At 69.2% G+C, this 55,979-nt stretch carries 52 protein-coding genes, 1 tRNA gene and 1 pseudogene (1 of these 54 running past the window's edge); 28 read left to right on the plus strand and 26 right to left on the minus strand.

The window, feature by feature from the left end; genetic code table 11:
* The 3 genes and pseudogenes from EXE46_RS02215 to EXE46_RS02225 all read right to left on the minus strand — a co-directional run.
* Positions 1-438: pseudogene (locus tag EXE46_RS02215) on the minus strand (ISH3 family transposase); the annotation flags it as partial.
* A gap of 148 nt (positions 439-586) precedes the next feature.
* Entirely contained in the window at positions 587-1,408 is an 822-nt protein-coding gene (locus tag EXE46_RS02220) for an IS5 family transposase (RefSeq protein WP_137686869.1), read from the minus strand.
* Positions 1,409-1,832: 424 nt separating this feature from the next.
* Positions 1,833-2,288 carry a pyridoxamine 5'-phosphate oxidase family protein gene (locus EXE46_RS02225; RefSeq protein ID WP_137686870.1) on the minus strand — a complete coding sequence of 152 codons (456 nt, stop codon included), beginning with the start codon at positions 2,286-2,288 and terminating at the stop codon, positions 1,833-1,835.
* A 333-nt stretch (positions 2,289-2,621) separates the two neighbouring features.
* Here EXE46_RS02225 and EXE46_RS02230 point away from each other — a divergent pair, with 333 nt between their 5' ends.
* Entirely contained in the window at positions 2,622-3,920 is a 1,299-nt protein-coding gene (locus EXE46_RS02230; RefSeq protein WP_137686871.1) for an RNA-guided endonuclease TnpB family protein, read from the plus strand.
* A 31-nt stretch (positions 3,921-3,951) separates the two neighbouring features.
* Here the strand turns inward: EXE46_RS02230 and EXE46_RS16990 are convergent, their stop codons facing one another.
* A complete protein-coding gene (locus tag EXE46_RS16990) occupies positions 3,952-4,089 on the minus strand; it encodes a hypothetical protein (RefSeq protein WP_199234095.1) in 138 nt (45 codons plus the stop codon).
* Positions 4,090-4,163: 74 nt separating this feature from the next.
* Positions 4,164-4,799 (minus strand): helix-turn-helix domain-containing protein, encoded by a 636-nt coding sequence (locus tag EXE46_RS02235; RefSeq protein WP_137686872.1) that lies wholly within the window; start codon positions 4,797-4,799, stop codon positions 4,164-4,166.
* Between the two features lie 114 nt (positions 4,800-4,913).
* Here EXE46_RS02235 and EXE46_RS02240 point away from each other — a divergent pair, with 114 nt between their 5' ends.
* Together EXE46_RS02240 and EXE46_RS02245 are read left to right on the plus strand one after the other, a co-directional pair.
* Positions 4,914-5,303 (plus strand): helix-turn-helix domain-containing protein, encoded by a 390-nt coding sequence (locus EXE46_RS02240; RefSeq protein ID WP_137686873.1) that lies wholly within the window; start codon positions 4,914-4,916, stop codon positions 5,301-5,303.
* Between the two features lie 99 nt (positions 5,304-5,402).
* The gene (locus tag EXE46_RS02245) at positions 5,403-7,088 is read left to right on the plus strand and encodes a PAS domain-containing sensor histidine kinase (protein ID WP_137686874.1); all 1,686 of its coding nucleotides are present in this window, start codon (positions 5,403-5,405) and stop codon (positions 7,086-7,088) included.
* 69 nt (positions 7,089-7,157) lie between these two features.
* Here the strand turns inward: EXE46_RS02245 and EXE46_RS16760 are convergent, their stop codons facing one another.
* On the minus strand, positions 7,158-7,301 hold the full coding sequence (locus EXE46_RS16760) for a hypothetical protein (protein ID WP_158413921.1): 144 nt from the start codon (positions 7,299-7,301) through the stop codon (positions 7,158-7,160).
* Between the two features lie 38 nt (positions 7,302-7,339).
* Between EXE46_RS16760 and EXE46_RS02250 the strand changes: the two genes are divergently transcribed.
* From EXE46_RS02250 to EXE46_RS02265, 4 genes are all read left to right on the plus strand, one after another.
* The gene (locus EXE46_RS02250; RefSeq protein ID WP_137686875.1) at positions 7,340-8,656 is read left to right on the plus strand and encodes an RNA-guided endonuclease TnpB family protein; all 1,317 of its coding nucleotides are present in this window, start codon (positions 7,340-7,342) and stop codon (positions 8,654-8,656) included.
* 141 nt (positions 8,657-8,797) lie between these two features.
* On the plus strand, positions 8,798-11,032 hold the full coding sequence (locus EXE46_RS02255; RefSeq protein WP_137686876.1) for an acetate--CoA ligase family protein: 2,235 nt from the start codon (positions 8,798-8,800) through the stop codon (positions 11,030-11,032).
* A complete protein-coding gene (locus EXE46_RS02260; RefSeq protein WP_137686877.1) occupies positions 11,025-12,086 on the plus strand; it encodes a phosphotransacetylase family protein in 1,062 nt (353 codons plus the stop codon). Before EXE46_RS02255 ends, EXE46_RS02260 begins: the two co-directional genes overlap by 8 nt.
* 118 nt (positions 12,087-12,204) lie before the next feature.
* Positions 12,205-13,248, plus strand: coding sequence for a hypothetical protein (locus EXE46_RS02265; protein ID WP_137686878.1), 1,044 nt, complete (start codon positions 12,205-12,207; stop codon positions 13,246-13,248).
* Positions 13,249-13,270: 22 nt separating this feature from the next.
* On the opposite strand, the gene EXE46_RS02270 is transcribed toward EXE46_RS02265, so the two are convergent.
* Positions 13,271-14,380: a DUF373 family protein gene (locus tag EXE46_RS02270; protein ID WP_137686879.1), complete on the minus strand. Its 1,110-nt coding sequence runs from the start codon at positions 14,378-14,380 to the stop codon at positions 13,271-13,273.
* A gap of 83 nt (positions 14,381-14,463) precedes the next feature.
* Positions 14,464-15,186 (minus strand): DUF6517 family protein, encoded by a 723-nt coding sequence (locus EXE46_RS02275; RefSeq protein ID WP_137686880.1) that lies wholly within the window; start codon positions 15,184-15,186, stop codon positions 14,464-14,466.
* Between the two features lie 167 nt (positions 15,187-15,353).
* Between EXE46_RS02275 and EXE46_RS02280 the strand changes: the two genes are divergently transcribed.
* Both EXE46_RS02280 and EXE46_RS02285 read left to right on the plus strand, forming a co-directional pair.
* Positions 15,354-16,352: a radical SAM protein gene (locus EXE46_RS02280; protein ID WP_137686881.1), complete on the plus strand. Its 999-nt coding sequence runs from the start codon at positions 15,354-15,356 to the stop codon at positions 16,350-16,352.
* Between the two features lie 331 nt (positions 16,353-16,683).
* Positions 16,684-16,980: a hypothetical protein gene (locus tag EXE46_RS02285; protein ID WP_137686882.1), complete on the plus strand. Its 297-nt coding sequence runs from the start codon at positions 16,684-16,686 to the stop codon at positions 16,978-16,980.
* A 382-nt stretch (positions 16,981-17,362) separates the two neighbouring features.
* Here EXE46_RS02285 and EXE46_RS02290 read toward each other — a convergent pair whose 3' ends face one another.
* The 3 genes from EXE46_RS02290 to EXE46_RS02300 form a co-directional block, all read right to left on the minus strand.
* A complete protein-coding gene (locus EXE46_RS02290; RefSeq protein ID WP_137686883.1) occupies positions 17,363-17,614 on the minus strand; it encodes a preprotein translocase subunit TatA in 252 nt (83 codons plus the stop codon).
* Between the two features lie 67 nt (positions 17,615-17,681).
* The gene (locus EXE46_RS02295; protein ID WP_137686884.1) at positions 17,682-19,007 is read right to left on the minus strand and encodes an Nre family DNA repair protein; all 1,326 of its coding nucleotides are present in this window, start codon (positions 19,005-19,007) and stop codon (positions 17,682-17,684) included.
* 117 nt (positions 19,008-19,124) lie between these two features.
* The gene (locus EXE46_RS02300) at positions 19,125-20,120 is read right to left on the minus strand and encodes a transcription initiation factor IIB family protein (protein WP_137686885.1); all 996 of its coding nucleotides are present in this window, start codon (positions 20,118-20,120) and stop codon (positions 19,125-19,127) included.
* A 141-nt stretch (positions 20,121-20,261) separates the two neighbouring features.
* Here EXE46_RS02300 and rnhA point away from each other — a divergent pair, with 141 nt between their 5' ends.
* Positions 20,262-20,858, plus strand: a complete 597-nt coding sequence (rnhA, locus tag EXE46_RS02305) for a ribonuclease HI (RefSeq protein ID WP_137686886.1) — start codon at positions 20,262-20,264, stop codon at positions 20,856-20,858.
* Entirely contained in the window at positions 20,845-21,609 is a 765-nt protein-coding gene (locus EXE46_RS02310) for a hypothetical protein (protein WP_137686887.1), read from the plus strand. Before rnhA ends, EXE46_RS02310 begins: the two co-directional genes overlap by 14 nt.
* 96 nt (positions 21,610-21,705) lie before the next feature.
* Here EXE46_RS02310 and EXE46_RS02315 read toward each other — a convergent pair whose 3' ends face one another.
* A complete protein-coding gene (locus tag EXE46_RS02315; protein WP_137686888.1) occupies positions 21,706-22,056 on the minus strand; it encodes a PadR family transcriptional regulator in 351 nt (116 codons plus the stop codon).
* A 388-nt stretch (positions 22,057-22,444) separates the two neighbouring features.
* Between EXE46_RS02315 and EXE46_RS02320 the strand changes: the two genes are divergently transcribed.
* Together EXE46_RS02320 and EXE46_RS17575 are read left to right on the plus strand one after the other, a co-directional pair.
* The gene (locus EXE46_RS02320) at positions 22,445-22,978 is read left to right on the plus strand and encodes an inorganic diphosphatase (protein ID WP_137686889.1); all 534 of its coding nucleotides are present in this window, start codon (positions 22,445-22,447) and stop codon (positions 22,976-22,978) included.
* Positions 22,979-23,075: 97 nt separating this feature from the next.
* Entirely contained in the window at positions 23,076-23,201 is a 126-nt protein-coding gene (locus EXE46_RS17575) for a hypothetical protein (protein ID WP_255509428.1), read from the plus strand.
* A 19-nt stretch (positions 23,202-23,220) separates the two neighbouring features.
* Here EXE46_RS17575 and EXE46_RS02325 read toward each other — a convergent pair whose 3' ends face one another.
* The 3 genes from EXE46_RS02325 to EXE46_RS02335 all read right to left on the minus strand — a co-directional run bounded on the left by EXE46_RS02325 (position 23,221) and on the right by EXE46_RS02335 (position 26,867).
* Positions 23,221-24,018, minus strand: coding sequence for a winged helix-turn-helix domain-containing protein (locus EXE46_RS02325; RefSeq protein WP_137687018.1), 798 nt, complete (start codon positions 24,016-24,018; stop codon positions 23,221-23,223).
* A 92-nt stretch (positions 24,019-24,110) separates the two neighbouring features.
* Positions 24,111-24,359, minus strand: a complete 249-nt coding sequence (locus EXE46_RS02330) for a hypothetical protein (protein ID WP_137686890.1) — start codon at positions 24,357-24,359, stop codon at positions 24,111-24,113.
* Positions 24,360-24,701: 342 nt separating this feature from the next.
* Positions 24,702-26,867, minus strand: coding sequence for a caspase family protein (locus EXE46_RS02335; protein ID WP_137686891.1), 2,166 nt, complete (start codon positions 26,865-26,867; stop codon positions 24,702-24,704).
* Between the two features lie 150 nt (positions 26,868-27,017).
* Between EXE46_RS02335 and EXE46_RS02340 the strand changes: the two genes are divergently transcribed.
* The 3 genes from EXE46_RS02340 (at position 27,018) to EXE46_RS02350 (ending at position 30,180) form a co-directional block, all read left to right on the plus strand.
* Positions 27,018-27,974 (plus strand): succinylglutamate desuccinylase/aspartoacylase family protein, encoded by a 957-nt coding sequence (locus EXE46_RS02340; protein WP_137686892.1) that lies wholly within the window; start codon positions 27,018-27,020, stop codon positions 27,972-27,974.
* Positions 27,974-29,212 carry a pyridoxal-phosphate dependent enzyme gene (locus EXE46_RS02345; protein ID WP_137686893.1) on the plus strand — a complete coding sequence of 413 codons (1,239 nt, stop codon included), beginning with the start codon at positions 27,974-27,976 and terminating at the stop codon, positions 29,210-29,212. Before EXE46_RS02340 ends, EXE46_RS02345 begins: the two co-directional genes overlap by 1 nt.
* Positions 29,213-29,283: 71 nt before the next feature.
* A complete protein-coding gene (locus EXE46_RS02350; protein ID WP_137686894.1) occupies positions 29,284-30,180 on the plus strand; it encodes a ketopantoate reductase family protein in 897 nt (298 codons plus the stop codon).
* A 55-nt stretch (positions 30,181-30,235) separates the two neighbouring features.
* On the opposite strand, the gene EXE46_RS02355 is transcribed toward EXE46_RS02350, so the two are convergent.
* Positions 30,236-30,457, minus strand: coding sequence for a hypothetical protein (locus EXE46_RS02355; protein ID WP_137686895.1), 222 nt, complete (start codon positions 30,455-30,457; stop codon positions 30,236-30,238).
* A gap of 344 nt (positions 30,458-30,801) precedes the next feature.
* Between EXE46_RS02355 and EXE46_RS02360 the strand changes: the two genes are divergently transcribed.
* From EXE46_RS02360 to EXE46_RS02370, 3 genes are read left to right on the plus strand one after another with little or no spacing between them, the layout of a single operon-like run.
* A complete protein-coding gene (locus tag EXE46_RS02360) occupies positions 30,802-31,650 on the plus strand; it encodes a CBS domain-containing protein (protein WP_137686896.1) in 849 nt (282 codons plus the stop codon).
* A complete protein-coding gene (glyS, locus tag EXE46_RS02365) occupies positions 31,651-33,453 on the plus strand; it encodes a glycine--tRNA ligase (protein WP_137686897.1) in 1,803 nt (600 codons plus the stop codon).
* 4 nt (positions 33,454-33,457) lie between these two features.
* Positions 33,458-34,081, plus strand: a complete 624-nt coding sequence (locus EXE46_RS02370) for a dolichol kinase (RefSeq protein ID WP_137686898.1) — start codon at positions 33,458-33,460, stop codon at positions 34,079-34,081.
* A gap of 47 nt (positions 34,082-34,128) precedes the next feature.
* On the opposite strand, the gene EXE46_RS02375 is transcribed toward EXE46_RS02370, so the two are convergent.
* Positions 34,129-34,213, minus strand: a tRNA-Ser gene (locus tag EXE46_RS02375).
* A gap of 163 nt (positions 34,214-34,376) precedes the next feature.
* On the opposite strand from EXE46_RS02375, the gene EXE46_RS02380 reads away from it, so the two are divergent.
* Complete coding sequence (locus EXE46_RS02380) at positions 34,377-35,339, plus strand: MoxR family ATPase (protein ID WP_137686899.1); 963 nt, start codon at positions 34,377-34,379, stop codon at positions 35,337-35,339.
* Positions 35,340-35,365: 26 nt separating this feature from the next.
* Here the strand turns inward: EXE46_RS02380 and pyrE are convergent, their stop codons facing one another.
* Both pyrE and EXE46_RS02390 read right to left on the minus strand, forming a co-directional pair.
* Positions 35,366-35,911, minus strand: a complete 546-nt coding sequence (gene pyrE / locus EXE46_RS02385; protein ID WP_137686900.1) for an orotate phosphoribosyltransferase — start codon at positions 35,909-35,911, stop codon at positions 35,366-35,368.
* A gap of 52 nt (positions 35,912-35,963) precedes the next feature.
* Complete coding sequence (locus tag EXE46_RS02390) at positions 35,964-39,215, minus strand: PAS domain-containing protein (RefSeq protein WP_137686901.1); 3,252 nt, start codon at positions 39,213-39,215, stop codon at positions 35,964-35,966.
* Positions 39,216-39,501: 286 nt separating this feature from the next.
* On the opposite strand from EXE46_RS02390, the gene gatB reads away from it, so the two are divergent.
* Both gatB and EXE46_RS02400 read left to right on the plus strand, forming a co-directional pair.
* Positions 39,502-40,989, plus strand: coding sequence for an Asp-tRNA(Asn)/Glu-tRNA(Gln) amidotransferase subunit GatB (gatB, locus tag EXE46_RS02395; protein WP_137686902.1), 1,488 nt, complete (start codon positions 39,502-39,504; stop codon positions 40,987-40,989).
* Between the two features lie 34 nt (positions 40,990-41,023).
* On the plus strand, positions 41,024-41,341 hold the full coding sequence (locus tag EXE46_RS02400) for a hypothetical protein (RefSeq protein ID WP_137686903.1): 318 nt from the start codon (positions 41,024-41,026) through the stop codon (positions 41,339-41,341).
* A gap of 8 nt (positions 41,342-41,349) precedes the next feature.
* Here the strand turns inward: EXE46_RS02400 and EXE46_RS02405 are convergent, their stop codons facing one another.
* Entirely contained in the window at positions 41,350-42,918 is a 1,569-nt protein-coding gene (locus tag EXE46_RS02405; protein ID WP_137687019.1) for an MATE family efflux transporter, read from the minus strand.
* Positions 42,919-43,077: 159 nt separating this feature from the next.
* Here EXE46_RS02405 and EXE46_RS02410 point away from each other — a divergent pair, with 159 nt between their 5' ends.
* The 4 genes from EXE46_RS02410 to EXE46_RS02425 all read left to right on the plus strand — a co-directional run bounded on the left by EXE46_RS02410 (position 43,078) and on the right by EXE46_RS02425 (position 47,249).
* On the plus strand, positions 43,078-43,299 hold the full coding sequence (locus tag EXE46_RS02410) for a ubiquitin-like small modifier protein 2 (RefSeq protein WP_137686904.1): 222 nt from the start codon (positions 43,078-43,080) through the stop codon (positions 43,297-43,299).
* Positions 43,296-43,745: a GNAT family N-acetyltransferase gene (locus EXE46_RS02415; RefSeq protein WP_137686905.1), complete on the plus strand. Its 450-nt coding sequence runs from the start codon at positions 43,296-43,298 to the stop codon at positions 43,743-43,745. Before EXE46_RS02410 ends, EXE46_RS02415 begins: the two co-directional genes overlap by 4 nt.
* 62 nt (positions 43,746-43,807) lie before the next feature.
* Entirely contained in the window at positions 43,808-44,590 is a 783-nt protein-coding gene (locus EXE46_RS02420) for a 23S rRNA (uridine(2552)-2'-O)-methyltransferase (RefSeq protein ID WP_137686906.1), read from the plus strand.
* Between the two features lie 157 nt (positions 44,591-44,747).
* Positions 44,748-47,249 carry an extracellular solute-binding protein gene (locus tag EXE46_RS02425; protein WP_137686907.1) on the plus strand — a complete coding sequence of 834 codons (2,502 nt, stop codon included), beginning with the start codon at positions 44,748-44,750 and terminating at the stop codon, positions 47,247-47,249.
* Between the two features lie 78 nt (positions 47,250-47,327).
* On the opposite strand, the gene EXE46_RS02430 is transcribed toward EXE46_RS02425, so the two are convergent.
* The 6 genes from EXE46_RS02430 to EXE46_RS02455 form a co-directional block, all read right to left on the minus strand.
* Positions 47,328-47,891, minus strand: a complete 564-nt coding sequence (locus EXE46_RS02430; RefSeq protein WP_137686908.1) for a dihydrofolate reductase — start codon at positions 47,889-47,891, stop codon at positions 47,328-47,330.
* Between the two features lie 75 nt (positions 47,892-47,966).
* Positions 47,967-49,025: an ornithine cyclodeaminase family protein gene (locus tag EXE46_RS02435; protein ID WP_137686909.1), complete on the minus strand. Its 1,059-nt coding sequence runs from the start codon at positions 49,023-49,025 to the stop codon at positions 47,967-47,969.
* Between the two features lie 20 nt (positions 49,026-49,045).
* On the minus strand, positions 49,046-50,551 hold the full coding sequence (locus tag EXE46_RS02440) for a glycerate kinase (RefSeq protein WP_137686910.1): 1,506 nt from the start codon (positions 50,549-50,551) through the stop codon (positions 49,046-49,048).
* 84 nt (positions 50,552-50,635) lie between these two features.
* The gene (locus EXE46_RS02445) at positions 50,636-52,015 is read right to left on the minus strand and encodes an NCS2 family permease (RefSeq protein WP_137686911.1); all 1,380 of its coding nucleotides are present in this window, start codon (positions 52,013-52,015) and stop codon (positions 50,636-50,638) included.
* A gap of 125 nt (positions 52,016-52,140) precedes the next feature.
* On the minus strand, positions 52,141-52,854 hold the full coding sequence (locus EXE46_RS02450; RefSeq protein ID WP_137686912.1) for a phosphoribosyltransferase family protein: 714 nt from the start codon (positions 52,852-52,854) through the stop codon (positions 52,141-52,143).
* 74 nt (positions 52,855-52,928) lie between these two features.
* Positions 52,929-53,384 carry a hypothetical protein gene (locus tag EXE46_RS02455; protein ID WP_137686913.1) on the minus strand — a complete coding sequence of 152 codons (456 nt, stop codon included), beginning with the start codon at positions 53,382-53,384 and terminating at the stop codon, positions 52,929-52,931.
* 185 nt (positions 53,385-53,569) lie between these two features.
* Here EXE46_RS02455 and EXE46_RS02460 point away from each other — a divergent pair, with 185 nt between their 5' ends.
* Together EXE46_RS02460 and EXE46_RS02465 are read left to right on the plus strand one after the other, a co-directional pair.
* Positions 53,570-55,207, plus strand: coding sequence for an ABC transporter substrate-binding protein (locus EXE46_RS02460; RefSeq protein WP_137686914.1), 1,638 nt, complete (start codon positions 53,570-53,572; stop codon positions 55,205-55,207).
* A gap of 30 nt (positions 55,208-55,237) precedes the next feature.
* A protein-coding gene (locus tag EXE46_RS02465) for an ABC transporter permease (protein WP_137686915.1) crosses the window boundary here: on the plus strand, positions 55,238-55,979 show its 5' portion. It continues 251 nt past the right edge of the window; the window shows 742 of its 993 coding nt (coding positions 1-742); its start codon is at positions 55,238-55,240; its stop codon lies beyond the right edge, outside the window.

A 55,979-nucleotide genomic window follows, 5' to 3' on the forward strand; every position in this document is an offset into this window, starting at 1 on the left:
GTAGAGTGTAGCGTACGCGTGGAACGCGGTTGTTCCACGCTTTGCGACCGAGTGATAGAGGCCGTCTGTGTCGTCTTCGTCGCCGTAGTAGGGTCGCAGGTGGAAGTCTGCGCAGACTTCCACCTGCTCAGGGAGTAGTTCATCGAGATCCTTCCGCAAGAGCGTGTTAGCGACTCGTTCGAGCCGTTCCGGCTCGAACTTTGTCCGGAGATGGTAGAGGATCGTGTTGGCAGCGGGTGTGTTCTGGCTTGACGCGCAGAGCGTAGAGACAGAGGTCCCGTCGGCGCAAGCGCCGACGAGGACCTCATAGATGTCCTCAGAAGTGATTTCAGCGTTATTGGCTAAGGAGAGCGGAACTTCCTCGTCAAGGCGGTTGACGAGAAAGTTAAGAAGCTGGTCCTCGTGAATCACACCGTCTGCTTGCTTGGTTTTAGACACACCTTCAGCAAGCAGACGTTCTAACTAAGCGGCTTTGTGAAGTACTGATACTTCATTTTCGGCAGTTGAACTTATGATTTTTATGCTGTGGTCAGCGCTCTGTAATTCGCCTGTACTGAGCGATTCGTGAGTCACCTGTATAGACCGCTCAGAGCGACCGGTCGAGATTATGAACGAGACAGGCGATAGTGAGTTCACGAAACTGTTTCCACCAGCGTCGTGATCGGACGAACGCTCCGTACTTTCGCTTAAGCGTTGAGTTGACCGTCTCAGATTGACTCCGTTGGCCGTAGAGATCAGTGTCTAAGCGTGCGTTCCATGCCTTGTGGAGCGATGTGAACTCACGGTGCTTAATCAGTGGCCGAACCTCGTGTTGCCGGGCGAGCCGTCTGATTTTCTGATCGTCGTAGCCTTTGTCTCCGAGGAGAATATCGATACACTCGGGGTTGCGCTTGATCAACGACGGAGCGATCTGGCTATCGTGTTTTCGAGTCGTCGTCACGTGTAGATCGAGAATTGCGTTCACCTTCGCATCGACCAGCAACGTCACCTTGAGCTGCTGAATCGTGAGCTCAGCACGTTTCGTGTAGTGTTTCGAAGCGTGACTACGGTCGAACCCCGACGCATCAACACCAACAACTCCGCTTGTCGGAAGTAACGTCGCTGAGAGAGTCAAAATGATACGCCACACAGCCATATCAAGTCGGTTGAACGCCTTACACAGCGTTGAAGCAGTAGGAAGCTCGGTTAGCCCGAGAACACGACGGATGCGTGGCATCTCGATCAGTTCGTCAAGTAGGCCACGGTAGGTCGTGTTCTTCCGCACTTTGAGACAGAGCAGAACAACGTGCTGCGGGAGTGTATAGCGGTGTTTGGAGAACTTCGAGGAGTATCGAGAAACTGCTCGGCGGGCCAGATGGATCGCCTTCTCAATAAACCGGAGAATCTGCGACTTCGGGAGGGGCTTCATCTCGTCGAATTATACGGTGAACATGTAACTCTCTGAGGATTTCAACAGAGCCGGTCACGTGGTAAACTACAATATCCCAACTCGGCGGCTCAGTGCCGTGGGAATCTCGCGCTTCAGCGCGGGGAGGATGTCAAGACGGACGGCAAAATTGAGGCACACGGTCAACTGACCGAGGTATTGCTCGGAGAGATAATTACTTATGTTGGCGAATACTGTTACTGGTAGCCGTCGGAACCACACCGAACCATACGTTGGATTCGGATCCTGAGTTGGCATCAGTCCGGCCTCGGTGTGGCTACCGTCGGCTACGTTCTCTCAACCGATAGTCGAGGGATTGAAGAGTTTGACATCGACCCGCGACTTGAAGGAGGAGAAATCCCGAGCGTTGTGCGCGAAAAGACTGTGTGCTGAATTGTGGGGAGGCCTACTCGTCGTCGCGCTCGACGACGACCGTCCGCCCGGTCAGCGTCTCGGGCGCGAAGCGATAGAGTTCGATGTCGAGGTCCGGCTTGTCGTCGGCCCAGATCTCGAAGAGGGGGCGCTGCGCCTCGCCGTACTGCGCGATCGTCTCGGGGGTAAGCTCGTCGAGGGCGACCCGTTCGAGGGGACCGACGCCGACGACGCTCGCGTACTCGTCGCCGTCCTCCTCGTAGACGACGACGCGCGCCTCCGGCGACGACGCGAGGAACTCGCGCTTCTCGCTGTCGGGCGTCGACACCAGCCGGAGGTACAGCTCGCGGGCGTCGGCGTCGTACCCGTAGGAGATCGGGATCGCGTACGGCGCGTCGCCGCGCGCGAGCGAGAGCACGCCCGTCTCGTGGTCGGCCAGCAGCGCGTCCACCTCGGCCGGCGACATCTCGACCTCGCTGTTCGTCGGCATATCCCGAACTTCTTCGCACGAGGTGATAAAGGGAACGAGACGCCGTGGGGATCGTTACGTCGATAAGATCAGTTGACACACGGCGAGCGGAAGCTAATCCCTTCAGGGTGGGTCTGAACGACACCATTCCATCCTAAACCACGCGCTACGACTTGTCTGGATGTTCGACGTTGTTGAGTCCTGTGTTAACTAACTCAATGTATGCTTCGGTGAGAGTTCGGTCGGTTTCTTCTGCCCACTCCTTCACTTGTCCGTGGAGCGACCACGGAATATCCACGTTTGGACGCATTAGTGACAAGACTTTAGGACCACAAGACTATATTAGTTAATGTCGTGAGGCGAACCAACACCTTCGTGGTACGCCCGCTTTCCGACGACGACAAGCAGCTACTGCGGGACCTGTTGGACGCCTCTGCGAGCCTGTGGAACGAGTTGAACTATGATCGCCGCCAGCAGTTCTTCGACGGCGACAGCGTTTGGGACACCGCCGACTACCGGAAAAAGTACGTCGATGTGCTTGGTTCTGCCACCGCACAGCAGATAATTCGGAAGAACAAATCCGCGTGGCGGTCGTTCTTCGCCGCCCACGAAACGGGTGAGAACACCGCCCCACCAGGCTACTGGGGCAACGAGGACGATGGCAGAGAACTCCGCACGTACATCCGCAACGACCAGTATACGCTAGAAACTGGCAAGCGATCGCGAGTCGAGATACCGGTTGGCCACGAATTAAAAGACGAGTACGGGCTTGGGTATTACGACCGTCTGCGTCTCGAAGTGTGTGGCACTCTCAAATGGGACGGCGAACAGGGCCGCCTGGAGATACAGTACGACGAGACAGACGACACGTTCAGGGCCTTTCAGCCTGTCACTGTGCCTGATTCTCGGCAGGATTCACCACTGGCTTCGCACGAAGCCGCGCTGGACGTGGGCGCGAACAATCTCGTCGCCTGTACCACTACGACCGGCCAGCACTACCTCTATGAAGGCCGGGATCTGTTCGACCGCTTTCGTGAGACGACCGAGGAGATCGCCCGACTTCAGTCCAAACTCCGCGAAGGACGGTACAGCAGTCAGCGGATTCGGCGGCTGTATCGCACACGGACGCGACGGCGCGACCACGCACAGGACGCGCTGGTTCGGGACCTGATGGAACGGCTCTACCCCGACGGGGTCGCCACGGTGTACGTGGGGGATCTCACCGGGGTTCTCTCGACGCACTGGTGTGCGGAGGTGAATGCAAAGACCCACCAATTCTGGGCGTTCCGGGCGTTCATCGAGCGACTGTCGCACACCGCCGAAGAATACGGTATCACGGTCGAGGTGCGGTCAGAAGCCAACACAACCCGAACGTGTCCAGCGTGTGGCGAGCGAGACGAGACTGAGCGGGACGGCGACGTGTTCCGGTGTCCGTGTGGCTACGAAGGCCACGCGGACCTGTCCGCGTCTCGGACGTTCCTCGAACGACAGGCTGGCGAACCCGTTAGGTCGATGGCACGGCCCGTGCGCCTCACGTGGGACGACCACATCTGGTCGGAGCTACCACACTCTCCCGAGAGGGCAAATCCCAACGAGGAGCGCACAAACCGGAGTACCGGCGACGGGAAACTTGCCTCCGTGGGGACGGTATAGCCAACCGCCCTACCGGAGGAATCCCATGGCTTCAAACATGGGAGGATGTCACCGGCGCCCCGCAGACGACGCAGCCCGTCTCGAGCAGCGTCGCCCGCATCGCGTCGTCCACCTCGATCGAGCGCCGACACTCCGGGCAGACGAAGGTGTGGATGGATCGCCCCGTCATAGCTGTGGGTACGGTCCCCACGCTCATCAAACGGACCGCGGATTCTCGCGAGTTCGAAATGTGACGAACGATCCTCACTCAAGCAGCGACCCGAACAGCTTGCGCTGAGCGGCCGCGACGTGCTCCGTGAACGTCGACCGCCCGATGCCGAGCGACTCGGCGACCTCTCCGGCGTTGGCCCCTTTGGGGTGGTCGAAGTACCCCGCCTCGTAGGCGGCGGCGAGTACCTCGCGCTGGCGCTCGGTCAGTTCGCTCCGGTCGACGGTGACTAGGTCCGACTCCGTCGGCGTCGTCGACGACTGGAGCAGGCGTTTTACCTCCATCTCCGGACACGCGTCGCGGAACGCCTCCAACACCGACCGCAGCGTCGGCAGGTCGGTCGCGTGGAAGGTGACGCGCAGCCGCCCGTCGCGGATCGTCGCCTCCGAAACGGGCGTCTCGTGGCGGTCGAGGACGGCGAACGGCGAGTCCGGGTCGACGGCCGCCTCGAACCGGTACGCCGCCCGCCCGCCGTAGTCGAAGACGACCTCGACGTCGTCGGGGACCGAGAGGTCGGCGTCCGCGATGAACTCGACGACGACGCGCTCCCGGTCGTCCGCCGGCGTACAGCGCGCGAGCTCGGTGATCGCTGCCGCCCCGTCGACGACGCCGTCGAACGGCGACGGCGCCCCGGTCGGCAGCGAGACCTCCGCCCGGATTCCCGATCCCATCTCGTTCGTCCGTACCCGTCCCGGGCAAAAACGTTGGCGGGCGCGCGGCACGGTATAAAACTCCCCACATATGATGGGCAACCGTTCGGGGGCGTGGAGCCGGTACATACAGATATGAAACGCCCCCCGCGTACGACGGACGGCACGACGACGACGACCGAGGGAGACGCGGCGCTCGACGCGACGTTCGAGGCGCTCGCCGACGCCGACTGTCGCGAAATCCTCGCGGCCGCCGCGACGCCGAAGACGACGAGCGAGCTCGCCGAGGACTGCGACATCGCGCTCTCGACCGCCTACCGGAAGGTCGAGCTGCTGAGCGAGACGCCGCTGCTCGCCGAGGGGGTACGGTTCGACCCGGACGGCGACCACGCCGCCGAGTACGTCCGCGACGCCGCCGACGCCGCGATCGAACTCGGCGACGACGGCGTCTCGCTCACCGTCGACGGCGACGGCGCCGACCCGCTCGCGGCGGCGCTCGACGCCCCCGGCGTCTCGGCCGACTGACCCACCGACGCGCGCACACTCCGAGCTTCGCCGATAGTCGTTTTCGAAGCTGATAATCGAACGACTAGTCTTATACGCCCGTTCGCGGTGGTCCCTGATATGTCTCGCTCGCCGGAGCCAGAGACCCTCGTCGATCTCGCCCAAGACAAGATCGCGGTGATCGACGAGTCGGGGCGGTTCCGGTACCTCAACGCGGCCGCCCACCGTCTGCTCGGCTTCGATCCCGACGCGCTCGTCGGCACCGACGCGTTCGATCTGGTCCATCCCGACGACGTCGAGCGCGTTCGGTCCGCGTTCGACGCCCTCGTCGCCGACGGCACGCGACCGGACTCGCCGCTGGAGTACCGCTACGCGACCGCCGACGGCGACTGGGTCTGGTTTCGGACACACGTCTTCCCGCCCGCAGAGACCGGCCTCGACGGCTACGCGCTGAGTTCTCGCGACGTCACGCTCGAAGTCGAGTCTCGACGGCGCTTAGAGACTATCGCCTCGACCTCTCCGGACGTGCTGTGGATGTTCACCCCCGACTGGAGCGAACTGCTGTTCGTCAACGGGGCGGTTGAGTCCGTGTACGGGATCACGCCCGACGCGCTCGAACGCCGACCGCAGCGGTTCCTCGACGCGGTCCACCCCGACGACCGTCCGGCCGTCGAGCGCGCGATGGAACGGCTCTCAGCCGGCGAGTCGACGAATCTCGACTACCGGCTCGGACCCGACGACGGCCCGACGACGTGGGTCCGAGTGCCCGCCCGCCCCGTGCGGGAAGACGGCGAAATCGTCGCGCTCACCGGGTTCGCCCGTGACGTCACCGAAGAGTACCGCCGCGAGCGGCAGCTCACAGTGATGGACAACCTGCTTCGACACACGATCCGCAACGACATGAACATCGTCGACGGCACCGCGGAGCGGATCGCCGAGCGCGTCGAGGAAGCCGTCGATACGCCCGCGACGGAGGCCGACGCTCCCGACCTCGGCGGAGCCGGCATCGGTGTCGCGAACGCCGACTCCGCGGACGTCGACTCTGTGGACATCGACGTAGCGAAACTCGCGGACGACCTGATCGACCACGCCGAGACGGTCCGTCGGGTCGCCGACGACCTGTTGAGCACGGCGGAAAAGCAGCGCGGCGTGATCGACCTGCTCCGGGGGCACGAACCGCCACAGTCGCTTCGGGTCGCGCCGCTCGTCGAACGCGCGGTGGCGGACGCCGTCGGCGACGCGAGCGAGGCGCCCGCCGACGTCTCCGTCTCCTGTCCCGACGACGTGCGGGCGTTCACCCATCCCGAGCTCGACTACGCGATCGCCGAACTGGTCGAGAACGCGATCGAACACGCGGAGGGGGCGGCGACGATCGAGATCGAGGTCACCGCGTCCGCCGACCGCGTCGAGATCGCCGTCCGAGACGACGCGCCGCCGATACCGGCGGGCGAGCGCGAGCCTATCGCCGACCGGTGGGAGATGGACGACCTCCGACACACCGGCGGGATGGGGCTGTGGCTCGTCTACTGGATCGCCGATCGGTCTGGGGGCGATCTGGCGTTCGACGCCGGCGCCGACGGCAACGAGGTGACGATCAGCGTCCCCGACGCCGACTGCGACCGCGGCTTCACGCCGGCGGAGCGAGCCGCTCCGACGGTCTCCGACGACCGACCGACGGTCGCCGGCTCCGAGGCGGTCTCGGAGTCCGACGCCGATGGGGAGGCCGCCGCTGCCTCCGCCCCGGACGGCGGGGTGGAGGAAATAGACGCGTCTCCCGGGCCGTCGCCGGGATCGACTGACTCGTGACGCGTAGCGAGCGGAAGCCCACCTCTTCAGGATGGGTAAAAGCGACAACACGGCTCGCCAATCCCGGCACTACGACTCGTCTGGATGTTCAACCACCCCCAATCCCTCTTCGATGATCTCCCGATAGGCTTCCCCAAGGCCTAGGTCCTGCTGTTCTGCGTAGTCTTTCACGCGCCCGTTCAATGTGTGCGAAATGTCGATGTTCGGTCGCATCGGTAGTGTCCAAAAGACATTTAGACGTAAAACTACAAATGTTTGTTGTCGTGAAGCGAACCAACACGTTCGCGGTCAGACCGCTTACCGATGCCGACGAGCGACTGCTCCGCGAACTGTTGGACGCCTCCGCCAGTCTCTGGAACGAACTCACCTACGAGCGTCGCCAGCAGTTCTTCGACGGCGAGTCTGTGTGGGACACTGCGGACTACCGGAAACAGTACATCGGCGTTCTCGGCTCTGCCACCGCTCAACAGATCATCCGCAAAAGCAACTCTGCGTGGAAGTCCTTCTTCGCACTCCGCAAAGACGGCGAAGAATCATCACCGCCTAGCTACTGGGGGAACGAAGAAGGCGGACGTGAACTCCGGACGTTCGTTCGAAACGACCAATATACACTGGAAGTTGGTGAACGGAGTCGAGTCGAAATCCCGGTCGGACAAGACCTCAAAAGAAAGTACGACCTCGGTTACCACGAACGTCTCCGACTTGAAGTCGCTGGCGACCCCAAATGGGACGGAAAACAAGGTCGGTTAGAGATCCAGTACGACGACGTGAGTGACACGTTCAGGGCCTTTCAGCCTGTCACTGTGCCCGATTTTCGACAGGACTCACCACTAGCCTCCCACAAGGCTGCTCTGGACGTGGGCGCGAATAACCTCATCGCCTGTACCACGACGACCAGCCAGCAGTACCTCTACGAAGGGCGTGAGCTGTTTACCGACTTTCGTGAGACGACCGAAGAAATCGCTCGTCTTCAGTCCGAACTCCGCGAGGGCCGGCACAGCAGCCAGCGGATTCGTCGCCTCTATCGCAAGCGGACACGACGGCGCGACCACGCACAGAACACGCTCGCCCGCGACTTGATGGAACGACTGTATGTCGAGGGTGTTGCCACAGTATACGTGGGCGACCTCAGCGACGTGCTCTCGACGCACTGGTCGCCGGAGGTCAACGAGAAGACGCATCAGTTCTGGGCGTTCCGGTCGTTCATCAACCGTCTGGCGACGACAGCCGAAGAGTACGGCATTTCGGTAGAAGTTCGGTCGGAAGCGTTTACGACGGCAACATGTATTGAGTGCGGTGAGCGATTCGAGACGGAACGGCGTGGCGACATGTTCCGGTGTTCCTGCGGACACGAGGGTCACGCAGATCTCGACGCCTCGCGGACGTTCCTCGAACAAGAGACTGGCACTACATTCGAAACGGGGTCGATGGCACGACCCGTGCGCCTCAAGTGGGACGACCACCGTTGGTCGGAGCTATCACACTCTCCCGAGAGGGCCGGTCCCAACGAGGAGCGTACAAACCAGAGTACCGGCGACGGGAAACTTGCCTCTGCGGGAACGGTATAGCCAACATCCCCCACCAGAGGAATCCCATCCCTGAAGGGGTGGGAGGATGTCAACGAAACCCGATCGATCGTTCACCGTTAGATTCGATTTCGAAGAACCTCCCACCGATCTTAAGCCGACGCTTCGCGTACCCCCGCGTTGATGGGTACGCTCAACGAGCTGTTCGACCCGGACCGGGTCGCCGTCGTCGGTGCGACCGCCCGCGAGGGTGCCGTCGGCCGCGCCGTCACGTCGAATCTCCTCGACGACTTCGACGGCGACACGGTCCCCGTCAACCCGAACTACGACGAGGTACTCGGTATCCCGTGCGTCGACGACGTCGCCGACGCGGACGCGGACGTCGCCGTCGTCGTCGTCCCGCCCTCGATCGTGTTGGACGCTATCGAGGCGTGCGGCGAGGCGGGGGTCCGCAACGTGGTCGTGATCACTGCCGGGTTCGGCGAGACGGGGGAGGACGGAGCGGCGAGGGAGCGTCGCCTCGCGGAGCTAGCCGACGAGTACGATCTCAACCTCGTCGGCCCCAACAGCTTAGGGATCATGTCGACGCCCTCGGGGATGAACGCGACGTTCGGCCCCGAGAACGCGCTCCCCGGTGGGCTCTCCTTCATGAGCCAGTCCGGGGCGTTCGTCACCGCGGTCCTCGACTGGGCCAACGACAACGGGATCGGCTTCAAGGACGTCGTCTCGCTCGGCAACAAGGCCGTCTTAGACGAGACGGACTTCGTCGACCACTGGGGGTCGGACGAGGAGACGGACGTGATAATCGGCTACCTCGAAGGGATCGAGGACGGCCGCGAGTTCATCGAGACCGCCCGCGAGACGACGGAAGACACCCCTATCGTCGCGGTGAAGTCCGGACGGACGAGCGCCGGCGCACAGGCGGCCTCCTCGCACACCGGCACGCTCGCCGGCTCCGATAAGGCGTACGAGGCCGGCCTCGATCAGGCGGGGGTCATCCGCGCGGAGTCGGTCGACGAGCTGTTCGACGCCGCGGGCATCCTCGGGAGCCAGCCCCTGCCCGACACCGACAACGTCGCCATCGTCACCAACGCCGGCGGCCCGGGCGTGATGGCGACCGACGCGGTCGGCGACGCCGACCTCGACATGGCGTCGTTCACGAGCGGGACGAGCGACCGGCTCGCCGCGTCGATGCCCGACGAGGCGAACATCCACAACCCGGTCGACGTGATCGGCGACGCCGACGTGGAGCGGTTCCGCGAGGCGTTGGAGATCACCGTCGAAGACGACAACGTCGGCGCCGCCCTCGTGCTGGCCGCGCCGACCGCGACGATCGACTTCGGCGACCTCGCGGACGCGATCGAGGCGGTCAGCGAGGAGATGGACGCGCCCGTCGCCGCCTGTCTGATGGGCGGCGACCGCACCCGCGAGCCGAAACAGCAGCTCCAGGCGCGGGGAATCCCCTGTTACTTCGACCCGGCCCGCGCGATCGACAGCCTCGCGACGCTCGCGCGCTACCGCGACATCAGGGACCGGGAGTACGCCGACCCGATGTCGTTCGACGTCGATCGCGAGCGCGCCGCCGAGATCCTCGCCACGGTGCGCGACCGCGACGACAACCGGCTCGGCGTCGAGGCGATGGAGCTGCTCGACGCGTACGGTATCCCCACGCCGGATGGCGAGATCGTCGACTCCCCCGAGCGCGCCCGCGAGGTCGCCGAGGGCGTCGACGGCGACGTGGTGATGAAGATCGTCTCGCCGGACATCCTCCACAAGTCCGACATCGGCGGCGTCGCGGTCGGCGTCGCGGACGACGACGTGGCCGACACCTACGAGGACCTGATCACCCGCGCGCGCAACTACCAGCCGGACGCGACCGTCCTCGGCGTTCAGGTTCAGGAGATGGTCGACTTAGACGACGGCGTCGAGACGATCGTCGGGATGAACCGCGACCCGCAGTTCGGCCCGCTGCTGATGTTCGGGCTGGGGGGGATCTTCGTGGAAGTGATGGAGGACACCACCTTCCGCGTCGCGCCCGTCTCGGAGCCCGAAGCGCGGGAGATGACCGAGGAGATCCAGTCGGCGCCCCTGCTCCGGGGCGCCCGCGGCCGCGACCCGGTCGACGTCGACGCCGTGATCGAGACGATCGGCCGGCTCTCGCAGCTGGTCACCGACTTCCCGGCGATCTTGGAACTCGACATTAACCCCCTCGTCGCACTGCCCGACGACGACGGCGGCACGAACGCCGCCGCCGTCGACGTGAGACTCACCGTCGATCCGGAAGCGCTCGCCGCGCCGGACACCGACGCGGAGGCCCCTGATTCGGCCGAATCTGTCGCGGAGACCCCTGATTTGGCCGAAGCCGACCCGGAGACCGACTCGACGCCGCTCGACGCGGAGGAACCCACCAATGACTGACACACCCACCACACTCGTCACCGCGACCGGAGACAGCGCCGGAAAGACAGCGATCACCGTCGCCTTAGCGCGGCTCGCCGCCGAGCGCGACCGCAGCGTCGGCTACATGAAGCCGAAGGGCACTCGGCTCCAGTCGAACGTCGGGAAGACGCTCGATCAGGACCCCATGCTCGCCCGCGAGGTCCTCGGCATCGACGCCGAGATGCACCAGATGGAGCCCGTCGTCTACTCGCCGACGTTCGTCGAGGGGGCGGTCCGCGGCACCGAGGACCCCGAGGCGCTGCGCGACCGAATCCGCGAGGAGTACGAGGCGCTCGCGGCCGACCGCGACCGGATGTTCGTTGAGGGCGGCGGCACGTGGACCACCGGCGGCGTCGTCGACCTCACCGACGTCGACGTGGCCGAGCTGCTCGACGCCCGGGTCGTCCTCGTCGCCGAGTACGGCTCGCCGAACGACCTCGACGAGGTGTTGGCGGCCGCCGACGCGTTCGGCGACCGCCTCGCCGGCGTCGTCTTCAACAAGGTGTCCGACGACGCCTTCGAGTCGCTCGACCAGGACGGAATTCCGTTCCTCGAATCGCGAGGGATCACCGTCTTCGGCGCGATCCCCCACGAGAAGGAGCTGGCCGGCGTCACGGTCGGCGAGCTCGCCGACGAGCTCGGCGCCGAGCTGCTCACCGACGCGCCGACCGACGCGTTCGTCGAGCGCTTCCTCGTCGGCGCGATGGGCGGCGACGAGGCGCTGCGCTACTTCCGTCGCGCGCGCGACGCCGCCGTCATCACCGGCGGCGACCGCGCGGACGTCCAGACCGCCGCGCTCGACGCCTCCGGCGTGGCCTGTCTCGTCCTCACCGGCGGCCACCGTCCCTCGGGCGCGGTGTTGGGCAAGGCCGCGGACGCCGGCAAGCCCGTCCTCGCCGTGAACACCGACACGGTCACCGCCATCGACCGCGCCGAGGAGGTCGTCCGCGGCGGCCGCACGCGAGACGTCCGGACCGTCGACCGGATGGCGGAGCTGCTCGGCGACAACGTCGACGTCGACGCGCTCGTCTGAGTCGGGCGGCGGTTCCGCTGTCCCGCGCCCGGTCGCCGTCCGGTTCGCGGTCCGACTCACCCCCGCGATCCGTGACCGTCTGACGTACTGTTTTTACGGTGGACATCATACCCCACCCATGACCAGTCTCTCGGAGGCGTACGGTGGACGGGGGCGCTCCGGGGTCGACCCGCGTCGGCTGTACCTCGGTGTGGGATCGTTCGCCGCGGGGGCGCTGCTCCTCGTCGCGGGCATCCTCGCGGCGGCAGAGGTTGCGGTGCCGGCGGGGTACAGCTCCGGCGCAGCCCGAGAACTCGGCGGAACCCTCGGCGGAATCGGCGTCCCGCTCGTGTTGCTCGGCGTGATGGCCGTCCTCCCCGCCGACCGCAACACGTACGCCGCGGCGATCGTCGGCGCGGTCGTCATGTGCCTCGGCGTGGCGTTTTTCACGTACGCGTACCCCGAGCGGTGGGTCGGCGGGCCGCGGCCCGACCTCCCGAACCTCACCCTCCACACCGCGGGCATCTACTTCCTCGGTGCCGCGACGACGCTGTGGAGCGTGTTCGTCGGCGTCGCCAACCTCAAGATCCGAAACGACCCCGGCGGCACCGTCTCGATGGAGGTGACCCACAAGGGGGAGACGAAGGTCGTCGAGGTCCCCCGCGACCAGCTGAGCGGTCCCGGCGGTATCGGCCTCCTCGGCGGGACCCCCGACGGAGAGGTCGAGACGCAGACCAACCGCCCCGGCGCCGACGGCTCCGCGGCGCGAAGCGGCTCGTCTGCGTCGGGAGACCGGGGCGGTGGGTCGTCGGGGGCCGAGGCGTCCGGCCCCGCGGACCTCCAGTCGAACGGCGCGGGGCAGTCGGGCACGGGGCAGTCGGGTGCGGGCGACCGCTCAGTCCCCGGAACGCCCGGCGTGAGCGACGGCGGCAGCGCCGAGAGCGACATCACCTCGCCGCTCGACGACGCGGGGCCGGACGAGGGTCCGGCGTCCCCGTCGACCCCGGAGTCCGCTCCCTCGCCCGGCTCCGCCGCCGCGCGCGACGGCCCCGGAGACACCTACTGCGGCAACTGCGCGAAGTTCGACTACGTCCGGACGGACGACGGAATGCGCCCCTACTGCGCCCACTACGACGAGCTGATGGACGACATGGAGGCGTGCGACTCCTGGACGCCGCGGTAGGCGGTCGGTTTCTCTCGCCCTCTCACACCGGCTCCGCCGACGGAAGCTGCGACTCGGCGACCGCGAACGCGAGCGTGCTCAACACGCCGATGAGCGTCCCTGCCGCGAGTGCCATCGCCAGCTCCGAGAGCCCGAGCGCCGTCACCCCGGGAGCGTCCGGGAGGAAGAAGCCGGAGACCGCGAACAGCACGACGGCGATGGAGACCACGTAGAAGGGGGCGTTGAGGTAGCGCCACCGGAACCGACCGGCGAGGTACTCGTCGGTTATCTGCCCGAGACTGGAGGTGACGCCCGCGACGCCGAGCCACTGGACGAACCCGTGGACGAACGCGGCGAGCGCGGTGCCGGCGGCGAGCGGACTCCCCTGTGCGCTCCGGACGACGTCGACGGTGTCGACGCCCTGAACGCCGCCCACCACGACCAAGGCGAGCGCGACGACGTAGGTGACGAGCGTCACGCGGCCGGTGTAGAGGACGTTGCGAACGGTCTCGGCGGTCCCGTCGACGGTGTCTTCCAGTCCCAGCCCGCGGAACAGCGAGTAGAGCCCGACGACGCCCGAGAGGATACCCAACACGGCCGCGCCCGCGACGTCGAAGAGGTTCGCGACGACGACGAGGGGATAGATCAACAGGAGGACGCCGAGCGGGATGAGGATCGTGCCGCGGGTCTCCGGGTCGGCGAGGACCTGCTTGATGGTGTAGTAGAGCGACTCGAGGTCCTGTGCCTGCCGGACGACGACGCGCCGCATCCCGTCGATCGGCATCCGCGACCGGATCACGGGGAGGACGGACTCGTCTTGGGCGCCGTCGGTGATCACGACGGCAGACACCTCCTCGCCCGTCGACAGCTCGGCGAGCACGCGGTCGACCTCCTGACCGACCGCGCGGTTCGCCTTCACGTCGGCGCCGTCGACGCCGGTGACGGCCGCGACCTCGACCTCCTCGCCGCCGGCGGCCAGCTCGTCGTGGACGTTGACGCCCTGAAAGAGGACGTTGACGTCGGAGTCCTCGGGGTCGGCGGTCGCGAGCGCGACCGCGGCCTCGGTGACGTCGTCGGCGCCGATGACGGGGGTGGGGATCCCCGTCTTGCGGCCGAGGTCGTCGTCGAGGTCGACACAGAGGACGAGCAGCATCGTTCGAGGCTACGCGAGGGGGCGGCATATGTTTTCGGCTCGGGTCACGCTCCGCGAACCCGGCGACTGCGCGGCCACGCCCGTCAGTTCTCCCCGTCCGGCTCGTGTTCGATCCCGTTCATCATCAGTCGGACGTTCTCCCCGTCGCTGAACGCGACCGGGTACGCCGCCAGCGGGAGGACGAAGTCGTCCTCGACGCCGACCGGCTCGCCGATGTGAAGCTCCAGCTCGGTGGTCACGCCCGTTCCCTCGATCTCCGCGTCGGCCGTGTACACGACGACCGCGGCGTCGGAGCCGAGGACGCTCGTCGAGTACTCCGAGCCGCGTTCGAGGTCTCCGACGCCCTCGAAGCGGCTCAGGATAAGCTCGGCGCGCTCGCGGGTGCTGAAATCGTCGATCGGGTTGAGCGCCTCCCCGAGAACCTCGATCTGCGGGGTGGTCACCGCGGCGAAGACGGCGGCTTGGTAGCGCTCTCCGAACAGCTCGACGGCCTTGTCGTACTCGGCGACGGTGTTCGTCACCTGGACTTCTTGGGTCTGTCCGGCGGCCTCGACCTCCCGAGAGATCGTCTCCTCGCTCACGTCGTTGAGCTCGTACCCGGTCTCGGAGAGGGTCGCGTCGGCCACCGTCGCGCTCCCGGCCGTGAACTCCGCGGGTTCGTCGCCGGTGACGACGTCGAGCGCGGTACACCCGGCGAGGCTCGCGAGGCCGACCGCGCCGCCGACCGCGAGCGCCCCGCGACGGGTGATGGCGTCGCTCGCGTCGCTGTTCTCGGCGTCGTCCTCGGCGGTCGGGTCTCGGTTCATGGCCGTCAATGACGACGGCCGGGGTACATACTTTGTGTTCGAGCCGGTCGCTCCCGCCCGTCCCGATCCCCGGCTCCCCCTCGGCCGAACGAGGGCCGTGCCAACCGCTCTCGCCCGACTCCGCGCTTCGCACGCTTTTTCACCTCGCGGCCGGTAGAGGGGTGTAGATGATCTCCAAGGGCTGCGAACAGTGCGCCAAGGGCGGGAAGATGGTGCTTTTCGTCTACGGCTACTGCGACCAGCGGGACTGCTTCTACTGCCCCCTCGGAGAGAACCGGAAGAACGTCACCGACGTGTACGCCAACGAGCGGAAAGTCGAGTCCGACGAGGACGTGATTCAGGAGGCCAAGCGCATGAGCGCGCTCGGCACCTCGATCACCGGCGGCGAACCGCAGGAGGCGATGGCGAAGACGACTCGGTACCTCGAACTGCTGAAAGACGAGTTCGGCGAGGACCACCACACCCACCTCTACACCGGGATCACGGGCGGCCGCGAGAACATGCGCCGCCTCTCGGAGGCGGGGCTCGACGAGATCCGCTTCCACCCGCCCGTAGAGCTGTGGGGCGACATGCACGGCACCGAGTGGGAAGAGATTCTGTACATCGCCCGCGAGGAGGGGCTCACGCCGGCCTTCGAGATCCCCGGCATCCGCGCGGAGCCGGAGTTCCTGGAGTTCTTAGACGAGGGCGCGGCCGAGTTCTGTAACATCAACGAGTTCGAGATGTCCGACGGGAACTACCGTCGGATGCAAGAGGAGGGGTTCGAGCTTCAGGAGGGCCACATGTCCGCCGTCGAGGGGTCGAAAGACGACGCCATCCTCGAAGAGATGGCGGGCCACGAGAAGGTGTACTTCTGTACGTCCGTGTTCAAAGACGCCGCCCAACACCGGAACCGCCTGAAGCGGATGGCGAAGAACATCCGCCGGGAGTTCGACGAGGTGACCGACGACGGAACCTTAGTCTACGGGAAGGCGTTCGCCGACCCCGAGCGCTTCGAGGCGCTCGGCGTTCCCGAGGAGTTCTACACGGTCAAGTCGGACCACGTCGAGGTCGCGTGGTGGCTCCTCGAAGAGATGGTCGAGGACGGCGACCTAGCGGAGGGCGAGATCGTCGAGCAGTACCCCACCGTCGACGGCACCGTCGTCGAGCGCACGCCGGTGGCCTGAGTCGGTCGCGTTCGGTTCGCTTAGCCGTCCGCTCGCTTATCGTTTGAATCGCTAGCTCCGGCGACAGCACGCGCGAGGGAGTCGGCGGGAGCGGAACTCTCGCTTGAAACCGGACTCGTCGGACGAGTCCGGGGCGGTGCGGGGCGTGATTCGGCGGTGTTCGCGTCGCTTTACGAGTAATAAGTGAACACGACACCGCACGGCCGAACGACTGGTGTTCGGAGCCTTCGCCGCCGATCTGCCGTTCTCGCGGGGTGCCGCGGGTCTCCCGTTTAAATGCGTTGTGTTATCTACTCACACACTTATGCCCGATCAGTGCGTACACGGACCTATGGCCTCCGAAGAACCCGTATTCGCCGACGTGAGCATCGGACAGGCGGTGTACAACGAGGACGGGGAGCGGCTCGGGTCGATCCGGGGGGTCGACGACGACGGTTTCTACGTCGCGTCGCCGTCCGGCACGGACACGCTGACGCTCACCGACGCCCGCGACGTGTTCGGCACCGCCTACGTGATGTGGCGCTGCTGGGAGTGTGGCGAGATGGGCGAGATCGGCGACCAACTCCCCGCGAACTGCCCGAACTGCGACGCGCCCCGCGAGGACCTGTACTACTGGGCCGAGGACTGAGCCGGCCACGCTGAACCCCGCGTCCGGATTTTTCACGTGTAACTACGAGCGCCTGCTGAGGTCGGTGTGGCGGACGTTTCTCTCGCCTCAGCCGCTCGGCCGTACGACGCAGTAGCCGATTATAACTCGCGGACCGACGCCAACACCGCTTCGCGACAGCGTGGCGCGACGCGCCACGGGCAACCGGCAGCTTTGCCGCCGGTGACTCCCCCTTCGAGTCCCGCCTCGCACAGCAACCGCAGCCTCGCGCCTCCCCAGCCTCGTCGCTGGCGGCGCCAGCCGCCAGCGACTCCCTCGCGCGTGCTGCTCGGCCGCAGGGCGGCCTCGCAGGCACGCGCCGACCGTTAGCGACCTACACCGCTAGCGACCTACCGCTAGCGACCTACGAGCGGTCGTCGCCCTCGGGCTCGTCCGGGTCGCCGTCCACCTGTTCGCGGAGCCGCTCGACCTCCGCCTCCAGTTCGGCGATTCGGTCGGCCTCCGCATCCTCGTCGTCGGACCGCAGTGCGAGGAACAGCACCCCACCACCGAGGAGGACGAGCGGCACGCCGAAGAGGAGGACGGCGATAATCAGGAGGATCAGCAGTTCGGGACCGCCGGGAACGCCGCCGAACGCGGGGAGGGTCGGGACCATGCGCCCTCCACTCGTCGGCGCGACTAAAGCGGATCGGCGGAGGGGGGTCGTCCGCGTCCTCGCCGGCTCACCCGGCGTCGACGAAGTCTCCGAGGTTCGACTGAAGGCCGGCCGCCAGCGTCGACTTTCGGCGGAGGCGCCCGAGCGAGACGGGGAGGCGGTCGGCGACGCCGCGCACCGCCTCGCCGAACGTCTCCGCGGTGCCGCGCTCGCCCGCGAACGCGTTCCGGACCGCCTCGCGAACCTGCCAGACGCCCACCGGCCCCCAGTAGTCGTCGGAGACGTGGCGTAAGACGAGCGCCTTCGCCTGTCGCCCGCGGTCGTCGAGGTGTTCCAAGACGCCGAGTCGGGCCGCGTAGTAGGCGCCCGCTGTCTCCTCGACGTAGCCGGTCCGCCCCTCGCGCCCCTCGCTCGCGGCCGCGAGGTACACTCCCGCCTCGGGGTCGGGGTTCCATATCGACCCGGGCGATTTCATCTCGACGAGCTCGTACTCCCACCGGCCCGGCACGAGGACCACCCAGAAGGCGTTGCCGAGGTACTCGTTGCGGTGGACCTCGATCCGGTCGACCGTCGGATTGTCGCGGATCGAGCCGCGGAGGTACTGCCCGACCGTGTCGTCGACGGCGGTGATCGACCAGCGCGTGGGGACGAGCCGCCGGTTCTCGCCGCGCCCGAGCGCGCCCGCCGAGAGGATCGTGTTGATATCGTACACGTCGAACCCGCGGCGGTAGAGGTACGTCATCGCTCCCTCGGCGCGCCAGTCGTCGTCTTCGAGCGTCTTCTTCACCGGGCGCGGGACGTGCGGGTTCTCCCCGAGGTCCGCGGAGCGGGCCGCCGCGCGCGGGCCGGTCGGCGTCTTGATGTCCTCCGTCCCGACCTCGAAGTCGAGGTCCGGCCGGCCGTCCAGCCCGATCTCCACGTCGACCGGGCGGTCCGCGATGGCGACCTCGCGCTGGACGCCGAGCCACCCGTCCCACGCGTCGTGGACGCTCCCCGCGGGTCCGCCGCCCCCGACGGCGCTTGCCCCGCCGGTGGCGCCCGCGTCCGCGACGTCGACGCCGCGCGTGGAGTTGAGCAGGCTCGTCCGGCGGTCGAACACGTCGGAAATGGAGACGCCCTCGTCGTACCACGCCGCGGAGGTCTCGAACGCCGCCGCGCGCTCCTCGCGGCCGACCGGCGAGAGCAGTCCCGTCGAGACGTTCGGGTAGTCCGCGCGACCGACGAAGATCGAGGGCGAGACGCTGCCGACGACGGCGTCGTCGGAGACGTGCTCGTCGAAGCGCCGTTCGAAGGAGTCGAGGTGGTCCAGGATGCCGTAATCCTTCTCCGCGGCGAGGCGCCGCCGCTCGGCGCGCTCGTTCGCCTCGAACTCGATGAACTCGTCGAGCCGCATTCTGATCGACGTTGGCGGCGCACCGGTTTGAACGTTGCTGGCGAGGCCGGACCGCAGCGCGGCGAAAAAGGGAGCGCAGAGAACGGAGCGGAGGAGAGCGCGCGAGAGCGACGCCGCCTAACTGTGAATTCCCATCGCCTCGATCTGCTCTTGGTACCGGTTGCGGATGGTGACCTCGGTGACCTGCGCGACGTCGGCGACCTCGCGCTGTGTCTTCTTTTCGTTACACAGCAGCGAGGCCGCGTAGATCGCGGCGGCGGCGTAGCCAGTGGGCGATTTCCCGGAGAGCAGCCCCTGCTCGGCGGTCGTCTCGATGATCTCGTTGGCCTTCGACTGGACCTCCTCGGAGAGTTCCAGCTCCGAGGAGAACCGCGGGACGTACTTCTTCGGATCGACCGGCCGCATCTCCAAGCCGAGCTCCTGAGAGATGTAGCGGTACGTCCGGCCGATCTCCTTGCGGTCCACCCGTGACACCTCCGAGATCTCCTCTAAGCTGCGAGGGATTCCCTCCTTGCGACAGGCGGCGTACAGCGCGGCGGTGGAGACGCCCTCGATGGACCGCCCGCGGATCAGGTCCTCGTTCAGGGCCTGCCGGTAGATCACCGACGCCACCTCCCGCACGGAGCGCGGGACGCCGAGCGCCGAGGCCATCCGGTCGATCTCCGAGAGCGCGAACTGGAGGTTGCGCTCGCCGGCGTCCTTCGTCCGAATGCGCTCCTGCCACTTGCGCAGGCGGTGCATCTGCGACCGCTTCTTCGAGGAGATCGAACGCCCGTAGGCGTCCTTATCCTTCCAGTCGATCGTCGTCGTCAACCCCTTGTCGTGCATCGTCTTCGTCGTCGGGGCGCCGACGCGCGACTTCTCTTGCCGCTCGTTGTGGTTGAACGCGCGCCACTCCGGACCGGGATCGATCTGCTCGTCTTCGATGATCATCCCCGTCTCCTCGTGTATCAGCTCGCCGTCGGCCGTCCGAGTGAGATCCTCCGGATCGAAGTCTTCCGGGTCCAATTCGTCGATGTCTTCGACCGCCTCGATGTCGATCTCGTCTTCCTCAGCGTCCTCGTCCCCCACGCGCTGCCGGTCGTGATCCCGTTGCCGGGTGGGCCGTGTCATCGCATTTATATGCTATCCAATCCGTTTAACTTAAAAGTTTGTTACGGTGTGGGCCTGTACCACACCTATTACGGACGCCGCTCGACCGAGCGCGGGCGGCGACGGACAGCCCTTTGTCCGGCGGGCGCGGAGCGCGGACGAATGCCGACGATCGACTGCGACCCGGCCGCCGCGCGCGAGCGCCTCGCGGACGCGGGCGTCCGGATCGACGAGGGGAACACGCCTCACGAGCGGTGGCGCGCCGAGCGCGACGGGGCCGTCGCGGTCGCGTACGACGACAAGGTCGTCGTTCAGGGGAGCGACCCGACGCGGCTGACGGCCCTCTTGGCGGAGGGCGGCGGCCGCGCGCACGTCTACTTCGACGGGGCCTCCCGCGGGAACCCCGGACCCGGCGGGATCGGCTGGTGTCTCGTCACCTCGGACGGGATCGTCGCCGAGGGCGGCGAGCGCATCGGCCGCGTCACGAACAACCAGGCGGAGTACGCCGCGCTGATCCGCGCGCTGGAGGCGGCCGACGAGTACGGTTTCGACGCGATCGACGTCCGGGGCGACTCCCAACTCATCGTCAAGCAGGTCCGCGGCGAGTGGAACGCCAACGACCCCCAGCTCCGCGAGAGGCGGGTCCGCGTCCGGGAGCTGTTGGAGCGGTTCGACCGCTGGTCGATCGCGCACGTACCGCGGGAGATAAACGAACGCGCCGACGATCTGGCGAACGAGGCACTCGATGACGCGAACTGACGACGATCCGCCGGAGTGGGCGAAAGAACAGGCGCGCGAGATGATGGCGGCGGAGGGTGACGACGAGGGGGCGGCCGACTCCGAGGACGCGGAATCGCCCGCTTCCGACGATGAGCGCGTCCCGGACCTGCCGGTCGAGGCGGTCGACGAGGCGGAGCGGCTCACCCGGCTCGCCCGCGAGGCCGAGTCCGCGGAGCCGACGCCGGAGCTCGAGGAGGCGGCCGACCAGTACCGCGAGCGGCGCGACGCGCTCGCGGCGGAGTACGGCTACACGGCGCGCGTCCGCGACGAGGACGACGCGCTCGTGTTGTACCCCGACGAGTGGATGGAGAACGGAACCGTTCGGCTCGACCGCGTCGAGGACACCGACCGCGCGGTCGAGGTGTCGCTGTCCGGTCCCGGCGACGCCGACCGCTACCGCGAGGTGGCCGCGTACAACGAAGCGGTCGCCGAGGCGGTCGCCGAGCGAGAAGCCGAGGTCCACGCGCGGACCGCGGAGACGTTCGCGACGTTCATGAGCAACCACTACGTCCGCGCGGTCGACGACGCCACCCCGGAGATGCGCGCCGAGTTCCGCGAGGAGTACCTGGTCCGCAACGGCTGGCCGACCGACGACCAGCTCGCCGCCGTCGACGAGTCGCTGTCCGTGATCGAATCCGTCGCCGAAGCCGTCGACGGCCCCGCAGACGGCAACGCTTCCGACCTCGACGGGCCCGCTGACGACCACGACGCTGCCGGCGACTCGGCGTAGCGGTCGCTCGGGAAAGAGAAAACGCGGCTTTCGCCGCGCCGTGTGCCAAAAGGTTCGATCGGAGGCCGATACCGTTCGGGTCGCGCGGGCGCGCTCCTAGTCGAGCAGCGCCCGGACCTCGTCCGCGCGCTCCTCGTCGGTGACGAACCGGTCGAGGACCCACTCGATCTGACCGAGGACGATGTCGTGTCCCTCGTCGGTGAGCTCGTACTGGTTCGTCCGCTTGTCGAGTTCGCTCTTCTCGACGAGCCCGTGGTCGACGAGGTCGTCGAGGTTGGGGTACAGGCGGCCGTGGTTCACTTCGGAGCCGTAGTACGCCTCCAGCTCCCGCTTGATCGCGAGGCCGTACATCGGCTCCTCGGCGAGGATGGTGAGGATGTTCTGTTGGAATGCCGTGAGATCGCTCGCGGCGGTCGACTCATCAGTGACTGTTTGTGCCTCTGACATGCCTGACGGGAAGGGACCCGAACTTATAATCTTTCTCAACATTCACGACCGTTGCGATGCGTAACCCCGGACGGCCGTCCAGATCTTGCGGTACCGACGGTCTCTCGGCGGACGCTCGTGGTATCCGGCGGTAGGGGCTGTTCGACTGATCGATTCCGTTTTCGGTGAGTGGACCGGAGGATCGTCGGTTACGCCCCGCCTACGGCTCGCGATCGACATCGGTGAGCTCCGGATTTCGACCGTTTTGCTCCCCGCGATGTCGGCTCTCCGCGGTTCAGTGACGCCGAGTCCTCGTCGTCGCGACGGCTATTCGCGACGGCTGTTGACGACGGCCGCGCTCGCGCGATCCCGAAAGGACTTTGCCCGACATCGATCCATCAACGGACACATGGCCAACCTCTGGGAAGATCTCGAGACGGGACCGAACGCGCCGGACGAGATCTACGCCGTCGTCGAGTGTCTCAAAGGCGAGCGGAACAAGTACGAGTACGACAAGGACATCCCCGGCGTCGTCTTGGACCGCGTGCTTCACTCGAACGTCCACTACCCGTACGACTACGGCTTCATCCCGCAGTCGTACTACGACGACGAGGACCCCTTCGACGTGATGGTGCTCGTCGAGGACCAGACGTTCCCCGGCTGCGTGATCGAGGCCCGTCCCGTCGCCATGATGAAGATGGACGACGACGGCGAGCAGGACGACAAGGTGATCGCGGTGCCGACCGAGGACCCCCGGTTCGACCACATCGAGGACCTCGACGACATCCCGCAACAGACTCTCGACGAGATAGACGAGTTCTTCGCGACCTACAAGAACCTCGAGGCCGGCAAGGAGGTCGAAACGCTCGGCTGGGAGGACAAGGCGGCCGCCAAGGAAGCGATCGAACACGCACAGGACCTGTACGACGAACAGGTCGCGTAGCGAGCGCATAACCGAGGCGCATCCGACGCCCGCGCCCGGATGCGTTATGCCTATGGGTAATTTTTAGAGGGACACCGACCTACGCACTGACAGAGCCATGAGCGCCACAACGCCCCCCGTCGGTATCGACCACCCGACGGTCGTGCCCGCGAACTTCGATCCGGACGACGACGCGGCGACCGACACGGGGACAGAGGAGACCGACGACGCCGACGACGCGTAGCGGTCGCCACGATTCGTTTTCAGGCCCGCTCGACGACCGAAGAGAGTCGCGTCGCGTCGTCTCGAAGCGACACGAACGCGTCGTCGACCCAGTCGACGACCGTCTCCTCGGTCGATTCGAGCAGGCATCGCGGATTGTTCCGTTCGTCGTACGCGGTCACGCAGGCGACGTCATCACAGCGGACGAGGCCGTACTCGATCGACTCGGCGCTCACGTACACCGCGGCGTCGTCGTCCTCCAGCGCGCGGTCGGTCGCCGGCCCGAACTCGGCGACCGACATGTCGACCACGTCGCGGTCGATGATCAGTTCCACGTTCGCCCCGGCGTCCAAGGCCGTGGCCGCCGCGTCGTTGAACTGCTGGAGGACGACGGGAGAGACGGCCCGGATCTCGCCTCCGCAGCTCTCGCGGAGCAGTTCCGTGAGCCGATCGACGACGGCCAGGGGGTTCTGATCGGACGCGACGGTGAGGTCGCTGTCCGGGATCCCCGCCGCGGGGAAGTCGACGCCGACGCGCTCGACGGTCTCGGCGAACCGCCCGTAACGGTCGCCGCGCTCGACCTCCGTCAGGAGCGACTCGTACGCGTCGTGAACGCGCTCTCCGGTCGGCGTCACCCGGTAATCCGCGCCGCGTTTCACGACCCAACTGCGCTCCCGGAACCCTCCGAGGATCCGCTGGACCGTCGTCCGGGTCGCGTCGACCGCGTCGGTCAGCGCGGCCGGGCGCCGCGGCTCCTCGCGCAGCGCCCGGAGTATCGCGACCCGAGCGGGCGACCCGGCGAGGTACTGTGCGCCGTCGTGTCCCTCCTCGCCCGTCATCGTACGATCCCCGCGTACGGGTACCATCCAGTTAACCGTACCGCGGCACCGGTGTGACCGTTGCGCTCTGAGCCCGAACGCGCCCGCCGAGGTCAGCTCCGGTGTCGGAACGAGACGACGGTGCCGACGGTATCTTCGCCCCCGATGCGTTCCGTCGTCACGGTCACGGTCGCGAGCGCGTCCGCGCCGAGCGCCTCCTCTATCACTGCCCGGAGCGCGTCGGGGTCGGCGCTCTCCTGTCTCACCGGCACGCGAACCTGCCGGCGGTTGACCGCGACGTTACCGAGGTCGTACTCCGTGTGTTCGAACGCCTCCCGGATCGCGGTTTCGACATCGCTCATGGTACCGTCCGTTCCGCGCTCGGCGGTGAAAAAACGCGGCCTCAGTCGGCGGCGTGAGTCGGACCGTTTCGATCGCCGGTAATCGCAGTAAACGACGGATTGTTCGGTGCTTGACGGCTATACTAATTTAATACAACTAAATCACAATTAAAATATCTTCAATATCTCACCGTATAACAATCTTAATATTTATTTATCTTGATACTTTTCGAATATGTACGAAAGTGTGGCGGAATACGTGGCAGAGCACCCGAAAATGGCTGGCGTCCTGTTCACCGCGCTGCTACTGTTGACGCAGGCGGCGCCCGCGGCGGCGAATATGGCGGCGTCTAACCCCGGTCCTTAAGGATTTAATTCATCACTCCAAGTCAGTTGACCTGATTTAAATATCGGCGTGGTCTCCAAATCTAAAAACTTAGAGAGTTGTTCCGTATCAACTATCTGACCTCCTATGTTTACTGGAATATAGTAGTTTGAGTCGCTCGTGTCGAGATTTAGTGTTGTGAGTGTTCCATTACCGTACGGTCCATTTGGAAGCATGTCAGCGGATATCTCCCACTCGTTTGGCCGTATCTCTTCGAGATTAATAATAAGAACAGACCCACTCCGACTCTGACAGATCGTCGTCCCCCCGTCACCCACCACGATGTACTGGTGGCCCGTGATCAGTTCCCGCTTTGCCACGTGGAGCGCGGTCCGGAGGTTGAACCCGCTGTTCATCAGGCGGGCGATGATCCGGCCGAGCGTCGTCGCGGGTGAGTTCGCCACGTCGGAGAGCGTGACGATGCCGCCGCGCGAGCCGCGGTGGACCAAGGCCTCTCCCTGCTGGTACGACTGACAGGCGTTGAGCAGGAAGGCGCTGACGCCGATCTCGAGGTCCTCGTCGGTCAGGTCGAGGTAGCTCTCGGCGCACTGCATCCCGCGGTCGTCGACGTGCCCGATGTAGTGGAGGAAGTCGACGTCGGACGCGAGCGCCTCGCGCATCTCGTCGCGGTCGAGGTCGTGGCGCACCTCGATGTCGAACTGGACCATGTCGCGGAGCCCGTAGAGGTCGGCGACGTCGCCCTCCTCGCGCATCTGCTCGTCGTTACAGACGACGAGGACGGAGATACGCGACTGCTCGACTTGACCCGCTTCGAGCCGGCGGTGGTACGCATCGAGCGTCGCCTTGTTCGCGCCGAGCGGGACGCCGTCGCCGACCCACGCGTGCTCGACGGTGTCGACCGGCTCCGGCCGAACGAAGTCGGTCCGGGTCGCGACGGCGCCGCGGTCCGCCGAGGCGTCCGCGCCGCGAGTGATCCCCGCTGTCGCCCCGCCGCGAACGAATTCGTCGTCGTCGAGGGTGCCACCGCTATCGCCTCCGACGGCGCCGACCGGGACCGCTCCTCTCGTCGCCGGCGACGGGTTCCGGTCCGCGCCGCCCAAGAAGCCCACGCCCGCCCCTCCGTCGTCCTCGACCGGGGTGACGGTCTCCGGCGAGCGGACGACCGACAGCTCGCCGGCGACGAACGGGAGCATCTCCACGTTCTCGGGGTCGGGGCGGACGTCCGTCGTCAGCGTCCACTGCGGGAGTTCGGGTTCGACCGCCTCGAAGGGGACGTCGAGGTACTCGCCGAGCCGCTCCGCCAGCGGGAGGTCGTACAGCCGCCCCCAGTCGAGGTCGAGGTTCGTCGTCTCGCGCTCGTAGAGGTCGACCGGATAGAACCCCTCCGTGCGTGCCAGACAGTCCATGTGGAACGACTGCCTGAGCACCTGCGCGGTCCGCGTCTCGAACCCCGGTTCGAGCGGGTACGCCCACCCGTCCCCTTCGATCCGCGGGTCGTCTCCGGGGACGACGTCGGCCGCGAAGTAGTACGCCAGCGACACGACGGGATAGAGGTAGCGGTACTCGGGCGGGACGACGATCCGGACCCCGCTGTCGACGGGCTCAACGCGTTCGGGCACGCGGAACTCGTCGCCGGGCTCGATCAGCGGCGGGTGGCCCCGCAGGGTGGGGAACGACCGCTCCGGGCTGGTCGTCTGGAGCGCGGAGCCGAGGAGCGAGACGGCGTCCATCAGCGACTCCGGGTCCGTTGGGGTGGTGATCGTCCCCGCCGGCGTCTGGTGGAGCGACCGGAACCCGAGCCCGACGGTACCCGGCGCGTCGAGGTCGATCCGGGTGGTCCGGTCGGTCGTGGAGACGGAGAAGCCGGCGTCGAAGGTGAGGTACAGCTTCGTCGGCGCCGGGTTGATCCCCACGTGGTACGCCCCGCTCGGCATCGCGTAACAGTCGCCGTGAGTCAGGAGCTCTCCGTCGCCGGCTCGCGTCTCGACGACCGCGACCCGCGGGATCTCGATCGACCCGGTCTCGACCGCGACGCTGGCGTCGACGGGGAAGTAGTGGTCCGACTCCGGACGCGGTCGGGGGTCGACCGGTCGGTCGGTGTACACCTCGAACTGCGTGTTCTCGATGTGGTCCGTGACCGTGATCCCGTCGGCCTCGCGAAGCGGGTCGATGTCGATGCTCATGGGGGCTCGCCGCGGGCGTCGTTCGGTGGACGGGAACCGACGCCGCGGGTGTTGGTACTCTCCGGTTGAGCGATAGCGGCGATAAAGCTTGCGTCGGTCGGATCGCCGCGGACCGAACGGATAAAGTCCCGGCCGCCCCACCTCCGCGTAATGATAACGCTGGGAACGGCCCGCGCCGCTCCGGGCGAGACGGACACGGGCCGTCTCGAGGCGGGGGAGATGCGGGACGGGAGCCCCGTCCGGCTGCCGGTCGCCGTGATCAACGGCGCGGCGGACGGGCCGAAGCTGTACGTACAGGCGGTGAGCGACGGCGACGAGCTGAACGGGCTCGGCGTCGTCAACCGCGTCGTTCCGCGGCTCGACCCGTCGGAGCTGTCCGGTTCGGTCCTCGTCGTCGGCATCGTGAACCACTTCGCGTTCCAGGCCGCTGAGCACCGGAACCCGGTCGACGACCGCAAGATGAACCGCGGCTACCCGGGCGACGCCGACGGGTCGACGAGCGAGCGGATCGCCCACGAGACGTTCCAGATCGCCAAGCGCGCGGACTACATCCTCGACCTCCACCAGGGGTCGACGAGCCGGATGATAAACGAGACCCGGGTGCGCTGCGGCGTCCGCCACCGCCTCCACGGGAAGTGTTTGGAGCTCGCGAAGGCGTTCGGCTGCGGCCACGTCCTCGACATCAAGGGGCCGGACGGCCAGCTCGCGCGGGCCGGGCCCGAACACGGCATCCCCACCGTCGATCCCGAACTCGGCGGCTGCGTCGGCTGGGACGAGGAGTCGATCCGGTACGGTGTCGAGGGCGTGTTCAACGTGCTCCGCCACTACGGGTTCCTCGACGCCGACGCGACCCTCGAACCGCAGACGCGCGCCCGCGGCTTCGACCAGTACGGCTCGCCCGCGGGCGGTCTGGTCCGCTTCGAGCGCGAGCTCGGCGAGCGCGTCTCGGCCGGCGACGTCCTCTTCGAGGTGACCGACACCTTCGGCGCCTTAGAGGGCCGCGTCACCGCCGACACGGACGGGATATTCTGGCGCACCCGCCGGCTCCCGCAGGTGGCCGCCGGCGAGTACGTCTGCTCGATCGGCACGAACGTCGACGAGTACTGATGGCCGACCCCGACGACCGCGGCCGCGGCGCCGGCACGTCGGAAGCGGGGTCCGATCTCCGCGCCCTCCGCTGTCCCGAGTGCGGCGAGACGTATCGCGACCGGTGGCGCTGCCGGTGCGGCGCCCCGCTCGACTTCGCCGAGGGGGCGGTTCCGAGCGGAGCCGCGCCCGACCCCGCGGCGTTCGACGTACGCGCCGGGCTGTGGGCGTTCGACGACCTGCTCGCGGTCGGCGACGCCCCCCGAGACAGGGTGACGCTCGGCGAGGGGATGACGCCGCTCGTCGACGCCGACACGGGCCGCGGTCCGATCGGGGACGCGGAACCCGAGATACCTCCGTGGAACGCGTCGTTCAAACTGGAGTACGTCTTCCCGACCGGCTCCTTCAAGGACCGGGGCGCGACGACGACGCTGACCCGCGCGCGCGAGCTGGGCGTTGAGCGCGTCGTCGAGGACTCCTCCGGCAACGCGGGCGCCGCGATCGCGACGTACGCCGCCCGCGCCGGGGTCGACGCCGAGATCTACGTCCCGGCCGACGCGAAGGAGTCGAAGCTCCGCGCGATCCGCCGCGCCGGCGCCGAGCCGGTCCGGATCGAGGGGAGCCGACAGGATGTGACCGACGCGTGCGTGAGCGCGGTCGTCGGCGGGGACTCGGGCGCGACCGCCGCTGAGGACGGCGACGGGAGCTCCGCCTGGTACGCCAGCCACGCGTGGAACCCCGCCTTCTTCGAGGGGACCGCCACGGTCGCGTACGAGATCGCCCTCCAGCGCGACTGGGAGGCCCCCGACGCCGTCGTGACGCCGCTCGGCCACGGGACGCTCTTCCTCGGCGCCTACCGCGGGTTCCGGCGACTCGAACGCGCCGGGTGGATCGACGAGATGCCCCGGCTCTACGGCGCGCAGGCCGCCGGCGTCGCCCCGATCGTCGAGGCGCTTCACGGTCCGGAAGCGGCCGATCCCGCGGGAGCGGTCAACGACGCGGCCGACGGGATCCAGATCGCCGAGCCGGTCCGCAACCGGGAGATACGCGAGGCGATCGACGCGACCGGCGGCGACGCGCTGGCGGTCACCGAGGCGGCCGCGACCCGCGAACTCGACCGACTCCACGCGGCCGGCTTCTACACGGAGCCGACCTGTGCGGTCGCGCCCGCGGCGTTGCGAACGCTCCGCGATCGCGGCGAGATCGGTCCCGACGAGGCGGTCGTCGTGCCGCTGACGGGAAGCGGTTTGAAGGGCTGAGTCGGCCGTTTCGAGCGGTTCCGGACCTCCCAACCGGTACCCCTATCTCGGTCGACGCGCGTGATACCTCCATGGAGGTACTCGTCTACGGCGCCGGCGCGCTCGGGAGCCTCGTGGGCGGGCTGTTAGCGCGCGCCCACGACGTGACGCTCGTCGGACGCGACCCGCATATGCGGCGGATCCGCGAGGACGGGCTCCGGATCGACGGCGAGGCGGACGTTCGCGTCACGCCGCGCGCGCTCACCGACGGGCGGCACCGCGCCGCCGACCTCGCCGTAATCACGACGAAGGCGTACGACACCGACGCGGCGGCGCGGGCGCTCGCGACCGGCGAGTACGACGCGGTCTGTTCGCTCCAGAACGGCCTCACCGAGGAGCGACTGGTCGCCGCGCTCGACGCCACGGCCCTCGCCGGCACCGCGAGCTACGGCGCCCGGTTCGCGGCGCCGGGGCGCGTCACCTGTACCGGCGTCGGCGAGGTCGTCGTCGGGCCGCTCTCCGGCGGCGAAAGCCCCGCCGCCGACCGGGTGGGCGCCGCCTTCGAGGCGGCGGGCATCGAGACGGTCGTCGCCGACGACATGCCGACGCGCCGCTTCGAGAAGCTGGCCGTCAACGCCGGGATCAACGGACCCTCGGCGCTCGCGCGGACGGAGAACGGGCCGACGCTCGACGGGCCCGCGGGCGAGGTCGCCCGCGAGGCCGCCCGCGAGACGGCCGGCGTCGCCCGCGCGGTCGGGGTCGATCTGACGGACGACCGGGCGGTCGACGCCGTCGAGCGCGTCGCCGCCGACACCGCCGCGAACCGGTCGTCCATGCACGAGGACGTCGTGAACGGCCGTCGCACCGAGGTCGACGCCATCTACGGTGCGGTCGTCGACCGGGCTGACCGCCACGAGCTGTCGGTCCCGACCTGCCGGACGATCGGCTCCCTGATCCGCGGCTGGGAGGCGGCGCGCGGGCTTCGCTGAGGGCGGAGTCGGTTCGCAGAAATCGAAACGCGGGCCGCGGTCGCGACCGCTACGCTCAGCACCACTCCTCGAGGACGGTCGCGTCGGTCTCGTCGACCGACAGCCACGCGTCCTCCCGCGAGACGTCCGCGATGACGAGTTCCGGTCGCGACGACGCCGAGTCGATAGAGGCCATCACGTCCGGCGCGTCGGGGGCGTCGAGTGCCGGGTCCGTCGGCAGCGCCGTCCGGCGGCGGTCGGGGTCCGGCTCGTCCCAAGGAGTGGAACTCCGTGACATGGTTGTGAATAGTTCACAGTACGTATAAGAGTTGCGAACCAGATCGAAACTGACCGTCGGATCGGAGATTTCCGGGACTCGTCGCCGACGCATCTCTCGAAAAAGGACCGCTCAAACGACCATACGCCGAAACGTGTCGAGTTTCTCATCGACGCATCCGGTCGTCGGCCGGCCGGCGCCCCGAGCGTCTGTCGTCCGAGCGAGGACCGCTCCGAGCGTCAGTCGTCCGAGCGAGGACCGCTCCGAGCGTCCGTCGCCGCACGCGGCGCTCCCTCCGTATCACCGGGTGATCCGCCGCCGCACACCTTCGCAGTATACAAGAGGTGCCACGCTGAAAGACGGGCATGAACGTCGCAGACGCCATGACGCCTCGGTCGGAGCTCGTCGTCGTCGAGATACCCGGCAGCCGGAACGACGTGTTGGAGTACATCCAGGAACACGGGTTCTCGTCGGTCCCGGTCGTGAAAGACGTCGACGGCGAGGAAGTGTACCGCGGGCTCGTCACCCGCGACGACCTCATCGACCAGCCGGACGAGGACCAGCTCGCACTCCTGATGCGCGAGGTGCCCACCGCCGGGGCCGACGACGACATCGTCGACGCCGCCCGGACGATGGCCGCGGAGGGCTCGCGGCGGCTCCCCGTGGTCGACGGCGACGAGCTCGTCGGTATCCTGACCGTGACCGACGTGGTGCGGGCGATCGCCCGCGGCGAGGTCGACGGCGAGACCGCCGTCGGCGAGCTCGCGACCCCCGAGGTCAACGCGACCCACTCCGAGACGCCGCTGCCGGTCGCCGAGCGCGAGATCGCGCTCTCCGGGGTCCCGTACGCGGTCGTTCTCGACGACGACGCCGCGATCGCGGGGATGCTCACGGAGGTCGACATCTTAGAGGTCGCCCGCGTCGTCGAGGGCGAGGCGAGTACGGGCGACTCGATCGCCGAGCAGGACTCCGAGTGGTCGTGGGAGGGGATCAAGGCGACCGGCGCGCGCTACCTCCCGACCCGGAACGTCGAGATCCCCGCGGAGGCGGTCCGCCACTTCATGACCGCTGACCTCGTCACCGTCAACGCCACGCGGACGGCCAAGGAGGTTGCCCAGGAACTCATCAGCAACGACATCGAGCAGGTCCCGCTCGTCTCGGGCACGGATCTGGACGGTATCGTCCGCGACGTCGACCTGCTGGAGGGGCTGTAGATGGCGGCGGATCGGCTCGCCGAACTCGCGAAGCGCCGCGGCTTCTTCTTCGGGTCGAACGGCGCGTACGGCGGCACGGCCGGGTTCTACACGTTCGGTCCGCAGGGAGCCGCCCTGAAGCGCAACGTCGAGGACGCCTGGCGCGACCGGTTCACCATCCGCGAGGGGAACCGCGAGATCGAGGCGCCCACGATCATGCCCGAGGCCGTCTTCGAGGCCTCCGGCCACCTGGAGGGGTTCGACGACATGCTCGTCGAGTGCCCCGAGTGCGGCGCCTCCCACCGCGCCGACCACCTCGTCGAGGACGCCACCGACGTCGAGGACGCCGAGGCGCTCCCGGGCGAGGAGGTCGCCGAGCTGATCGCCGACAACGACATCGTCTGCCCCGCCTGCGGCACCGAACTCGCCGGCGAGCCGGTGGAGGCGTTCAACCTCATGTTCGCGACCGACATCGGCCCCGGCGACGCCCAGCCCGGCTACCTCCGCCCGGAGACGGCGCAGGGCATCTTCGTGGAGTTCCCCCGGCTGAAGGAGTACGCCCGCGGGAACCTCCCGTTCGGCATCACGCAGATCGGCCCCGCCTACCGCAACGAGATCTCGCCGCGCGGCGGGCTCCTCCGGCTCCGCGAGTTCACGCAGGCAGAGCTGGAGCAGTTCATCGATCCCGAGGAGGACGAGCCGCCGCTCGACCGCGTGCGCGACGTCGAGGTCCGGCTGTACCCCGCCACGGAGCAGGAGGCCGACGACGGCGACTACCTGAACACGACGGTCGGCGAGGCGGTCGACGAGGGCGTGATCGGCTCCCCGTGGGTCGGCTACTACCTCGGCGTCGCTCAGGAGTGGTACGAGCGCGTCGGCGTCGACCTCGACCGGTTCCGGTTCCGCCAGCACCTCGCGGGCGAGCGCGCCCACTACGCGGCGGACTGCTGGGACGCGGAGAGCGAGGTCGACGGCGACTGGATCGAGATCGCCGGCTTCGCGTACCGCGGCGACTACGACCTCTCGAAACACGACGAGTACGGCGACGACGCGTTCACCGTGTTCAAGCGCTACGACGAGCCGCAGACGGTCGAGCGCGCCACCGTCGATCCGGACATGTCCGTCCTCGGACCCGAGTTCGGCGGCGACGCCGCCGCGGTCGCCGAGGCGCTCGAAACGCTCGCCGAGCGCGACCCCGACGCCTTCGACGGCGAGACGGTCGATGTGACGGTCGGCGAGGGCGCCGACGCGGAGACCCACGCGGTCGACGTCGACGTCGCGAACTTCTCCGTCGAGGAGGTGACCGAGAGCGGCGAGCACATCACCCCGCACGTCGTCGAGCCCTCGTTCGGCGTCGGCCGGACCGTTCAGACGCTGCTCGCGCACGCGTACGAGACCGACGAGGTCGACGGCGAGGAGCGCACCTACCTCTCGCTGGACCCCGAGGTCGCCCCGCAGGACGCCGCCGTCTTCCCGCTCGTCACCAACGACGACCGGCTCACCGCGCTCGCCGACGAGGTCGCCGCGGATCTGCGGGCCGCGGGGCTCGCGGTCGCGTACGACGACTCCGGCTCCATCGGGCGGCGCTACCGCCGGCAGGACGAGGTCGGCACCCCGTTCTGCGTCACGGTCGACCGCGACGGGATCGAGGGCGACGGCCCCGACACCGTCACGCTCCGCGAGCGCGACTCCGCGGCGCAGGTCCGAATCCCGGTCGCCGACCTCGCCGACGAGCTGACCGCGCTGCGCGAGGGCGAGCCGTTCGCGTCGGTCGCGGACCGGTACGACGCGGTCGACACCGACGTCGAGACCGCGGGGAACTGAGGGCGTGACCCTCCCGGCCGCGGCGTGGCGCGAGCGCGTGGAGTTCGAGCGGCGGCTGGTCCACGCGAGCGGCACGCTGTACCCGGTCCCGTACCTGCTGGGCTGGATCTCGTGGCGGACGACCGGGCGGCTGCTCCTCGTGAGCGTCGCGATCGCGGCCGCCCTCGAAGCGCTCCGCCTCTCCGGGTCGGTCGGCCCGCTCGATCCGCTGTACGACGCCTTGGTCCGGGAGTACGAGTCGGACAGCGTCGCCGGCTACGCGCTGTATCAGGTGAGCATGGCGGGCACCGCGCTCGTCTTCGCGCCCGTGTTCGCCGTGCCCGCGATGTGGATGCTCTCGGTCGGCGACCCGATAAGCGGCGGGCTCGGCGAGAACGCGGCGACGGAGCCAAAACGGCTCTCGGTGGTGGCGGCGATGGTGTTCGTCTGCTTCGGAATCGCCGTGCCGTACGCGATCCCCGAGTTCGGCCCCGATCCGGGCGTCATCGTCGCCTTGGCGGGCGCGATTCCGGCGGCGATCGCCGACGGGCTCCCGCCGCTGATCCGCGGCGTGGCCGTCGACGACAACCTCACTATCCCGCCGGCGGCCGCGAGCGGGATGTTCCTCTCGGCCGCGCTGATCGCCTGACAAGCCTCCGGCGAACCCGTCGCTCACCGGGCGAAATCGAAGAGAAGCGCCGAGGCGGAGATTTGAACTCCGGTGTCCGAATGGACAGTAGATTTCGAATCTACCGCCTTGGCCAGGCTAGGCTACCTCGGCTCGTTCATCGGTTGGCCGGTTCCGCTGTTATGCGTTTCGATCGCACTCGACCGCGTCGGGGTGCCGCGGCGCCGCCTCCGATCGGGGACCCGACCCGAGCGCCGTGCCGGCGCCCGCCGCGCGTCCCGGCAACGCTTTTCGGCCCGGCCCCCCTGCGGTCGGTATGGATGTCCCCGAAGCGGCCGACGCCTGCGACCGCGTCGTGAGCGAGGTCGGCGGTGCGGTCGTCGCCGACCGCGAGTTCCTCGACCGCGTCACCCTCGGTATCCTCGCCCGCGGCCACGTCCTCCTCGAAGACGTGCCCGGCACAGGGAAGACCCTCTCCGCGCGCTCGTTCGCGACCGCGCTCGGCTTGGAGTTCTCCCGGATCCAGTTCACCCCCGACCTCCTCCCCGCCGACGTCACCGGGACCAACGTGTTCGACGAGCGCGACGGCTCCTTCTCCTTCTCGCCGGGACCGATCTTCGCGAACGTCGTCCTCGCCGACGAGATCAACCGCGCCCCGCCGAAGACGCAGGCGGCCCTGCTGGAGGCGATGGAGGAGGGACAGGTGACCGTCGACGGCGAGACACACGACCTGCCCAGCCCGTTCTACGTGATCGCGACGCAGAACCCGGTCGAGAGCGAGGGCGCGTTCCCGCTCCCGGAGGCCCAGCTCGACCGGTTCACGATCAAGACCTCCATCGGCTACCCCGACGAGGACGGCGAGTTAGAGCTGCTCCGACGCCGCGCCGGCCGCGTCGAGCAGTCGCCGACGGTCGATCGCGTCCTCGATCCCGACGCGGTGGCGGCGCTGCGGGAGGTGCCCGAGTCCGTCCGGGTCGACGACGACCTCCTGCGCTACGCGGCGTCGCTCGCGCGGGCGACCCGCGAGGACCGCCGCGTCGAGGCCGGCGTCTCGCCCCGCGGCACCCAGCGCCTCTTCGAGACGGCTCGCGCGGCGGCGGTCGTCGCCGGCCGCGAGTTCGTCACGCCGGACGACGTGAAGCGCGTCGCGGAGCCGACGCTCGCGCACCGGCTCGTGTTGACGCCGGACGCCGCGGTCAACGACGTCGACGAGCGAGACGTGATCGCCGACGTGCTCGACCGGGTCGCGGTGCCGACGGTAGAGGCGCCCGAGGCCTGATTCCCGTTTAAAAGAGGAGCCGCGAACTACTCCGCGTCCCGCTCTGCCAGCAGCTCCGTCGCCGTGAGCAGCGACACCAGTTCGACGTCGTGGTCGGCGAGCAGCTCCGCGGCGCCCTCCTCGCGGTCGACGACGACCAGCACGCGGTCCACCGTCGCGCCCGCCTCGCGCAGCGCCTCGACCGCGTCGACCGCGGACTGGCCGGTCGTGGCGATGTCCTCGATCACGATCACCTCCTCGCCGTCGTCGAGTCGTCCCTCGATCCGGTTGCCGGTGCCGTACTCCTTCGCCTGCTTGCGCGCGATGACGTACGGCCGACCCAGCTCCGCGGCCGTGACGGCCACGAGCGGCACCGCGCCGAGCGCGACGCCCGCGAGCTTCGCGTCGGTGTCGGCGAGCCGGTCGGCGAACGCCTCGCTCACGAGTCGGAGGGCGTCGGGGTCGGTCTCGAAGAGGTACTTGTCGACGTAGTAGTCGCTCGTGCCGCCGTGCGACAGCTCGAACTCGCCGAACCGAACGGCGTCGGCCGCGGTGAGCGCCGCGATCAGCTCGCGTCGGTCGTCGTCGGTCATACGGAGAGACGGGCCGCGGCCGACCATAAACGGGTCGGAACGCGCGAGGCGGCTACGCCTCCGCGTCGTCGGCGCCGGTCTCGGCCGGCTCCGCCGCCGGGAGGGCGAGCGTCACCGTCGTTCCCTCCCCGTCGAGCCCGGGTCCGAACCGGATCTCGCCGCCGTACGCCTCCACGACCCAGGCGGCGATCCACAGCCCGATGCCGGTGTTGTGGCGGAGCTGCGTCACCTTGCGGTCCCCGGTGACCACTTCCTGAACCGCCGTCGCGATCCCCGGCCCGTCGTCGGCGACCCGCACCGTCACGACTCCCGCGTCCGGGTCGCGTCCGGCGGTCACCGTCACGCGCGGGGCGTCCCCGCCGTGCTCGACGGCGTTCTCCACGAGGTGATCGACCGCGACCGAGAGCCGGTCGTCGCCCCGCACCGCGGTCCCGTCCGGCACGTCCGCCGTGATCCGGGTGTCCGGGCGTTCGCCCGCGTGCCGCTCGACGGCCTCCTCGACGACCGCCCGCACGTCGATCGAGTCCGGGTCGGTGACGTACCCCTCCTCGACGACCCGCCGCAGGGTGGTGGCGCCGTCTGCGACCCCGGCGAGCCGCTTTCCGGTGGCCTCGATCCGCTCGGCGAAGTCGCGGATCGCGTCGTCGTCCGTCCGGCCGGCGATCTCGCCGGCGAAGCCGAACACGACGTTCAGCTCGTTCCGGACGTTGTGCCTGAGGATCCGGTTGACGATCCGGACGTACCGTTCGCGGCGCTTCCGGTCGGTGATATCCGTGTAGATGCCGAACGCCCGTCGAGCACCCTCGGTCTCGTAGCTGAAGCCGCGGAAGAGGAACTCGCGCGGCCCGTCGACGGTCTGACGGCGCACCTCCCGCGTCGCGAATCCGCGGTCGCGGACCAGCGCGTCGAGGTCGTCCTCCTCGTCGCCGCCCCGGTCGCTGTCCCCGAGGCGGTCGTCCTGAATGTCTAACGCGCCGATCGTTCGGCCCCGGAGCGACGCCTCGTCCGCACCGAACTGCGTCTCGAACGCGGGATTGAGCCCGTCGATCACCGTCTCGTCGTCCTCCAAGACGACCTCCATCACCGGGTCGGGGATTCGGTCGAACAGCCGCCGGAAGCGGTCCCGCTCGGTCGACAGCTCGGTCCGGGTCCGCTGGAGGTCCGTCGTGTCGGACAGCGACCCGACGACTCCGCCGCCGTGGTCGGAGAGCCGCGACAGCCGGAGCTGCCCGTGTCGCGGGTGGCGGTCGCCGTCGCGTTCGGTGGTCAGCTCGACCGTCCGCGCCGGCTCGGGACCCCCCTCGACGCCGTTCGACGGGTCGGTGAGCGCCGTGACCGCCTCGGTCACCCGCGTCGCGTCGGGCGCGTCGACGAGCGCGTCGAGCGGCCGTCCGACGATGTCGTCGGAGTCGTCGGCACCCACCCACGCGGCGAACGGCGCGGTGGCGTAGGTGACTGCGCCCTCGCCGTCGAGGACGCACACCATGTCGTCGACGTTCTTGAGCGCGTCCTCGTAGGTGCGGAGCCGGCGGCGGCGGTCGGCGGCGTCCATCGCGGCGACCGCGTTCGTCGCCAGCAGTTCGAGGACGGAGACGTCGTCCTCGTCGAAGGCGTCCGGCTCGACCGCGCCGACGATGAACGTGCCCTGGTCCCCGAGCGGGACCGCGGCGACGGAGCGCATCCCGTGGTACGCCCGGTCGTCTTCGACCTCGGCGAGGTCGCCGTCCACCCGCGGCTCGCCGCGCTCGAACACCCGGCCGCTGATCCCCTCGCCGGGGCGGCGCGGGCCGCGGCTGTCGGCGAACCGGTCGCCGAGACCGTCGCTCGTGGCCGCCAGCCGCAGGCGGTCGTCGTCCGGGTCGTACAGCCGCACGCCGCTGATCTCGTAGCCCAGCACCTCGTCCGCGGCCTCGATCAGCCGGTCGGCGACCGCCTCCCTGCTGTCGGTCCGCTGGAGCTCTTCGACCGTCCCGAGGAGCCGTTCGAGGACCCGCTCGCGCTGCTTCCGGTCGGTCGCGTCCGTGAAGAACACGGAGAGTCCGTCCGACGACGGGTAGGCAGTCACTTCGGTCCACAGGTCGAGCGGCTCGTAGTAGTCCTCGAACGAGATCGGCTCCTGCGTCTCCATCGCGCGCCGGTAGTTCCGCTCGTACTCCTCGCCGATCGCCGCCGGGAACTCCGCCCAGACGTCGGCGCCGAGCAGCTCGTCCGGGTCCCGGTCGAGCAGCGCCGCCGCCTTCTCGTTGACGTAGGTGAACCGCCACTCCTCGTCGAGCGCGAAGAACGCGTCGTCGATCCGTTCGAGGGTGTCCTCGAACCGCGCGACCGCCGCCTCGCGCTCCTCGCGCGCGACTCGCCGCTCGATCGCCCGGCCCAGCCACCCCGCGAGCAGCTCGACGAACAGTCGCTCGGACTCGTCGAACGGGCGGTCGCGTCGCTCCGGGTCGAGGAAACAGAGCGTCCCGTACGTCTCGCCGTTGACGACGACGCGCCCGCCGACGTAGCTGCCGAACCCGAACTCCTCGTAGGCCGGGTCGCCTTTCAGCCCGGCGGCCTCGGGGTCGGTGAACGCGAACACGTCGTCGCTCCGGACCGTCCGCTGGCAGTAGGTCAGCTCCAGCGGGACCGACCCGTCGTCGTCCAGTTCGCTCTCCGCGAGCGAGTCGAGCAGCCCCGTCCCGTCGCTGTACCTGCGGAGTTCGAGTCGGTCCTCGTCGATCCGCGAGGAGTACCCGATAGAGAGTCCGAGTCGATCGCGACCCAGCTCCAGCAGCGCGTCGAGCTTCTCGTCGAGGTCGGCCGCCCGGTCCGAAACGATTCGGATGAACGGTTCGAGCGCGGACTCGACCTCGACGTTGAGCGCGTTGCCGGAGCCCCCGGCCGCTCCCTCGTCTCCGGGCGACGGCTCCGCGAGCGTTCCGTCGGCGTCGAGCCGGTCCGCGAGCGTCTCGCCGTCGGCCGCGAGCCGCCGTCCGGAGACGTACTCGACGCCGAGTCGGCTCGCGTCGATCGCGGCGTCGGGGAGGTCGTCGACCGAGTACGCGAACACCGCCGCGTCCGGGTAGCGACTACGGACCGACCCGAGGCGGTCGCCCGGGTCCTCGTCGTCGCGCAGCCTGACGACGACCCGCTCCGGGGCGTCGCCCGCGCCGCTGCCACCGGAACCGTCGCCCGCGCCGCTGCCGCCCGAACCGTCGCTCGCGTCCGCGTCGCCGTTCGCCGGGCCGACTCGCGTTCCCTCGGGCAGTCGCCCCCACGCGGCGTCGACGGGCGCTCCGAGGTGGAGCGTCGACTCAGCGGGCATCCGTGATCGAGCGGTCCCGCGACGGTCGTCCGCGACGGGGGTGGTCCGCCCCGGTCATTCCCGGTGCGGTCCCCTCGGGAATCGTCCTCGAACGGGCACCGAACTCGGCCCGCTCGTCCTGTCCGGGCCGGCGCCCGGACGGATCGTCGATTCGGTCATTGCGCTGGCTAGGGACCCCCCCGTGATAATCGTTCCCTCCGAACTTTCGAATCCGAGATTTTGGCTCCGCGTCCGCCCGGCGGTCGTCCCGACACGATTTAGGCGGCCCGCTCACAACGGACGGGCAATGAGTACGCAGGCCGCGACGGCGGACCGGACAGTCGTGATCGGGCTGGAGGTCCACGTCCAGCTCGAGACCGACACGAAGATCTTCTGCGGCTGTTCGACGGAGCCCGAAGCGGACGAGGACCCGAACACGCGCACCTGCCCGACCTGTCTCGGGCTGCCGGGCGCGCTGCCGGTCCTCAACGAGGCCGCCGTCGAGGCCGCCGTGAAGATCGGAAAGGCCATCGACGCCGACATCCCCGAGACGACCACGTTCCACCGGAAGAACTACTACTACCCCGACCTCCCGAAGAACTTCCAGCTCACCCAGTACGACGCGCCGATCTGCCAGTCCGGCGAGCTGGAGGTCCGCGTCGACGGCGACCCCCGGACGATCGGGATCACCCGCGCGCACCTCGAAGAGGACCCCGGGAGCCTCCAGCACGCGGGCGGCTCCATCGAGTCGGCGACGCACACCCTCGTCAACTACAACCGCGCTGGCACGCCGCTGATGGAGATCGTCACCGAACCGGACTTCCGCTCGCCGGCCGAGACGCGCGCGTTCCTCGCGAAGCTGGAGGAGGTCCTGGAGTACCTCGGCGTGTTCGACCCCGGCCGCGACGGCAGCCTGCGCGTCGACGCCAACGTCTCCCTGGTCCCCGCCGAGCACGTCGCCGACGACGGGACGATCGACGGCGACGCCTTAGAGGACGTGAGCCGCGCCGAGGTGAAGAACATCTCCAGTCACAAGGGCGCCGAGCAGGCGCTCGCCTACGAGGTCACGAGACAGGAGAACGTGCTGCGGCGCGGCCGCGAGATCGAACAGGAGACCCGCCACTGGGACGAGGACCGCGGCGTCACCGTCGGGATGCGCTCGAAGGAGGCCGAGAAGGACTACCGCTACTTCCGCGAGGGGGACCTCCCCGCGCTGGAGGTGGCCGACTGGAAAGACCGGATCGCGATCCCGGAGCTGCCGGACGCCCGCCGCGAGCGCTTCCGCGACGAGTACGGGCTCGACCGCGAGGCCGCCTCCAAGCTCACCTCCACGAAGGCGGTCGCGGACTTCTTCGAGGACGTGGCGAGCGAGTTCGACCCCGACCTCGCGGCGACGTGGGTCGCCGACAACCTGCTCGGCGAGCTCAACTACCGCGAGATGGAGATAACCGACGTCGAGGACCGGCTCGACGAGTTCACGCGGCTGATCGAGTTGGTCGCCGCCGACGAGCTGACGGTGAAGAACGCCGAGGAGGTCGTCCTCCGCGAGATGCTCGACGAGGGCGACGACCCCGAGACCGTCATCGAGCGCGAGGGGCTCGGAAAGGCCGAGAGCGGCGAGGTCGAGGCCGCGGTCGCGGCCGCCATCGACGAGAACCCCGACGCGGTCGAAGACTACCACGACGGCGACGAGGGCGCGATCAACTTCCTCGTCGGGCAGGTGATGCAGGCGACCGGCGGCAGCGCCGACCCCGGTCAGGTGAACGGCCTCCTCCGCGAACAGCTGGACGGCTGAGCCGCGGTCGGCCTGCGCGTTCTCTCCCCCAGTCATGGCCATCGTCGAGACCGTCGTCGTCGCCCACGTCGCCGGGATCTGTCTCCTCCTCGCGTGGGCGATCGTCGCCCGCGGGAAGGTCGGCCTGATCGCCGGCTACGACGGCGACCTCCCGCCCGAGCGCGAGGCGGAACTCGCCCGCGACGCGGCGGCGATCCTCGTCGTCGCGGCGGCCGCGTCCGGCCTCCTCGTCGTCGACGCGTGGACCGGCGCCGTGCCCCGGCCCGGCGCGCTCGTGACGCTCGCCGTCGCCGCCCCGGTCGCGTGGTTCCTCTGGAAGTGGAACGTGCGACGCGACTCCGGAACGAACTAGCCGGCCGGTCAGTCGTCGTCGCCGGGGGTGTCGGATCCCCCCTCCTCGGGGTCGACCGCGCCGACCGGATCGCTCCCGTCGGCGGCGTCGCCCGAGTCGACATCGCGGACGACGTCCGGATCCCTTTCCGCCTCGTCGACGACCGACTCGGTCCAGGTGCCGCGCAGGAACCAGCCGACGCCGACGGCGAAGGAGGCGACGGCGGCGGCGGTGTACGCCCACCACAGTCCCGCGACGCCCCAGTCGAGCCCCGTGTAGGTGACGCCGACGACGGGCAGGGTCACCGTGCCGAACGCGAGCAGGGCGGCGATCGGGATCCGGAACGCCCACCGCGAGAGCAGCGACAGCGCCATCGCGACCTCGGTGCTGCCGGCGCCGCGGAACGCCCCCTGGATCACCATCAGGCCGCCGAAGAACCCCCACGAGAGCGCGACGATCCGGAGGAACCGCACGCCCTCGGCGACCGTCTCCGGGTCGGCGACGAAGACGCGCATCGCGGGCGCCGGAAAGGCCCAGACGAGGCCGCCGGCCGCGAACAGGATCGCCATCGTGGCGACGGTCGCGACGCGGGTGACGGCGACCGCGCGGTCGGGCGTTCCCGCGCCGAGGTTCTGCCCCACCCCGGTCGACGTCGCCTGACCGACCGCCCCGGAGACGGTCCACGAGACGGACATCAGCCGGACGCCGATCCCGTACGCGGCCGTGGCGGCCGCCCCGAACCGCGCGACCAGCGCCGCCATCGCCACCGCCGCGAACGAGCGCGCCCAGCCGTCGAGCGTGGCGGGGTACCCCACCGAGACCAGCTTCCGGAGGACCGCCGGGTTCGGCCGGAGGTCGCGGGGCCGGAGCCGGATCCCCCAGTCGCCGCGCAGCAGTATCCCCACCCCGACCGCGGTCGCGAACAGCCGCGAGACCAGCGTCGCCAGCGCGGCCCCGCGGGTCCCCATCGCCGGCACCGCCGGGAGCGCGCCGGCCGCCGGCAGCGCCGCCGACCACGCGGCCGGCGCCAGTCCGGCGAGCCACGCCGCGGGATTCCACCCGAGGATGAACACCGGATCGATGACGATGTTGAGCCCCGCCGAGGCCGCGACCAGCCACATCGCCGTCTTGGTGTCGCCCGCGCCCTGGAGCGACGCGCGGAACGCGAAGAAGAGGAACGTGAGCGGGAGCGTCGCGAATATCACCTCGATGTACGCCAGCGCCTCGACGAACACCTGGTCGCGCGCGCCGATCCAGTAGAGGAGCCGGTGGCGCGCGAGGAACCCGACGGCCGCGAGGACGAGTGAGACGACCGTCGCCAGCAGGCAGGTCTGCGCGACCACCTCGTCCGCGCGGCGGTCGTTGCCCGCGCCGACGTGTTGGGAGACGACCGCGATCGTCGCGGCCGTGACGCCCATGGCGGTCGAGACGAACATCCAGGAGAGCGGGAACATCAGCGAGACGGCCGCGACCGCCTCGGTGCTCACCCGCCCGACCCAGAACATGTCCGCGAGGTTGTACAGCGTCTGTAGCAGGTTCCCGAGCACCAGCGGCCACGCGAGACGGAACAGCCTGGGCGAGATCCGCCCCGTCGTCATGTCGATACGCGCGTCTTGGCCGGCCACGGGAACCCCTCCGACGTACCGTTCGGCGGCGGCCCCGTAACGTTTCGGGAGCCGGCGCTCGCTGCGGGTTGGCGAGTCCGGCCGCCCGTCGGGGACCGAGCGATTAACCCGCTCCGGGGCGCTACCGCGCCCATGGACGTGACCGTCGAAGTCGTCGGCGAGGGGACCGACGAGTACAGCCTCGCCGCCGACGCGACGTACGACGACCTGATCCGCGAGGCGGGCTACCACCCGCAGGAGGCGTCCGCGCTGGTCGACGGCTCGCCGGTCCCGGGCGACCGCGTCGTCGACGCCGAGACGGTGCGAGTCCTGCGGCTGATCAAGGGCGGAACGGGCGCCGGCGACTCGCCGTGACCGTCGAGGGAGACCTCCCCGATCCGCCCGAGGACATCGTCGTCGAGCCCGCGACCCGCGACGACCGCCTCGACGTCCTCCGGGTCCTCGACGCCGCGATGCTGGAGACCGACGCCGGCACCGTCGACGACCGGATCGCCGCGGGCGACGTCCTCGTCGCGCGCTCGACGCGGACCGGCGGCGTCGTCGGCGCGCTGGTCGCCGTGCGCCCCCGCTCCGACCGGCTCCACGTCGACGCCGTCGCCGTGCGGCGGGCGCGCCGCGGCCGGGGGATCGGCTCGGCGCTCGTCGCGGCCGCGGTCGAGCGAGCGGAGTCGGACCCCGCGATCGAGGCGGTCACCGCCGGCTTTGCTGCCGGACTGACCCGGTTCTACGAGGCGCTGGGGTTCGCGGTCGACGCCGACGGCGCGGCCGAGGGTCGGCGGACCGGCCGCCGCCCGGTGTAACCCGCCTTCGAGACAACCGGCGAACGACGCCGATAAACGGCGCGACGGCCTACGCGGCGCCAATGAGCGGAAAAGACGACTACTACAACCGATCCAAACAGCAGGGGTACCGCGCCCGGTCCGCCTACAAGCTCAAACAGCTCGACGAGGAGGCGGGCCTGTTCGACCCCGGCGACACCGTGGTCGACCTCGGCGCCGCGCCCGGGGGCTGGCTGCAGGTCGCGGCCGAGGAAGTCGGCGAGGGTGGCACCGTCGTCGGCGTCGACCTCCAGCGCATCGACGAGTTCGACGACCACGAGATCGAGACGCTCCGCGGCGACATGACCGAGGAGCGCACGCGACACTACCTGCGGGAGGCGGTCGGCGAGGGCGGCGCGGACGTCGTCGCGAGCGACATGGCGCCCAACATGACCGGCGAGTACTCCCTCGACCACGCGCGCTCGGTCCACCTCGCGCGGCAGGCGCTCGACACCGCCGACGAACTGCTCGCGCCCGGCGGCGACTTCGTCGTGAAGGTGTTCCAGGGCGAGGACCTCGACGCCTTCCGCGACGACGTGAGCGAGTCGTTCCAGTACGTGCGGACCGTCTCGCCGCCCGCGTCGCGGGACGCCTCCTCGGAGGTGTACCTCGTCGCGAAGGGGTACACGACATCGCCCGTCGCCGAGGGCGACCGGGTCGAAGTGACGGTCGAGGAGGAGGGCGACGAGGGCGACGGCATCGCCTACGTCGAGGGGTACACGCTGTTCGTCGACGCCGACGTGGGCGAGACGCTCGCGGTCGAGGTCACCGACGTCAAACCGCGGTTCGGCTTCGCGGAGCGCGTCGACCCGGACGAGTCGGACTGAGTCCGTCGGATCGGACCGGCCCGGACAGCGCGAACCGGCTCGAACTCCTCCGTCGATCTTCTCGGACTCGAACGTGCGGCCCCTCCCCGTCAGACGAGTATCAATCCGAATAATCTGACTCCGAGACTTATGTACCCCTGCCGGCGAGTGGCGACAGATGAACGGCGACGACGCACGTGACCGGTCCGATCGGGATTCCGGCGACGGGGACCGCTCGACGGTATCGACCGACTCGAACGCCACCACCGACGGCGGGGTCGAGTCCGGCGAGACGACGGCCGCCTCGCGCGCCGCTTCCGACGACGAGATCCCGGTCTCGGAGTTCCGCGAGGTCGCGGCCCGGCTCGCCGACGGCGACCTCGGGGCCCGGTTCCCGACCGAGGGGGCCGACGGCGATGCGGCGGCGCTCGCGGCGACGCTCAACGAGTTCGTCGACGGCGTCGCGGAGACGGTGTCCGCGGTCGACGGCTTCGGCGACGAGGTCGCGGGCGCGACCGAACACGTCCGGTCGAACGTCGACCGCGCGAAGGCGCAGAGCGACGAGGTGTACGCCGCGGTCGACGACATCGAGGCGGCGGCGACCCGCCAGCGCGACGACATCGCGGCCGCGACGAGCGAACTCCAGACCGTCTCGGCGGCCACCGAGGAGGTCGCCGCCTCCGCCGATCAGGTGGCCGCCACCGCGGCCGACGTCGCCGAGCGGACCGACGAGGGGACCGACGCCGCGACCGCCGCGATCGAGGAGCTCCGCGTCGTCGACGAGCGGACGGAGACCGCCCTCGACCGCGTCGAGACGCTCGAATCCGAGGTCGCGGCGATCGAGGACGTCACCGACCTGATTCAGGACATCGCCGACGAGACGAACATCCTCGCCCTGAACGCGTCGATCGAGGCGGCCCGCGCCGGGGAGGCGGGGGCCGGCTTCGAGGTGGTCGCCGAGGAGGTCAAGAGCCTCGCGGAGGAGGCGCGGGACGCGACCAGCGAGATCGAGTCGTCGATCCGCTCGGTGCGCGAGGAGACGGACGCGACCGTCGACGAGATGGCCGAGATGCGCGAGCGCGCCGACGAGGGGATTACCACTGCCGAGGAGGCGCTGGAGGCGTTCACGGACCTCGCCGCGGACGTCGAGGAGACGACGAGCGGGGTCGAGGAGATCCGCGACGCCACCGACGACCAGGCGACCTCGATCGAGGCGGTCGTCGACGCGGTCGAGTCGGTCGGTGACCTCGCCGAGGAGACGGCCGCGGACGCGGGGGACGCAACCGCGGTCGCGCACGCGCAGAAGACGTCGCTGACCGAGGTGGCCGCCGGCGCGTCGACGCTCGCCGACCGGACCGGAACGCTGGACGACGCGCTCGACGCGTACGACGCCGACGCGACCGACGACGACGACGCCGTCGTCCTCGACTTCTGGCACGCGTTCGGCGGGCGCAAAGCGCGGCTGCTCGACGAGTTCGCGGCCGAGTTCGCCGCCGAGACCGACGGGATCGCGGTCCGCCCCGCCTCGAAGGGGAGCTACCGCGGCGTGTTCGAGGCGACGCTCGCGGCGGCCGACAGGGGCGACCCGCCGGCGATCGCGCACCTCTACGAGATCGGGACGCAGCGCGCACTCGACAGCGGCGCGTTCACGCCGGTCGAGCGCCTCCTCGGCCGCGACGCCGGTGGCGTCGGCGGCTCCGGCGGCCCGGGGTCCGGCTTCTCCCCCGACGACCTGCTCGGCCCCGTGGCGAACTACTACCGGACCGACGGCGTCCTCCACTCGATGCCGTTCAACGCGTCGACGCCCGTGCTGTACTACGACCGCGCGGCGTTCGAGCGCGCCGGGTTAGACCCCGACGACCCGCCCGAGACGTTCGACGAGGTCCGCCGCTGCGCCGAGCGGCTCGTCGAGAGCGGCGCGACCGAGACGGGGATCACCTTCGCCACCTACTCGTGGTTCGTCGAACAGTGGTTCGCCGAGGCCGGCGAGCCGCTCGTCGACGCCGACAACGGGCGGGGCGGCACGCCGACCGAGAGCCGCTTCGACGGGCCGGTCGCCGAGCGGATCTACCGCTGGATCGCCGACATGGCGGCCGACGGCCTCTACCACGACCCCGGAATCGAGGCCCGCGGACAGGCCCGCGAGGCGTTCCACGACGGGCGCGCCGGGATGCTGATCGGGTCGACGTCTTCGATGGTCGGCGTTCGGGAGGGGGCCTCGTTCCCGGTCGGCGTCGGCTACTTCCCGGTCGCCGACGAGCGCCACGGCGTCGTCGTCGGCGGCGGGTCGTTGTGGGTCGCGGACGGCGCGTCGACCGCCGAGCAGCGCGCCGCGGCGGCGTTCCTCGGCTGGCTCGCGGCCCCCGAGCGGCAGGCGCGCTGGCACCGCGAGACCGGCTACTTCCCGGTCCACGAGGGCGCGGTCGACCGGCTCGACCGCGACGGGTGGTTCGACGAGAACCCCGGCTACCGCACCGCCGTGAACCAGCTCCTCGACGCGGAGGACGACGCCGCCACGACCGGCGCGCGGATCGGCCCGTTCGACACGGTCCGGACGCTCGTCGCTGAAGCGTCGGTCGACGCCCGCGAACACGGGGTCGACGACGCGCTCGACCGGCTCGCCGACAGCACCGCGCTCCAGCTGGAACGCTACGCCGAGGAGCGCGCCGACCGACCGTAGGTACGGGCTCCGACCGTCGGGTGCCGCGTCGGCCTGGCGGCTTCTCCGTCGAGACCGCGCCCTCGCCTCCGGTCCCGATCAGCGGTCCCGCCGGACCCACTCTCGAAGCGTGAACCGGTCGTACTCAGTCTCGTCCGTCACCTCCCACTCCGCCTCGTCCCACTCGGGGTAGCGCGTGTCGCCCTCGTAGCTCCCGTCGACGTGGCTCAGCGCCATCCCGTCGAGATGGGGCTGGAACAGCTCGTAGATCCCACCGCCGCCGAGGACGTAGACGGTCTCGTCCGCCGGCGTCGCCGGCGCCGGGTCGGCCTCTGCCGCGACCCGCTCCGTCCCGTCCGGCGTTGCCGCGTCGGCGACGCTCCGGGCGAGATCCCGGGCCAGCGCGAGCGCCGCCTCCACGTCGCTCGCGACGGTCGCGGTCGGCACGTCGACGGCGTCGACGCTGCGGCTCACGACGATCTGCCGGCTGCCGGGCAGGTCGTCGCGCATCGAGTCGAACGTGCGCCGGCCCAAGATCACGGGCGAGCCGGCGACGCGTTCGCGGTACTGTCTCACGTCCGCCTCGATGTGCGGCCACGGCACCTCGCCGTCCCTCCCGATCACGCGGTTCTTCGCGAGCGCGGCGACGCTGACGAGTTTCACGGGTCACGTAGGGGACCGAGGGGCAAAAGCGGCGCGTCGCCTCCGCCGCGTCGAGGCCGAGCGGCTCGTCCGACCTCAGCCGTCGAGGCCGAGCAGGTCGAACGGGTAGCCGTTGTCCAGCTCATCGGCGCGCTCGTAGACGACGCGCGCGGCCGCCACGTCTTGGATCGCGAGTCCGGTCGAGTCGAAGACGCTGACGCCGTCCACGCCGTCGGCGTCCGCCGCCGTGCCCGGCGTGCCGGGTCGGCCCGCGCGCCGACCCACGACGATCTCGCCGATCTCGCCGTAGATGTCGTCGTCGGTGAGCGTCCCCGCAGCGTACGGGACGTTGATCTCGCCGGAGTGCGTGCACTGCTCGTGGTCGTCGATGACGACCGTGGCGTCGAGCAGCAGGTCGTCCGCCAGCTCGTGTTTCCCCGCCGCGTCCGCGCCCATCGCGTTGATATGCGTGTGCTCGCCCACGTTGTCGGGGCCGACGATCGGGTCCTCGACCGGCGTCACCGTCGAGAGCACGTCGCAGTGACCGGCCTCCGAGACCGACCCGGAGCGCACGTCGAACCGGTCCTCGAAGGCGTCGACGAAGTCGGCGACGCGCTCCTCGTCGAGGTCGCTCACGACGACCTCCTCGATGTCGCGCACCGCCGCGATCGCCTCCAGCTGCGTGTACGACTGGACGCCCGCGCCGACGATTCCGAGCGAGCTCGCCTCCGGAACAGCGAGGTGGTCGGTCGCGACCGCCGCGGCCGCCCCGGTGCGTTTCATCGTCAGCGTCGTCCCGTCGAGGACCGCCAGCGGGAACGCCGTCTCGGGGTCCGAGTAGATCATCGTCCCCATCACCGTCGGGAGGCCGTGGTCCGCGGGGTTGTCGGTGTGGACGTTGACCCACTTGATCCCCGCCGCGTCCCAGCCGTCGCCGGTCGCGGTCTCCTCGCGCACGTCCTCCTCGCGGACGTCGAGGTACGCCGGCATCGACCGGAAGTCGCCGTTGTACTCGGGCAGGTCGATGTACGACTTCGCCGGCATCTTGGCGTCGCCGCGCTCGTAGGCCGTGAACGCGCCGCGGACCGCGTCGATGACCCGGTCCATCTCGGCGTTCTCGTCCACGTCGTCCGCGTTGAGGAGCAGCGTCTGCATGCCGCAGAATTTGCCAGCCGCTATTTAGTTTCTTCCGAAGACGCGCCGGGGCCCGCCGAACGCCCGCCGCCTCCGTCCGGGCGGGCGTCGCGCTCGCCGCCGGCCGCGGCCTCGTCGCGGACCACGACCGCGCGCAGGTCGTTGACGTTCGTTCCGGTCGGGCCGGTCCGGAGCAGCGCGCCCGCCCGGTCGAGAACCGGATACGCGTCGTGCGCGTCGAGCGCGTTCGCCGCCGCCTCGCGGTCCAGGGGACTCCCGGCGTCGTCCCCGACGAGTCCGTCGTCGACGAGCGCCCCCGCGGCGTCCGTGGCGCCGTCGATCCCGTCGGTGTCGACGCTCGCGACGGCGACGCCCTCGCCGTCCGGCCCCGAGGCAGCGAGTTCGAGCGCGGCCGACAGCGCGAACTCCCCGTTCGGCCCGCCCTCGCCGGGATCCTCGCCGAGCGTCACCGTCACCTCGCCGGCGGAGAGGAGGACGGCGGGCGGCGCGATCGGGTCGCCGCTCGCCCGGCACTCCTCGGCGACCGCCGCGTGGGTCTTCGCCGCCTCCCGCGCCTCGCCGCGCACCCGCGAGGAGAGCACCAGCGGCTCGTACCCCCTCGCCGCCGCGACCTCCCGGGCGGCGTCGAGGGCGGTGCGCGCGCTCGCGACGACCCGAACGTCGACGCGCTCGTCGCCGTCGAACGCGGGGTCGCCGGATTTCGGCGTCTCCGCGACGTCGCCCGCGACGCCGCGTTCGAACCGGTCCCCGACGGCGGCCGGGGCGTCGATCCCGTACCGATCGAGGACCGCCAGCGCGTCGGCGTAGGTCGTCGAGTCGGGCGAGAGCGGCCCGCTCGCGATCACGGCCGGGTCGTCTCCCGTCACGTCGCTGACCGCGAGGCCGAGGACGTCGGCGGGGGCGGCCGCCCGCGCCAGCAGCCCGCCCTTCACGGCCGAGAGGTGCTTGCGGACCGCGTTGATCTCCGAGATGGTCGCGCCGCTCGCCAGCAGCGCGTCGGTCGTCTCGCGGAGGTCGTCGAGCCCGACCCCATCGGTCGGCGCGGCCAGCAGCGCGCTCCCGCCGCCGGTGAGCAGCCCGATCACGAGGTCGCCCTCGCCGGCGTCGGCCGCGGCCTCGCGCACCCGTCGGGCGCTCTCGACGCCCGCCTCGCTCGGCGTCGGGTGGTCGCCGGGGAGGACCGCGACCCGCTCGGTCGCCACCGGGTCGTCGGTGACGACCGCGCCGCCGTCGATCCGGTCGCCGAGGAATCTCTCGACCGCGGCCGCGAAGTGGCCCGCCGCGTTGCCCGCGCCGACGACGAGGACGCGGTCGTACGCGTCGAGGCTCCGCGCCGTCGTCGCGCCGTCGACGCCCGTCACGGTCAGCCGGTCGCCGTCGACGGCGAGCGCGTCGCCGACGACCGCGGCCGGGTGCGCCGCCTCGATCCCCGCGACGACGCAGTCGAGCGCGAGCTCGCGGGCCGGGTCGCTCGCGTGTCGTTCCCGGTCGGCGACGGTCACGGTCGGGTCCGTCCGGTCCGACATCGTGACCGGACTGCGACCCGACGACTCAAGAGGGTTCCGCCGGCCCCGGTGGGCGGCGGCGACGACCGACGGCGGCTCCCCGGTTCAGAGGATGTAGCCGGCGGTCGAGAGGACGTAGTACGCCGCGAGCAGCGCCGCGATGACGTACTGGCCGAGGGCGACGTCGCGGCCCTCGCCGATCGCGAGCTTGATCAGCGGGTACGCGACGATGCCGGCCGCCAGCCCGTCGGCGATGGAGTAGGCGAACGGCATCACGGTGACCGTGAGCCCGGCGGAGACCGCCCACGCGGGCTCGGTCCAGTCGACCTCGACGAGCCCCTGGAGCATCATCACGCCGACGACGATCAGCGCGATGAAGGAGGCGTACGCCGGGATCGCGGCGACGACGGGGATCACGACGAGCGACGCGAGGAAGAGCGCGGCGACGACCAGCGCCGTCAGGCCGGTTCGACCGCCCTCCTCGACGCCCGTCGACGACTCGATGTACGTCGTCACCGTCGAGGTGCCGAGCACCGCGCCGGCGGTCGTCCCCACCGCGTCGGCCATCAGCGGCCTGTCCATGTCGGGGAGGTCGCCGTCCTCGTCGAGGAAGTCACCGAACTGCGAGACGCCGATGAGCGTCCCCGCGGTGTCGAAGAAGTCGACGAAGAAGAACGTGAACACGACCAAGACGAAGGTGAGCGGGTCGATCCCGGCGAGCCCGTCGACGAACGCGCCCGCGAGCGGCGTGATGTCGTACTGCGCGGAGGGCAGCGACTCGGGCGTGACCGCGCCGCGGGCGAACACGCCGCCGAGGGTGAGCGCCCACCCCGCGAGCGCGGTGGTGAGGACGCCGAGGATGATGGCGCCGGTGACGTTCCGCGCCCACAGCACGAACGTCAGCACGAGGCCGAGCACCCCGAGGATCGCCCACGGGTTAGCGAAGACGTTCCCGAGCGCGACGAGCGTCGCCTCGTCGTTGACGACGACCTGGAGCTCCTGAAGCCCGATGAAAAGCAGGAACAGCCCGATGCCGGCCCCGACCGACCGCTTCACCGGCTCGGGGAACAGCCGGATGACGTACTCGCGCGCGCCGACGGCGGTGAGCGCCATGAACACGACGCCCTCCACGAAGACGGCGGCCAGCGCCGTCTGCCACGGGATTCCGAGCCCCAGCACGACGGTGTACGCGAAGAAGGCGTTGAGCCCGAGCCCGGGCGCGAGCCCGAACGGCCGATTCGCGTACAGCGCCATCACGGCCGTCCCGATGGCGGCCGAGAGGATCGTCGCGATGGCGATCATCTGGAACACCTCGCCCTGCCCGTACCCCTCGATCTGGATCGCCTCCGAGAGGATCGCGGGATTCACGACGATGATGTACGACATGGCCAAAAAAGTCGTTAGGCCAGCGATAATTTCGGTACGGACGTCCGACCCGTGCGACTCCACGTCGAACCGCGCCGCCAACGCGTCTGAAAGGCCCATGTACGGATGGGTGTTCCCCGGGATCAGGTGATAAGCCTTGCTGAACGAGACCGGTTGTGATCCGTGTTCGCGGATCGAAAAACCGCCTTAGACGATTCTCCCCGAGATAGTATGCGAGAACGTGGCTACTCGAACGTCGTCAGCGCCCCGACCGGGGCGTCCGTGATTTCGCGCGCGCGGTCCATCCCCTCGTCGCCGACCGCGATGAGCGCGAACACGCCGGTGACGTCGGCGTCGCCCTGGAGCGCGATGTCTAAGAGGAGCTCCTGGGTCTCGCCCGACCGGATCAGGTCGTCGACGACCAGTACCGTGTCGCCGGCGTCGATCGCGCTCGCGGGGAGGTAGTAGGTGAGCTCGATCCCGGAGGCGAGCCGCTGGCGCGACTCGATGAACTCCTCGACGGCGGTCTCCTTCGACTTCTTCGCGTACGCCAAGCGGGCGTCGAAGAAGGAGGCCATCGCCGCGCCGAGCGTGATCCCGTCGGTCGCGGCCGTCAGCACGACGTCGGGCGACTCGAACTCGAACGTCTCCGCCGCGACGGGGGCCACCAAGTCGAGGAACGACTGGTCGAAGACGACCCCGGAGTTGTCGACGTACCCCTCGTCGTCGAACTCGACGCGCGCGACCAGCTCGTCGGCGAGCGCCTCGCGGCCGACCGACTCGACGACCTCGCTCGCGCGGTCGGTGCCGGGCAGGACGTGCCCGTTCACGTAGCGGTTCAGGTCGCCCGCGGGCAGGCCGGTCACCTCGGACAGCTCCTCGTACGTTCGCGTCTCCTTCAGCATCCGCAACACGGCGACCGCCTGTAGCTGGAGGGCCGCCTTCTCTGCGCGATTCATATCGATGATCGTGATCGCACAACTATGAATACGTCGAAGTCACACGGCGGGAGAATAACCCACGTGTGTGCCTCTCACTCTTCCGGCGCGTCGAAGAACACCGCGGGGTCGTCGATCGCGATCTCGACGTGGTCGCGGTCGTCGAGGGGGCGCAGTCGCACGGTGAGCGTCCCCGCCGCCTCAGCGGCCGCGCGCAGGGCGGCGAGGTCGTCGCTCCCGAGGTACGTCGGGACGCAGAGCGCCACCGCCGCCGCCTCGTCGGTCGCGACCACCAGCCGGTACGCGACCCCGTCGGCGGTGCCCGCGTACACGTCGACGCCGTCGATCGCGGCGTCGCCGACGGCGTCCAGCGCGGCGTCGAACTCCGACCCGGGCAACAGCACGTCGATCCGGGCGGCGTCCGCGACGGGATTCACCTGTCCCGGGTGTCCCGCGATCGCGGTCCAGCCGCGCTCTCGGTACGCCGCCGCCGTCGACTCCGCGTCCTCCTCGACCGCGCCCCACTGCGGGCCGGGATCGGCTTCGTCCATGTCGTTCGGCTACCGTCGGCGCCCCTACATATGCGTCGGTTTCCGACCGCGGCGTATCCCCGCCGCTCTGTCACCGTGAGCCGGGAATTCGGCCGGTACTTCTGTCAACGGATCGCTACCAGTCGGCCGCAAAAGGAGCCCCGTCTGCCGGTAGGTTCATAACGCTCTGTCGTATGATCTCGCCTATGCCTACTGACAACGACGATCACGTCGACAGGCGGACGGTTCTCAAGTACGCCGGAACGGCCGGTGCGGTCGGTCTCGCAGGCTGTTCCGGAAACGGCTCCGACGGCGGGGACGGGGGCGACGGCTCGGACGGGGAGGACGGGATGGACGGCGGCGACGGCTCGGACGGCGAGGACGGCTCCGACGGGGGCGACGACGCCTTCGAACTCGGCGTCACCATGGGCCAGATGGACTCCGGGCTCGACCCGCAGGACCACGCCGAGACGAACACCGAGATCATCGTCGGCCAGATGTACGAGGGGCTCCTCGACCGCGACAAGGAGGGCGGCATCATCGCCGGCCTCGCGAACGAGTGGGAGCGCACCGACTCCGGCGCGGTCCGGTTCATGCTCCGGGACGGGCTCACCTTCCACAACGGCGACGAGGTCACCCCCGAGGACGTTCGGTACAGCATCCGTCGGATCGTCTTCGAGGACGTCGGCATCGTCAGCCCGCAGTCGAACGACCTCGGCTCCGTCAGCGAGGTCACGACCGGCGACGGACAGGTGACGGTCGCCTTCGAGGGGTACAACCCGATCGCCTTCCAGCTGTTCGCGACGAACGGGCCGATCATGCAGCAGTCGTGGGTCGAAGAGAACGGCGAGGACTACATCAACCGGAACGCCAACGGCACGGGGCCGTTCCGCCTCTCCGAGTACGACTCGGGTAATCAGGTCGTCTACGAGCCCAACGAGGAGTACTGGGACGGCGCGCCCGCGGTCGACGAACTCACCATGAGCGCCTCCAGCGAGTCCAGTACGCGGGTCAACCAGCTGCTCGCGGAGGAGACGGACATCGTGACGAACGTCCCGCCGAACGAGGTCTCCCGAGTCAACGGCTCCGACGTGGCGACGATCAACTCCGTAGCGAGCGCCCGGATCATCTTCCTGCAGATGCGCTACGACGTGGAGCCGTTCTCCAGCCAGCAGTTCCGGCAGGCGTTGAACCACGCGGTCGACGTCGAGAGCATCATCGAGAACGTGCTCAACGGCTTCGGCAACATCACCGGCCAGCCGACCCTCGACGGCCACGTCGGCTACAACCCCGACATCGACCCGTACCCGTACGACCCCGACGAGGCCGAGCGCCTCGTCGAGGAGTCCGGCCACGCGGGCGTCGAGATCACCCTGGAGACGCCGATCGGGCGCTACCTCCGCGACGTCGAGATCGCGCAGGCGGCGGCCAGCCAGATCGACTCGCTGTCGAACGTCTCCTGTGAGGTCGAACAGCGCGAGTTCTCCTCGCTCGTTCAGGACGTCACCGCGCCGAACATCGAGGACCGCCCGCACTTCAACCTCCTCGGCTGGGGGAACGCGGAGTTCGACGGCAGCCAGACGCTGACGCCGCTGCTCTCGTCGAGCGGCGCGCTCACCGTGCTGGAGAACGACGAGCTCGACGGGCTGCTCGAAGACGCCGAGGCGACCGAGGACCCCGACGAGCGCGTCGAGATCCTCCAAGAGGCGAACCAGCTCGCTCACGACCTCGCGCCGTGGGTGTTCATGCACCAGCAGTTCAGCGTCTACGGCGTCTCGAACGAGATATCGTGGGAGCCGCGGGCCGACGAGTTCATCGACCCGGACACCGCCACCCAACAGTAACGCGACTCCCATCTCTCCACACCGTTATTAATGTCAATCGGCAGATTCGCACTCAAAAGAAGCCTCCAAGGGATCGGCGTCGTCTGGGGCGTCGTCACCGTCGTGTTCGCGCTCCGGTTCGTCACCCCCGGCAGCCCGATCAACGCGGTCGCGCCGCTCGACGCGTCACAGGAGACGCGACAGGCGATCGCCGCCGAGCTCGGCCTCGACCAGCCGCTGTACGTCCAGTACGGGCAGTACGTCTTCGAGCTGCTTCAGGGAGACATGGGTCGGTCGTACATCCGCGGTCAGGAGGTCACGACGCTCGTGTTCGAACGCCTTCCCGCCACCGTGGAGCTCGCCGTCGCCGCGAGCGTCGTGGCGATCGTCCTCGCGATCCCGCTCGGCGTCATCAGCGCCACCCGCCGCAACGAGCCGGTCGACTACGGCGCGACGCTGCTGTCGCTCGGGGGTATCTCGACGCCGAACTTCTGGCTCGGGATCATGCTCATTCTGATCTTCGCCGTGGAGTTCAACATCTTCAACACCAGCGGTCGCGGGGTCGACGTCGGCGACGTCGCCCTGTCGGTCGTCAACGCCGAGCCGTTCGTCGGAACGCTGTTGACGTGGCTCGCGTACATCACGCTGCCCGCGATCGCCTTGGGGACGTACTTCATGGCGCTCATCACCCGGCTGACGCGGTCGGGAATGCTCGACGAGCTCAGCAAGGGGTACGTGCAGGCAGCGCGGGCCAAGGGGCTCCCGCGGACGCTGATCCGGTACAAACACGCGC

Origin of the sequence: Halorubrum sp. GN11_10-6_MGM, from assembly GCF_005435165.1 — an archaeon.
Lineage (GTDB): Archaea > Halobacteriota > Halobacteria > Halobacteriales > Haloferacaceae > Halorubrum.

Excerpts from the sequence above, each read along its gene's own strand:
- EXE46_RS02265 (WP_137686878.1), top strand. The coding sequence starts at position 12,205 with ATGACCAGTCTCTCGGAGGCGTACGGTGGACGGGGGCGCTCCGGGGTC.
- EXE46_RS02420 (WP_137686906.1), top strand. The coding sequence starts at position 43,808 with ATGAGCGGAAAAGACGACTACTACAACCGATCCAAACAGCAGGGGTAC.
- EXE46_RS16990 (WP_199234095.1), bottom strand. The coding sequence starts at position 4,089 with ATGACGGGGCGATCCATCCACACCTTCGTCTGCCCGGAGTGTCGGCGC.
- EXE46_RS02405 (WP_137687019.1), bottom strand. The coding sequence starts at position 42,918 with ATGACGACGGGGCGGATCTCGCCCAGGCTGTTCCGTCTCGCGTGGCCG.
- EXE46_RS02240 (WP_137686873.1), top strand. The coding sequence starts at position 4,914 with ATGAAACGCCCCCCGCGTACGACGGACGGCACGACGACGACGACCGAG.
- EXE46_RS02310 (WP_137686887.1), top strand. The coding sequence starts at position 20,845 with ATGACGCGAACTGACGACGATCCGCCGGAGTGGGCGAAAGAACAGGCG.
- EXE46_RS02295 (WP_137686884.1), bottom strand. The coding sequence starts at position 19,007 with ATGCGGCTCGACGAGTTCATCGAGTTCGAGGCGAACGAGCGCGCCGAG.
- EXE46_RS17575 (WP_255509428.1), top strand. The coding sequence starts at position 23,076 with ATGAGCGCCACAACGCCCCCCGTCGGTATCGACCACCCGACGGTCGTG.
- EXE46_RS02275 (WP_137686880.1), bottom strand. The coding sequence starts at position 15,186 with ATGAACCGAGACCCGACCGCCGAGGACGACGCCGAGAACAGCGACGCG.
- EXE46_RS02290 (WP_137686883.1), bottom strand. The coding sequence starts at position 17,614 with ATGGTCCCGACCCTCCCCGCGTTCGGCGGCGTTCCCGGCGGTCCCGAA.
- gatB (WP_137686902.1), top strand. The coding sequence starts at position 39,502 with ATGAGTACGCAGGCCGCGACGGCGGACCGGACAGTCGTGATCGGGCTG.
- EXE46_RS02260 (WP_137686877.1), top strand. The coding sequence starts at position 11,025 with ATGACTGACACACCCACCACACTCGTCACCGCGACCGGAGACAGCGCC.
- EXE46_RS02320 (WP_137686889.1), top strand. The coding sequence starts at position 22,445 with ATGGCCAACCTCTGGGAAGATCTCGAGACGGGACCGAACGCGCCGGAC.
- EXE46_RS02450 (WP_137686912.1), bottom strand. The coding sequence starts at position 52,854 with ATGAATCGCGCAGAGAAGGCGGCCCTCCAGCTACAGGCGGTCGCCGTG.
- EXE46_RS02360 (WP_137686896.1), top strand. The coding sequence starts at position 30,802 with ATGAACGTCGCAGACGCCATGACGCCTCGGTCGGAGCTCGTCGTCGTC.
- EXE46_RS02380 (WP_137686899.1), top strand. The coding sequence starts at position 34,377 with ATGGATGTCCCCGAAGCGGCCGACGCCTGCGACCGCGTCGTGAGCGAG.
- EXE46_RS02390 (WP_137686901.1), bottom strand. The coding sequence starts at position 39,215 with ATGCCCGCTGAGTCGACGCTCCACCTCGGAGCGCCCGTCGACGCCGCG.
- EXE46_RS02325 (WP_137687018.1), bottom strand. The coding sequence starts at position 24,018 with ATGACGGGCGAGGAGGGACACGACGGCGCACAGTACCTCGCCGGGTCG.
- EXE46_RS02435 (WP_137686909.1), bottom strand. The coding sequence starts at position 49,025 with ATGCAGACGCTGCTCCTCAACGCGGACGACGTGGACGAGAACGCCGAG.
- EXE46_RS02270 (WP_137686879.1), bottom strand. The coding sequence starts at position 14,380 with ATGCTGCTCGTCCTCTGTGTCGACCTCGACGACGACCTCGGCCGCAAG.
- EXE46_RS02445 (WP_137686911.1), bottom strand. The coding sequence starts at position 52,015 with ATGGGCCTTTCAGACGCGTTGGCGGCGCGGTTCGACGTGGAGTCGCAC.
- EXE46_RS02330 (WP_137686890.1), bottom strand. The coding sequence starts at position 24,359 with ATGAGCGATGTCGAAACCGCGATCCGGGAGGCGTTCGAACACACGGAG.
- EXE46_RS02225 (WP_137686870.1), bottom strand. The coding sequence starts at position 2,288 with ATGCCGACGAACAGCGAGGTCGAGATGTCGCCGGCCGAGGTGGACGCG.
- EXE46_RS02245 (WP_137686874.1), top strand. The coding sequence starts at position 5,403 with ATGTCTCGCTCGCCGGAGCCAGAGACCCTCGTCGATCTCGCCCAAGAC.
- EXE46_RS02285 (WP_137686882.1), top strand. The coding sequence starts at position 16,684 with ATGGCCTCCGAAGAACCCGTATTCGCCGACGTGAGCATCGGACAGGCG.
- EXE46_RS02220 (WP_137686869.1), bottom strand. The coding sequence starts at position 1,408 with ATGAAGCCCCTCCCGAAGTCGCAGATTCTCCGGTTTATTGAGAAGGCG.
- rnhA (WP_137686886.1), top strand. The coding sequence starts at position 20,262 with ATGCCGACGATCGACTGCGACCCGGCCGCCGCGCGCGAGCGCCTCGCG.
- EXE46_RS02425 (WP_137686907.1), top strand. The coding sequence starts at position 44,748 with ATGAACGGCGACGACGCACGTGACCGGTCCGATCGGGATTCCGGCGAC.
- EXE46_RS16760 (WP_158413921.1), bottom strand. The coding sequence starts at position 7,301 with ATGCGACCGAACATCGACATTTCGCACACATTGAACGGGCGCGTGAAA.
- EXE46_RS02355 (WP_137686895.1), bottom strand. The coding sequence starts at position 30,457 with ATGTCACGGAGTTCCACTCCTTGGGACGAGCCGGACCCCGACCGCCGC.
- EXE46_RS02340 (WP_137686892.1), top strand. The coding sequence starts at position 27,018 with ATGATAACGCTGGGAACGGCCCGCGCCGCTCCGGGCGAGACGGACACG.
- EXE46_RS02280 (WP_137686881.1), top strand. The coding sequence starts at position 15,354 with ATGATCTCCAAGGGCTGCGAACAGTGCGCCAAGGGCGGGAAGATGGTG.
- pyrE (WP_137686900.1), bottom strand. The coding sequence starts at position 35,911 with ATGACCGACGACGACCGACGCGAGCTGATCGCGGCGCTCACCGCGGCC.
- EXE46_RS02460 (WP_137686914.1), top strand. The coding sequence starts at position 53,570 with ATGCCTACTGACAACGACGATCACGTCGACAGGCGGACGGTTCTCAAG.
- EXE46_RS02410 (WP_137686904.1), top strand. The coding sequence starts at position 43,078 with ATGGACGTGACCGTCGAAGTCGTCGGCGAGGGGACCGACGAGTACAGC.
- EXE46_RS02455 (WP_137686913.1), bottom strand. The coding sequence starts at position 53,384 with ATGGACGAAGCCGATCCCGGCCCGCAGTGGGGCGCGGTCGAGGAGGAC.
- EXE46_RS02345 (WP_137686893.1), top strand. The coding sequence starts at position 27,974 with ATGGCCGACCCCGACGACCGCGGCCGCGGCGCCGGCACGTCGGAAGCG.
- EXE46_RS02440 (WP_137686910.1), bottom strand. The coding sequence starts at position 50,551 with ATGTCGGACCGGACGGACCCGACCGTGACCGTCGCCGACCGGGAACGA.
- EXE46_RS02315 (WP_137686888.1), bottom strand. The coding sequence starts at position 22,056 with ATGTCAGAGGCACAAACAGTCACTGATGAGTCGACCGCCGCGAGCGAT.
- EXE46_RS02300 (WP_137686885.1), bottom strand. The coding sequence starts at position 20,120 with ATGACACGGCCCACCCGGCAACGGGATCACGACCGGCAGCGCGTGGGG.
- EXE46_RS02335 (WP_137686891.1), bottom strand. The coding sequence starts at position 26,867 with ATGAGCATCGACATCGACCCGCTTCGCGAGGCCGACGGGATCACGGTC.
- EXE46_RS02350 (WP_137686894.1), top strand. The coding sequence starts at position 29,284 with ATGGAGGTACTCGTCTACGGCGCCGGCGCGCTCGGGAGCCTCGTGGGC.
- EXE46_RS02400 (WP_137686903.1), top strand. The coding sequence starts at position 41,024 with ATGGCCATCGTCGAGACCGTCGTCGTCGCCCACGTCGCCGGGATCTGT.
- glyS (WP_137686897.1), top strand. The coding sequence starts at position 31,651 with ATGGCGGCGGATCGGCTCGCCGAACTCGCGAAGCGCCGCGGCTTCTTC.
- EXE46_RS02235 (WP_137686872.1), bottom strand. The coding sequence starts at position 4,799 with ATGGGATCGGGAATCCGGGCGGAGGTCTCGCTGCCGACCGGGGCGCCG.
- EXE46_RS02255 (WP_137686876.1), top strand. The coding sequence starts at position 8,798 with ATGGGTACGCTCAACGAGCTGTTCGACCCGGACCGGGTCGCCGTCGTC.
- EXE46_RS02250 (WP_137686875.1), top strand. The coding sequence starts at position 7,340 with ATGTTTGTTGTCGTGAAGCGAACCAACACGTTCGCGGTCAGACCGCTT.